General features: G+C 69.8%; 51 protein-coding genes, 2 tRNA genes and 3 pseudogenes (2 of these 56 running past the window's edge). 25 read left to right on the top strand and 31 right to left on the bottom strand.

What is annotated here, in order from left to right; translation table 11 throughout:
• On the bottom strand, positions 1-291 hold the start of the coding sequence (locus tag GA0074696_RS01520; RefSeq protein ID WP_088959430.1) for a hypothetical protein. The gene continues 651 nt to the left of window position 1, outside the view; only the first 291 of its 942 coding nucleotides appear in the window; it begins with the start codon at positions 289-291; the stop codon falls past the left edge of the window.
• A complete protein-coding gene (locus tag GA0074696_RS01515; protein ID WP_088959429.1) occupies positions 285-851 on the bottom strand; it encodes a hypothetical protein in 567 nt (188 codons plus the stop codon). The genes GA0074696_RS01520 and GA0074696_RS01515 overlap by 7 nt, the downstream gene beginning before the upstream one ends.
• A 568-nt stretch (positions 852-1419) precedes the next feature.
• Between GA0074696_RS01515 and GA0074696_RS01510 the strand changes: the two genes are divergently transcribed.
• Complete coding sequence (locus GA0074696_RS01510; RefSeq protein ID WP_231925223.1) at positions 1420-2109, top strand: prepilin peptidase; 690 nt, start codon at positions 1420-1422, stop codon at positions 2107-2109.
• Between the two features lie 131 nt (positions 2110-2240).
• Here GA0074696_RS01510 and GA0074696_RS01505 read toward each other — a convergent pair whose 3' ends face one another.
• Positions 2241-2861, bottom strand: a complete 621-nt coding sequence (locus GA0074696_RS01505) for a phosphatase PAP2 family protein (protein WP_088959427.1) — start codon at positions 2859-2861, stop codon at positions 2241-2243.
• A gap of 168 nt (positions 2862-3029) precedes the next feature.
• Here GA0074696_RS01505 and GA0074696_RS01500 point away from each other — a divergent pair, with 168 nt between their 5' ends.
• Together GA0074696_RS01500 and GA0074696_RS01495 are read left to right on the top strand one after the other, a co-directional pair.
• The gene (locus tag GA0074696_RS01500) at positions 3030-5387 is read left to right on the top strand and encodes a glycoside hydrolase family 65 protein (RefSeq protein WP_088959426.1); all 2358 of its coding nucleotides are present in this window, start codon (positions 3030-3032) and stop codon (positions 5385-5387) included.
• Between the two features lie 10 nt (positions 5388-5397).
• Complete coding sequence (locus GA0074696_RS01495) at positions 5398-5883, top strand: GNAT family N-acetyltransferase (RefSeq protein WP_088964294.1); 486 nt, start codon at positions 5398-5400, stop codon at positions 5881-5883.
• Here the strand turns inward: GA0074696_RS01495 and GA0074696_RS01490 are convergent.
• Positions 5864-6334 carry a hypothetical protein gene (locus GA0074696_RS01490; RefSeq protein ID WP_088959425.1) on the bottom strand — a complete coding sequence of 157 codons (471 nt, stop codon included), beginning with the start codon at positions 6332-6334 and terminating at the stop codon, positions 5864-5866. The genes GA0074696_RS01495 and GA0074696_RS01490 overlap by 20 nt on opposite strands.
• A gap of 147 nt (positions 6335-6481) precedes the next feature.
• Between GA0074696_RS01490 and GA0074696_RS01485 the strand changes: the two genes are divergently transcribed.
• Positions 6482-7264, top strand: a complete 783-nt coding sequence (locus GA0074696_RS01485; RefSeq protein WP_269458703.1) for an SAM-dependent methyltransferase — start codon at positions 6482-6484, stop codon at positions 7262-7264.
• A 232-nt stretch (positions 7265-7496) separates the two neighbouring features.
• Here GA0074696_RS01485 and GA0074696_RS01480 read toward each other — a convergent pair whose 3' ends face one another.
• The 4 genes from GA0074696_RS01480 to GA0074696_RS01465 all read right to left on the bottom strand — a co-directional run bounded on the left by GA0074696_RS01480 (position 7497) and on the right by GA0074696_RS01465 (position 10980).
• Positions 7497-8090: an FHA domain-containing protein gene (locus tag GA0074696_RS01480; protein WP_197700804.1), complete on the bottom strand. Its 594-nt coding sequence runs from the start codon at positions 8088-8090 to the stop codon at positions 7497-7499.
• Positions 8087-9904, bottom strand: coding sequence for a serine/threonine-protein kinase (locus GA0074696_RS01475; RefSeq protein ID WP_088959424.1), 1818 nt, complete (start codon positions 9902-9904; stop codon positions 8087-8089). Before GA0074696_RS01475 ends, GA0074696_RS01480 begins: the two co-directional genes overlap by 4 nt.
• A 105-nt stretch (positions 9905-10009) precedes the next feature.
• Positions 10010-10435 (bottom strand): hypothetical protein, encoded by a 426-nt coding sequence (locus GA0074696_RS01470; protein WP_088959423.1) that lies wholly within the window; start codon positions 10433-10435, stop codon positions 10010-10012.
• Between the two features lie 116 nt (positions 10436-10551).
• Positions 10552-10980, bottom strand: coding sequence for a hypothetical protein (locus GA0074696_RS01465; RefSeq protein WP_088959422.1), 429 nt, complete (start codon positions 10978-10980; stop codon positions 10552-10554).
• A 204-nt stretch (positions 10981-11184) separates the two neighbouring features.
• On the opposite strand from GA0074696_RS01465, the gene GA0074696_RS01460 reads away from it, so the two are divergent.
• The gene (locus tag GA0074696_RS01460; RefSeq protein WP_088959421.1) at positions 11185-11436 is read left to right on the top strand and encodes a hypothetical protein; all 252 of its coding nucleotides are present in this window, start codon (positions 11185-11187) and stop codon (positions 11434-11436) included.
• 218 nt (positions 11437-11654) lie between these two features.
• Positions 11655-11834 carry a hypothetical protein gene (locus GA0074696_RS30620; protein ID WP_157745755.1) on the top strand — a complete coding sequence of 60 codons (180 nt, stop codon included), beginning with the start codon at positions 11655-11657 and terminating at the stop codon, positions 11832-11834.
• Between the two features lie 27 nt (positions 11835-11861).
• Here GA0074696_RS30620 and GA0074696_RS01450 read toward each other — a convergent pair whose 3' ends face one another.
• The gene (locus GA0074696_RS01450) at positions 11862-12269 is read right to left on the bottom strand and encodes a hypothetical protein (protein WP_088964291.1); all 408 of its coding nucleotides are present in this window, start codon (positions 12267-12269) and stop codon (positions 11862-11864) included.
• A gap of 42 nt (positions 12270-12311) precedes the next feature.
• Entirely contained in the window at positions 12312-12845 is a 534-nt protein-coding gene (locus GA0074696_RS01445; protein WP_088959420.1) for a DoxX family protein, read from the bottom strand.
• An 81-nt stretch (positions 12846-12926) separates the two neighbouring features.
• On the opposite strand from GA0074696_RS01445, the gene GA0074696_RS01440 reads away from it, so the two are divergent.
• From GA0074696_RS01440 to GA0074696_RS01425, 4 genes are all read left to right on the top strand, one after another.
• Complete coding sequence (locus tag GA0074696_RS01440; protein ID WP_088959419.1) at positions 12927-13553, top strand: MerR family transcriptional regulator; 627 nt, start codon at positions 12927-12929, stop codon at positions 13551-13553.
• Between the two features lie 149 nt (positions 13554-13702).
• Entirely contained in the window at positions 13703-14284 is a 582-nt protein-coding gene (locus GA0074696_RS01435) for a hypothetical protein (protein WP_088959418.1), read from the top strand.
• Positions 14285-14353: 69 nt separating this feature from the next.
• The gene (locus GA0074696_RS01430; RefSeq protein WP_088964290.1) at positions 14354-14803 is read left to right on the top strand and encodes a hypothetical protein; all 450 of its coding nucleotides are present in this window, start codon (positions 14354-14356) and stop codon (positions 14801-14803) included.
• A gap of 99 nt (positions 14804-14902) precedes the next feature.
• Positions 14903-15514, top strand: a complete 612-nt coding sequence (locus GA0074696_RS01425) for a tyrosine-protein phosphatase (RefSeq protein WP_088959417.1) — start codon at positions 14903-14905, stop codon at positions 15512-15514.
• Between the two features lie 906 nt (positions 15515-16420).
• Here GA0074696_RS01425 and GA0074696_RS01420 read toward each other — a convergent pair.
• From GA0074696_RS01420 to GA0074696_RS32390, 3 genes are all read right to left on the bottom strand, one after another.
• A tRNA-Phe gene (locus tag GA0074696_RS01420) sits at positions 16421-16492 on the bottom strand.
• A 460-nt stretch (positions 16493-16952) separates the two neighbouring features.
• Positions 16953-17126: a hypothetical protein gene (locus tag GA0074696_RS31080; RefSeq protein WP_172894124.1), complete on the bottom strand. Its 174-nt coding sequence runs from the start codon at positions 17124-17126 to the stop codon at positions 16953-16955.
• Positions 17123-17341: a flavin reductase gene (locus GA0074696_RS32390; RefSeq protein ID WP_088959416.1), complete on the bottom strand. Its 219-nt coding sequence runs from the start codon at positions 17339-17341 to the stop codon at positions 17123-17125. The genes GA0074696_RS31080 and GA0074696_RS32390 overlap by 4 nt, the downstream gene beginning before the upstream one ends.
• Positions 17342-17716: 375 nt before the next feature.
• On the opposite strand from GA0074696_RS32390, the gene GA0074696_RS01405 reads away from it, so the two are divergent.
• The gene (locus tag GA0074696_RS01405; protein WP_088959414.1) at positions 17717-18118 is read left to right on the top strand and encodes a GntR family transcriptional regulator; all 402 of its coding nucleotides are present in this window, start codon (positions 17717-17719) and stop codon (positions 18116-18118) included.
• A gap of 361 nt (positions 18119-18479) precedes the next feature.
• Here GA0074696_RS01405 and GA0074696_RS30615 read toward each other — a convergent pair whose 3' ends face one another.
• Positions 18480-18785 (bottom strand): PIN-like domain-containing protein, encoded by a 306-nt coding sequence (locus GA0074696_RS30615; protein ID WP_157745754.1) that lies wholly within the window; start codon positions 18783-18785, stop codon positions 18480-18482.
• 257 nt (positions 18786-19042) lie between these two features.
• Between GA0074696_RS30615 and GA0074696_RS01400 the strand changes: the two genes are divergently transcribed.
• From GA0074696_RS01400 to GA0074696_RS01390, 3 genes are all read left to right on the top strand, one after another.
• Positions 19043-19885 (top strand): IS5 family transposase, encoded by an 843-nt coding sequence (locus GA0074696_RS01400; protein ID WP_157745753.1) that lies wholly within the window; start codon positions 19043-19045, stop codon positions 19883-19885.
• Positions 19886-20164: 279 nt separating this feature from the next.
• A complete protein-coding gene (locus GA0074696_RS01395; protein WP_172894122.1) occupies positions 20165-20743 on the top strand; it encodes a TetR family transcriptional regulator in 579 nt (192 codons plus the stop codon).
• Between the two features lie 115 nt (positions 20744-20858).
• Positions 20859-22469 carry a GMC family oxidoreductase gene (locus GA0074696_RS01390; protein WP_088959412.1) on the top strand — a complete coding sequence of 537 codons (1611 nt, stop codon included), beginning with the start codon at positions 20859-20861 and terminating at the stop codon, positions 22467-22469.
• Between the two features lie 51 nt (positions 22470-22520).
• Here GA0074696_RS01390 and GA0074696_RS01385 read toward each other — a convergent pair whose 3' ends face one another.
• Both GA0074696_RS01385 and GA0074696_RS01380 read right to left on the bottom strand, forming a co-directional pair.
• Complete coding sequence (locus GA0074696_RS01385) at positions 22521-23576, bottom strand: IS110 family RNA-guided transposase (RefSeq protein WP_088959411.1); 1056 nt, start codon at positions 23574-23576, stop codon at positions 22521-22523.
• An 836-nt stretch (positions 23577-24412) separates the two neighbouring features.
• Positions 24413-24916, bottom strand: a complete 504-nt coding sequence (locus tag GA0074696_RS01380) for a DUF4265 domain-containing protein (RefSeq protein ID WP_088964289.1) — start codon at positions 24914-24916, stop codon at positions 24413-24415.
• A 624-nt stretch (positions 24917-25540) separates the two neighbouring features.
• Here GA0074696_RS01380 and GA0074696_RS01375 point away from each other — a divergent pair.
• The 3 genes and pseudogenes from GA0074696_RS01375 to GA0074696_RS01365 all read left to right on the top strand — a co-directional run bounded on the left by GA0074696_RS01375 (position 25541) and on the right by GA0074696_RS01365 (position 28519).
• Positions 25541-27109: pseudogene (locus tag GA0074696_RS01375) on the top strand (replication initiator).
• A pseudogene (locus GA0074696_RS31585) lies at positions 27106-27302 on the top strand (excisionase family DNA-binding protein). Before GA0074696_RS01375 ends, GA0074696_RS31585 begins: the two co-directional pseudogenes overlap by 4 nt.
• Positions 27302-28519, top strand: a complete 1218-nt coding sequence (locus GA0074696_RS01365) for a tyrosine-type recombinase/integrase (protein ID WP_088959410.1) — start codon at positions 27302-27304, stop codon at positions 28517-28519. The pseudogene GA0074696_RS31585 and the gene GA0074696_RS01365 overlap by 1 nt, the downstream one beginning before the upstream one ends.
• 465 nt (positions 28520-28984) lie before the next feature.
• Here the strand turns inward: GA0074696_RS01365 and GA0074696_RS01360 are convergent, their stop codons facing one another.
• Entirely contained in the window at positions 28985-29398 is a 414-nt protein-coding gene (locus GA0074696_RS01360) for a contact-dependent growth inhibition system immunity protein (RefSeq protein ID WP_172894120.1), read from the bottom strand.
• A gap of 531 nt (positions 29399-29929) precedes the next feature.
• Between GA0074696_RS01360 and GA0074696_RS01355 the strand changes: the two genes are divergently transcribed.
• Positions 29930-32239 (top strand): DEAD/DEAH box helicase, encoded by a 2310-nt coding sequence (locus tag GA0074696_RS01355; RefSeq protein WP_088959409.1) that lies wholly within the window; start codon positions 29930-29932, stop codon positions 32237-32239.
• Between the two features lie 17 nt (positions 32240-32256).
• On the opposite strand, the gene GA0074696_RS01350 is transcribed toward GA0074696_RS01355, so the two are convergent.
• The 11 genes from GA0074696_RS01350 to GA0074696_RS01305 form a co-directional block, all read right to left on the bottom strand.
• A complete protein-coding gene (locus GA0074696_RS01350) occupies positions 32257-33393 on the bottom strand; it encodes a hypothetical protein (RefSeq protein ID WP_088959408.1) in 1137 nt (378 codons plus the stop codon).
• 24 nt (positions 33394-33417) lie between these two features.
• Positions 33418-33729 (bottom strand): calcium-binding protein, encoded by a 312-nt coding sequence (locus GA0074696_RS01345; RefSeq protein WP_088959407.1) that lies wholly within the window; start codon positions 33727-33729, stop codon positions 33418-33420.
• A 50-nt stretch (positions 33730-33779) separates the two neighbouring features.
• On the bottom strand, positions 33780-34523 hold the full coding sequence (locus GA0074696_RS01340; RefSeq protein ID WP_088959406.1) for a serine/threonine-protein kinase: 744 nt from the start codon (positions 34521-34523) through the stop codon (positions 33780-33782).
• Positions 34524-34590: 67 nt separating this feature from the next.
• Positions 34591-35373 carry a nucleotidyltransferase domain-containing protein gene (locus GA0074696_RS01335; protein WP_088959405.1) on the bottom strand — a complete coding sequence of 261 codons (783 nt, stop codon included), beginning with the start codon at positions 35371-35373 and terminating at the stop codon, positions 34591-34593.
• Positions 35374-35388: 15 nt separating this feature from the next.
• Positions 35389-35730, bottom strand: a complete 342-nt coding sequence (locus tag GA0074696_RS01330) for a hypothetical protein (RefSeq protein ID WP_088959404.1) — start codon at positions 35728-35730, stop codon at positions 35389-35391.
• The gene (locus GA0074696_RS30610) at positions 35724-36431 is read right to left on the bottom strand and encodes a hypothetical protein (protein ID WP_157745752.1); all 708 of its coding nucleotides are present in this window, start codon (positions 36429-36431) and stop codon (positions 35724-35726) included. The genes GA0074696_RS01330 and GA0074696_RS30610 overlap by 7 nt, the downstream gene beginning before the upstream one ends.
• Positions 36428-37621, bottom strand: a complete 1194-nt coding sequence (locus tag GA0074696_RS01325) for an NUDIX domain-containing protein (RefSeq protein WP_088959403.1) — start codon at positions 37619-37621, stop codon at positions 36428-36430. Before GA0074696_RS01325 ends, GA0074696_RS30610 begins: the two co-directional genes overlap by 4 nt.
• On the bottom strand, positions 37618-38157 hold the full coding sequence (locus tag GA0074696_RS01320; protein ID WP_088959402.1) for a hypothetical protein: 540 nt from the start codon (positions 38155-38157) through the stop codon (positions 37618-37620). Before GA0074696_RS01320 ends, GA0074696_RS01325 begins: the two co-directional genes overlap by 4 nt.
• 23 nt (positions 38158-38180) lie before the next feature.
• Positions 38181-39104 (bottom strand): hypothetical protein, encoded by a 924-nt coding sequence (locus GA0074696_RS31580; RefSeq protein WP_231925222.1) that lies wholly within the window; start codon positions 39102-39104, stop codon positions 38181-38183.
• Positions 39104-39904: a class I SAM-dependent methyltransferase gene (locus GA0074696_RS01310; protein ID WP_088959401.1), complete on the bottom strand. Its 801-nt coding sequence runs from the start codon at positions 39902-39904 to the stop codon at positions 39104-39106. Before GA0074696_RS01310 ends, GA0074696_RS31580 begins: the two co-directional genes overlap by 1 nt.
• Positions 39901-40605: an SDR family NAD(P)-dependent oxidoreductase gene (locus GA0074696_RS01305; protein WP_088959400.1), complete on the bottom strand. Its 705-nt coding sequence runs from the start codon at positions 40603-40605 to the stop codon at positions 39901-39903. Before GA0074696_RS01305 ends, GA0074696_RS01310 begins: the two co-directional genes overlap by 4 nt.
• Positions 40606-40874: 269 nt before the next feature.
• Here GA0074696_RS01305 and GA0074696_RS01300 point away from each other — a divergent pair, with 269 nt between their 5' ends.
• Complete coding sequence (locus GA0074696_RS01300) at positions 40875-42260, top strand: helix-turn-helix domain-containing protein (RefSeq protein WP_088959399.1); 1386 nt, start codon at positions 40875-40877, stop codon at positions 42258-42260.
• Here the strand turns inward: GA0074696_RS01300 and GA0074696_RS32385 are convergent.
• Positions 42233-43420: an alpha/beta hydrolase family protein gene (locus GA0074696_RS32385; RefSeq protein ID WP_088964286.1), complete on the bottom strand. Its 1188-nt coding sequence runs from the start codon at positions 43418-43420 to the stop codon at positions 42233-42235. The two genes, GA0074696_RS01300 and GA0074696_RS32385, sit on opposite strands and share 28 nt — an antisense overlap.
• A gap of 1002 nt (positions 43421-44422) precedes the next feature.
• Between GA0074696_RS32385 and GA0074696_RS01285 the strand changes: the two genes are divergently transcribed.
• From GA0074696_RS01285 to GA0074696_RS01260, 6 genes are all read left to right on the top strand, one after another.
• Positions 44423-45829 (top strand): APC family permease, encoded by a 1407-nt coding sequence (locus GA0074696_RS01285; RefSeq protein ID WP_088959398.1) that lies wholly within the window; start codon positions 44423-44425, stop codon positions 45827-45829.
• Positions 45826-46839 (top strand): acetamidase/formamidase family protein, encoded by a 1014-nt coding sequence (locus tag GA0074696_RS01280; protein WP_088959397.1) that lies wholly within the window; start codon positions 45826-45828, stop codon positions 46837-46839. Before GA0074696_RS01285 ends, GA0074696_RS01280 begins: the two co-directional genes overlap by 4 nt.
• 12 nt (positions 46840-46851) lie before the next feature.
• A complete protein-coding gene (locus GA0074696_RS01275; RefSeq protein ID WP_088959396.1) occupies positions 46852-47532 on the top strand; it encodes a GOLPH3/VPS74 family protein in 681 nt (226 codons plus the stop codon).
• 27 nt (positions 47533-47559) lie between these two features.
• On the top strand, positions 47560-48210 hold the full coding sequence (locus tag GA0074696_RS01270) for a GNAT family N-acetyltransferase (RefSeq protein ID WP_088959395.1): 651 nt from the start codon (positions 47560-47562) through the stop codon (positions 48208-48210).
• A gap of 69 nt (positions 48211-48279) precedes the next feature.
• Positions 48280-49392 (top strand): helix-turn-helix domain-containing protein, encoded by a 1113-nt coding sequence (locus GA0074696_RS01265; RefSeq protein WP_088959394.1) that lies wholly within the window; start codon positions 48280-48282, stop codon positions 49390-49392.
• 207 nt (positions 49393-49599) lie between these two features.
• Positions 49600-49674 (top strand) — tRNA-Lys (locus GA0074696_RS01260).
• An 86-nt stretch (positions 49675-49760) separates the two neighbouring features.
• Here GA0074696_RS01260 and GA0074696_RS32710 read toward each other — a convergent pair.
• Positions 49761-50550 (bottom strand): annotated as a pseudogene (locus GA0074696_RS32710) (IS5 family transposase); the annotation flags it as partial.
• 165 nt (positions 50551-50715) lie between these two features.
• On the bottom strand, positions 50716-56308 hold the 3' portion of the coding sequence (locus GA0074696_RS01250) for an ATP-binding protein (protein ID WP_157745751.1). Its footprint extends 398 nt past the window's final position; only the last 5593 of its 5991 coding nucleotides appear in the window; its start codon lies off the right edge, out of view; it ends in the stop codon at positions 50716-50718.

The raw sequence follows: 56308 nt of genomic DNA, 5'->3' as shown, positions 1-56308 counted from the left end.
GTTGTAGCAGGGCAGCGGCTTGCCGTTCCACTGGCACTTCGGGGCGGCGCCGCCGCCCGGATCGCCGCCGGTGTCCCCGCCGCCCGGGTCGCCGGGGGTGCCCGGGTCGTCGTCCCAGATGCTGCAGTCGTTCTGCCCGGGCGGGCACTGCGGCCCCGGCCCCTCCGCGGCCGCCGGGACCGGCGCGGCGAGCGCGACCAGCAGGGCCAGCAGCGTCGCGGCGAGCAGCCGCCGGGGCGTCCCGGCCCGGGGTCCGCGGGCCGGGACGCACCCTCCTCCCCAGGTCAGCACGGCTGGTCCTCGTGGGCGGCGCCGGAGCTGATCAGCCAGCGTCCGTCCGGGTACCGGGTGGCGGTCGCGGTGGCCAGGTGGCGGCCACCGCCCGAGCCGGGCACCACCCGCCGGTCCTTGGCGTACACCAGCCGGTAGCCGGTGGCGTCCAGGCAGTCCTGGATCTCCACGGTCGGCGGGACGGCGTCCAGGCTGACCGAGGTGACCGTGGGGTCGGAGCGCAACGTGCCGGTACGGACCGCGCCGTGCGTCCGGGCCTGGCCGATCGCCACCCGGACCCGGGTGAGCAGCGGATCGGCCAGGAAACGGCTGAGCGCGGGGTGGCGGGGGTCGCTGTCGCGGCTCGCCTCCCGGGACGCGGTGAGGTACCCGGAATAGGCGGCGAGCGCGGCCTGCCCGGCGGCCCGTTCCTCCTCGGCCGAATGCCGGGGCTCGGCGGCGGCCTTGCGGGCGGTGGGCCCGGTGGCCGTCTCCGACCCGCCGCCGCAGCCGGCGGTCGACCCGACCACCGTGGCGATGACCAGGCAGGTTGTCCATCGGCGGGGATGCCGTGTACGCACGCCGTGCCCTCCTCGGTGCCACCCGGCGGCCCGTCTCCGGTGACCTCCGGGCATGCGCCAGCGCGTCCGGATGATGCCGTCCGGACCTCGATTTGCCGCTGTCGCATTTACCTCTGCGGATGTTCTACGAAATGGTGGAACCTGATGTATCGCGTTGCCTCCGACGCTGGTGACGGGGGTTGCGCCGTACCCAAGGGGCGAGCATAGGCTCACGTCCGCCGATGCAACAGAGGCAATTCATTCGAACACGTTCGGTGATGAGCGGAGGTGATCAGGGGTGACCGCGGGCGAGTCCGGAACGCCGGGACGGGTCGCCGCACCCGGTCGGGGGGCGGGTGCCGACGGTCGGTCGGGCCCGCCCGCCGATCCGGCACTCGGGCCGGAAGATATGGCACCTGTCGATGCGTCTCGCCCGATCCGTCCCCTGATTGCGAAAACCGATGGAGGGGATTCCCGCGAATACGACGGCCCGGCCGACGCAAGCGATCCACCGCCACCGCCGACGGTCGATCATCACCCGGACCGGGGCCGGAAATCACTCTCCGTACGCGTCCTCGCCGCCCTGGCTGTGGCCCCGGTGCTCCGGTTCGTCGTCGCCCGGTACGCCGTACCGGCGGGGTCGCCGGCGCGGGCCGGCTGCGACGGCTGCGGCGCGCCGCTCGGGCTCGGGCGCCCGGGGCTCGGCCCGGCGGCCCGGTGCCCGGCCTGCGGGGCCCGGATCGGCGCCCCGCCGGGCAGCGTCGAACTGGCCGCCGTCGCGGCCCTGGCGCTGCTGGTCCTGACCGAGGCGACGCTCGCAGAGCGGGCCGCGCTCGCCTGGTGGCTCGGCTGGGCGGTGCCGCTGGCGCTGGTGGACCTGGCCGTGCACCGGCTCCCCGACCGGCTCACCTGGCCGGCCGCGGCGGGCACGGCCACGCTGCTCGCGGTGGCCGCGCTGGCCGGCCCCGGGCCGGCCCCGTGGCTGCGCGCCCTGACCGCCGGGGCTGCGCTGGGGCTGGCCTTCGCCGCCACCACACTCCTGCTCGGCCGGCGCGGCTTCGGCCTCGGCGACGCGAAACTGGCGCTGAGCGTGGGCATGCTGCTCGGCTGGTACGGCTGGCCGGTGCTGGTCGCCGGGCTGCTGCTCACCTTCGCCCTCTCGGCGGTGGTCAGCCTCGCGCTGCTGCTGGCCCGCCGGGTCAGCTGGTCGAGCCACCTTCCCTTCGGCCCCTTCCTGATCCTCGGCACCTGCACCGCCCTCCTCCTCCTCCCCACCTGACCCACCACCCGGCCCGCGGCCTTTCCCAGCCCTCGGTGACCAAGAGGTTTGCGTCCGGGAACGCCCTTTCCCGAGACGCAAACCTCTTGATCACCGGCGCGGCCGGTCGGGCTGTCCGACGCCGGGCGGGGTCAGGGGTGATCGGCGGTGGCCGGGAGTCGGTCCGGGTGGGTGGTGTGGCGGGCCAGCAGGTCGGCGACGGGGCGGGCGATCAGCGGCGTGCCGGCCAGCGTCACCAGGGCCCCGAGGAACAGGCCGGCGGCCACGTCGTGCGGGTAGTGCACGCCGACGAAGACCCGGGAGAGCGCGGCGAGCAGTGCCAGCGGCGCGGCGATCAGCCCGAGCCGGCGGGAGAGCAGCAGGGTCGCTGCGGCGAGCGCGCCGGCGATGGTGGCGTGGTTGCTCGGGAAGGACCAGTCGCCGACCGGCGGGCAGTGCCCGGCCACCACGGTCGCGGCTCCCCGGCAGGGCCGTGCCTCGTCGAAGACCGTCTTCAGCGCCTCGCTGCACGCGTACGCGAGGACCACGGTGACCGGCGCGACCAGCGCGACCGCCCGGTCCCACGGCTTGCCGCGCAGCAGCCGGGGCGCGGCGGCGAACAGGAACAGCGCGCCGAGCAGCAGGATCGCCGCCTCGGTGAAGTGCACCGCGAACCACTGCACCGGCGCCGGGGTGGAGTCCGCCACCTCGGTGATCTCCCGGTACCACTCCACGCTGATGTCGGGAACGTCCGTCGTGCCGGTCTGCACCATGCCTCACCTCACCAAATGTTCATACCCCGTTCACCTCGGGCAGACGGTACGAATCACGGAGGCGGCCGGCACCGTGCGATGGTGAGGGTTTGACCCTGACCTTCGTCTCAGCGACTTCACAGCCCCGGGCGGATTGGGCGGCCGCCGAGCACGGGTAACGGGAGTTCCGTGCGTAGTGACGAGAACTGGCTGGTGCGGCGTACCGCGGCCGACAGCGACCGGCTCGGCGAGACCGAGTCGGTCTTCGCGCTCAGCAACGGCTGGGTGGGCTGGCGCGGCACGCTGGACGAGGGCGAGCCGTACGGGATGCCGGGCAGCTACCTCAACGGCTTCTACGAGCAGCGCGAACTCAGCTACCCGGAGGACGGGTACGCCTTCCCGCAGCGCAGCGACACCGTGGTCAGCGCGCCCAACGCCGCCCTGATCCGGCTCTGGGTGGGCGGCGACGCGCTGGACCTGCGCACCGGGACGCTGCGCGCCCACGAGCGGGTGCTCGACCTGCGCGCCGGCGTGGTGCGCCGGGACACCGAGTGGATCTCGCCGGGCGGGCACGGGGTCCGCGTCCGCAGCACCCGGCTGGTGTCGCTGCCCCGGCACGCGATCGCCGCCGTCCGCTACGAGGTCGAGCCGCTGGGCGACGCGCCGGTCGACCTCCGGCTCTGCTCGGACGTGCAGGCCAACGAGCGGGTGCCGGAGCGCCCCGACGACCCCCGGGCCGCCTCGGTGATCCGCGACCCGCTGAACGCCGAGGTCCACCGCTGCGACGGCGGCTCCGGCGTGCTGGTGCACCGCACCGACCGCAGCGCCCAGCGGGTCGCGGTCGCGGTCACCCACGATCCCGAGATTCCGGGGGGCTTCGCCACCTCCGACGACTGCACCACCGACCGCCTCCGGATGTGCGTCGAGGGCCGGCTGCGCCCCGGCCAGCGGTTGCGGATAACCAAGTACGCCGCCCACGAGTGCACGCCGGTCGACGGCATGGCGGCGAACGAGCTGGCCGACCTGGTCGTCGCCGAGGCCGACGCCGCCCGGGAGTACGGCTTCGACGCCCTCCTCGCCGACCAGCGGGCCGCGCTCGACGGGCACTGGCAGACCGCCGACGTGGAACTCGACGGCGATCCCGAGCTCCAGCAGGCCATCCGGTTCGCCGTCTTCCACCTGCTGCAGGCCGGCCGGGCCGAGGGCGACCGGACCATCCCGGCGAAGGGGCTGACCGGCAACGGCTACGACGGGCACGTCCTCTGGGACAACGAGGGCTACGTGCTGCCGGTGCTGACGTACCTGGCGCCGGAGGTGACCCGGTCGGCGCTGCGCTGGCGGCACGCCCACCTGCCCGAGGCCCGGGAGCGCGCCGCCGAGCTGCGGCTGCCCGGCGCGACCTTCCCGTGGCGGACCATCAGCGGCCGGGAGTGCTCCGGCTACTGGCCCGCCGGCACCGCCGCCCTGCACGTCAACGCCGACATCGCCGACGCGGTGCTGCGCTACGTCGCGGCCACCGGGGACGACGACCTGCTCGCCGGGGTCGGGCTGGAGCTGCTGGTCGCCACGGCTCGGCTCTGGCACGGCTTCGGGTACTGGTCGGACGAGGGCGCCTTCCACATCACCGGCGTCACCGGCCCGGACGAGTACGCCGCCCTGGTCGACGACAACCTCTTCACCAACGTGATGGCCCGGCGCAACCTGCTCGGCGCCGCCGACGCCGCCGAACGGCATCCCGGGCGCGCCGAGGAACTGGGCGTCAGCCCGGCCGAGATCGCCGGCTGGCGGGCCGCCGCCGACGCGGTCCACCTCCCGTACGACCGCAAGCGGGGCGTGCACCAGCAGGCGGCCGGGTTCACGGAGCAGCCCGAGTGGGACTTCGCCGCGCTGACCGAGGACGACTACCCGCTGCTGCTGCACTTCCCCTACCTGGAGCTCTACCGCAAGCAGGTGGTCAAGCAGGCCGACCTGGTGCTGGCCATGCAGCGCTGCCCCGGCGAGTTCACCGCCGAGGAGAAGGGACGCAACTTCGCCTACTACCAGGCCCGGACCGTCCGCGACTCGTCGCTCTCCGCCGCCTCGCAGGCGGTGCTGGCTGCCGAGATCGGGCACCTGGACCTGGCGTACGACCTGTTCGCCGAGGCGGCGCTGCACGACCTGGCGGACCTGGGTGACAAGACCAGCGACGGGCTGCACCTGGCCGCGCTGGCCGGCGCCTGGACGGCGGTGGTGGAGGGCTTCGGCGGGCTGCGCGACCAGCGGGGCGAGCTGTCCTTCGACCCCCGGCTGCCGGCCCGGCTCGATCGGCTGGCCTTCGGCCTGCGCTGGCGTGGGCAGCGGCTGCGGGTCACCCTCACTCGGGACGAGGCCCGCTACGAGTTGCCCGACGCCGCCCGGGAGGTCGAGGTCACGCTCCGGCACGCCGGGGAGCTGGTGACCGTCACCGGTCGGACAGCGGTGACCCGGCCCATGCCGCCGGTGCCGGACCCGGGCCCCGAGCCGCCGTCCCCGGCCGGCCGGCGTCCCGCCCGCCGCTCGGCCGGCTAGGGTGGCGCGGGTGCCCGCACTCCAACGCCTGAGGCCCGACCACGCTCCCGCGCTGCTGGAGTTCGAGCAGGAGAACCGGGCGTACTTCGCCCGCAGCGTGCCGGACCGCGGCGACGACTACTTCGCCCGGTTCGACACCCGGCACGCGGCGCTGCTCGCCGAGCAGGAGACCGGTCGCTGCCACTTCCACCTGCTGGTCGACGACGACGGCGAGGTGCTGGGCCGGTTCAACCTCGTCGACGTCGCCGACGGCGCGGCCGACCTGGGCTACCGGGTCGCCGAGCGGGCCGCCGGGCGCGGTCTGGCCACCGCCGGCGTACGGCAGGTCTGCGACCTGGCCCGCGACGCGTACGGGTTGGTCCGGCTGACCGCCTCGGCGACGCTGGACAACGCCGGCTCGCTGACGGTGCTGCGCCGGGCCGGGTTCACGCCGGTCGGCGAGGTGCTGCTCGACGGCCATCCCGGGTTGCGCCACGTCAGGGAACTGGCCGGCTGACCCCGTTCGCCATCCGCTCCCGGACCGCCTCCAGCGCCTCGAAGGCGTACGCCCAGTTGTGGCACTTGAAGCTGCGCAGCCCCTCGATCGGGGTGTGGCAGTCGACGCAGTGCACCCCGGCGATCCCGTCCGGCACCTCGGTGTTGACGTACTTGCGCTCGCCGAGGATGACGGTGGCGATCATCGCCTTGTCGTGCACGCCCTTCAGCGCCGAGGAAATGATGTCCAACCAGGTCTGCCGGCGGCCGCACTTCGGACAGTCCGGCTCGTCGCCGCTGACCCAGAGCGGCGCCCCGATGCTCGCCGGCGGCATCCCGAGCAGCTTCTCGATCCGGCGTACGTCGTGTTCCGGAGTCACCCACCGGTGCCGTCCGGGCAGCGCGGCGGGCGAGTCGTACACGGCTCGGAACAGGACCGGATCGACCTCGACGGTCTCCCGCTGACGGGTCATCGCGTACCTCCTCGGCGACGGTCGTGCCCCCGTCGTACGGCAGCCGCCGGCGCACCGCAGCCGGATCACCGACACGATGGGTCAGCGTAGCGTCGCTGCGAGTGCTAGACATGCAGGCGCGACGTCGCCGAGCGAGGGGAGTTTCCGGTGACCGCGCCGACCGACGCCGAGCAGCGGCCCAACGTGGCCCGGATGTACGACTACTTCCTGGGTGGCTGCCACAACTTCGCCGCCGACCGGGCCGCCGCCGAGCAGATCCTGTCGATCTTTCCGGACACCGGCGTCGCCGCCCAGGCCAACCGCCACTTCCTGCGCCGGGCCGTCCGGTTCGCCGCCGAGCGGGGCGTACGCCAGTTCCTCGACATCGGCGCCGGCCTGCCCACCCAGGGCAACGTGCACGAGATCGTCCGCCAGGTCGCGCCCGACTCGCGGGTGGTCTACGTCGACGTCGACGAGGTCGCCGTCGCGTACGCCCGGCGACTGCTGCCCATCGACGACCGTACGGTGGTGGTCCGCGCCGACCTGCGCCGCCCCGACGAACTGCTCGCCCACCCCGACGTGCGGTCCTTCCTCGACCTCGACCGGCCGGTCGCGGTGCTGCTGGTGGCGGTGCTGCACTTCGTCACCGACGCCGAGGACCCGTACGCCGCGGTGGCCCGGCTGTGCGACGCCACCGTTCCCGGCAGCCACCTGATGGTCTCCCACCTCACCTCCGACGGCGCGCCGCCGCTGCCGGCCCAGCGGGGCACGGCGGTCTACCAGCGCAGCAGCGCGCCGCTGGTGCCCCGCACGCACGCCGACATCCTGCGCTTCCTCGACGGGTACGACCTGGTCGAGCCCGGCCTGGTGCCGGTGGCGCAGTGGCGGCCGGACGGCGAGCCGCAGCAACGCGTCTCCCACGGGTACGGCGGCGTCGGCGTTCGCCGCTGACCCGCCCCGGCGGAAACCCTCCCCGTTCCGACACCTGTCGGCGGGCCGCCCGGCCTGGTGTGATTTCTGGCGGGCGCTGTCGGCCACGTCCTCCGGCCCGGCGCCCGGCGCACCGGGGGAGGCGTGCGCCGGCGACCTCGGCGGACCCTTCGCGGGGGCCGACACGCCTGGAGGAAACAGGGGGGTGTGCCCTCCGGGCCGCGTGCGACGTGGTCCGGAGGGCACGCGTACGTCAGCCGGGCAGCCCCACCGCTCCCCGGCGCACCGCCTCGCCGGCCAGCCGGGACCGGCGCCGCTCGTCGTTGGTGACCAGCCCGAACTTGTCATACAGGTTGGTCAGGTGCTTCTTCACGGCGCTCTCGCTGACGCCGAGCGCGGTGGCCAGCGCCCGCACGGTGGGCGGCTCGGGGAAGGCGGTGCCGCCCTCGACGTACGGGCGGCAGAGCACCTCGACCAGTTCCTGTTCCCGCCGGGTCAGCGCCGGGGGCGCCGGCGGGGGCTCGACGCCCACCGTAAGGGTGCCGGTGAGTTCCGCCGGCGCGCGGAACAGCAGCCGGGCCGGGCCGATCTCCACCCGGTCGCCGTCGCGCAGCAGTCGGGCCTCGCGCACCGCAGCGCCGTTGACGGTGGTGCCGTTGGTGCTGCCCAGGTCGCGGATCGTCCAGCCGGACGGGAACCGCTCCACCAGGGCGTGCAGCCGGGAGACCAGTTTGCTGTCGATGGGCAGCTCGTTGCCGGGCGCCCGGCCGATGGTCAACGCGTCGGTGGTCAGCGGCACCAGCCGGACCGCGCCCACCCCGTGGACCTCGAGGTATCCGGCGGTCACCGGTCGCACCAGGGCTCGGTGGTCGCGGTGGTGGCCACCTGCGACCGGTCGGCGGTGACCGTCGCCGTCGCCGTGGTGCACCGCCCCGCCGACGGGTACGGCTCGGTCCACAGCTCGTACGGCTGCCCGACGGCGCGCTGCCGGGCGGGTGTGGGCCGGTCGGCGCGTACCCCCAGGTCGACGGTCCAGGTGCCGCCGCCGGTGGCCGCGTTGTCCCGGTACTGCTTCCACACCCAGACGTACGCCATCGTGGCCCGGCAACTCGGCGACCAGTACTGCTTGACGGAGATCGCCCGCAGCCCGCCCGCGTGCCCGTACGCGGAGGCGCCGACCTGGTAGGCGTCGGCGTAGCAGGGGCCGGGCGGCGCGTCGTCCCGGCTGGCGGACCGGGGTCGGCCGGTGCCGACGACCGGGGTGGAGAACCGCCGGCCGTCCACGGTCAGCTCGAGCGACGCCCGGATCGGCCCGGCGGAGTGCGGGACGGCGACCAGCCGCACCGCGCACCGGTCGCCCGGCGCGAGCGGTCGGGTGGTGCACCCGTCCGCGACGATCCGCAGGTCGCTCCGGGACGGCCCGGTCAGCGTCAGCCCGGTCAACCGCACCGGCCGGTCCGCGCGGTTGCCGACGGCCACCACCTGCTCGGGCGACTCGGCGTTGAGTTCCAGCTCGCCGAAGGGCACCTGGGCCGGCAGCTCCACCGGGGCGGGCGTGGGCAGCGCCCGCGACCCGCCGGCGGCCAGCACCGTCGCCAGGGCGACGAGCAGCCCGAGCGAGCGGGTCAGCGCGTGCCGGCGTACCCGCGACGGCCGGCGCGTGACGGTGGCCGACAGCGCCAGGGCGGCCCGGCGGCGGTCGGACAGCGACAGGGGCGCGGCCTCGCCGGCGGCGGGCTGCGGCGGCCAGGGCTCGGCGGGGTCACCGCCCGGACCGCCGAGGACGAACGGGCTCAGCGGCAGGCCCGCCGCCACCTGCGCCGCCCGCAGCTCCTCGGCGAACGCGGCGGCCGTCGCGGGCCGGCGCGCCGGATCCTTGGCCAGCGCGCGCTCCAACGCCGCGCACACCCCGTCGGGTACGCCGAGCGGGCGCAGGTCCGGCACCGGGTCGACGGCGATCCGGCACAGCAGCGACTCCACCGACTCCCCGTCGGCGGGCGCGAAGGGCGGGGCGCCGCGGATCCAGTGCAGCACGGTCGAGGCGAGCGCGTAGACGTCGGCGGCCACCGACGCCGGCTCGCCGCGCAGCACCTCCGGCGCGGCGTGCAGCACGCTCGCGGTCACCCGCCCGTCCGCGCCGGTCGGACGGGCCGAGCGGGGCCGGGCCTGCCCGAAGTCGGCCAGCTTCGGCTCGCCGTACCCGGAGATCAGGATGTTCTCGGGCTTGACGTCGCGGTGCAGCACGCCCGCGCGGTGCGCGGTCTCCAGCGCCCCGGCCACCGCGATGCCCCCGGCGACCGCCTCGCGCCAGTCGCCGGCCGCGCCGTCGCGCAGCCGGTCACCCAGCGAGCCGCCCTCCTCGTACGCCATCAGCAGGTACGGGTTGCCGGCGGCGGTGCGGCCGGCCTGGTGCAGCGTGACGATGTGCGGGTGGTCGGAGAGCCGGCCCAGCATCCGCAGTTCCCGCTCGAAGCGGGCGCGGGACGGGCCGTGCCAGTCGGCGGCGAGCACCTTGACCGCCACCCAGCGGGCGAAGTCGGGCTGCCAGGCGCGGTAGACGACGCCGAAGCCGCCCCGCCCCACCTCGACGGCGTCGGTGCAGCCGTCGACCCCGAGGGCGGTGCCCGGGCCGTGCGTCACCGACTGCTCGCTGTGGACCATCGCCGCTGAATGCTACCGATGGGTCGCCAACGCGGTGTCGGCCGTTCGCACTGCAGGACACTTCCCGTGGTGGGGCGCCCCGGCGACCGGGACGCCCCGGCCCGGTCAGTAGTCGTTGTAGAACCGGAAGGCCCGGCACTCGCTGTCGTGCCCGTCCTTCCACCGGCAGAACAGGAAGCCGATGTAGCGGTTCTCCGGCAGGTTGTAGGCACCGCCCTCGCTGGCCTGGTGGGTGGCGCAGTTGCCCTCCCCGCCCCGGCTGAACTCGTACAGCGGCGCCCCGTACGCGTCGTCGAGGCTGACGAACATCTTCACCGCGTACCCGTCGGCGTCGGTGTCGCAGATCTTGAGGATGTCGCCGTGCTCGGTGAAGTACGCCTCGCCGCTGTAGTCGAAGATGCCGCCGCCGAACGCGTCGCCGGTGTTCATGACGTGGTACGAGTCCGACGCCATGGCCGGACTGGGCAGCGCCACGGTGAGCGCGGTGACCGCCGCGGCCACGCCGAGTGCCTTCCGCATGGTGAACTTCATGCTGGTGGTCTTCCTTTCGGGGTATGTCTCTCGGTGGGTCGGCGCCCCGGCTGCGGTGCGGGACGCCCGGACGGGCCCGCCGGCTGTCTCCGGCGGGCCGCGTCGTGGCTCAGCGGTCAGCAGACGGTGCTGGTCGAACCACCCGTGCTGTTGAGGTAGCCCGTCACGTGGGTGCAGTACGACGCCGTGTTGGCGGGCGCGCCCCACAGCTCGGCGCGGGTGGTGTTGCTCAGCTGGCCCACGCCGTAGTCGCTGCCGCTGTCCGACTCGTTGATCACGTGGACGTAGAGGTCCCAGTTCGAGTGGGTGGCGCGGTACTGCTCCCAGACGTAGATGTAGGCGTAGTTGTAGCCGCAGCCGTAGTACTGCTTGACCGAGGCCGCCTGTACGCCACCGACGGTGAGCACCCGGGTGGTGCCGATCTGGCGGACGCTGGAGCAGCTCGACGGCGTACTGGCCAGCGCCGGCGACGCGTCGACCAGCGCGACGGCGCCGGCGGCGAGGATTGCGCCCGTGGCGGCGAGGGAACGGCGGAGGATCGACATGTCAGCCCTGCTCTCTCTGGTGATCTTTCGCCGCTGAGAAAACCAGGGGCCGGGCGCCGCCGACAGGTGACGAAGCGGCGACCATTTCCTCCCCTCACGGCGGGTGACGCCCGGACCGTCCACATCGCCTGCTGCCGGAAGTGCCGGTGATCCTGGCTGCGACCAGGGCCCGCTCTGCTTGACAACCGAGCCGAGACTCGGGCCATGAACGACCGCTACCGGCAGTTGCCGCCCCGGATCGAGCCGCGCTACATGACCCAGCCGGTGTCGGGGCCGCCGCCGCTGCCGGAGGTGGCGGAGACGGTCGGGCTGACGGCGGCGGGGCAGGTCCAGGACATCTCGCGGTTCGCCGAGGGGATGACCCGGTCCGGACCGACGCGGGGCAACGGGGCGCTGCTCGCGGTCCTGAGCGTGCTGGCCGTGCTCGTCATCGTTTTCGCTCTGTGGCTCGGCTGAGCGGTGCCGTCGTCTCGGCCGCGTCCTGCCGTGCTGTAGGTGATCATTGCTTCGGCTGACACCGCTCGGAGTGCAGCCCGACACCGGCGGCGGCCGGCCGGTCCGGTGTCGGGACCGCGCGACACCTGAGCGTCAGGATCTGCGACACCAGCTCCACCGACCTCCATGCGGTGGCTGCCTCGGCGGGGACAATGAGACTCGACGAGGGAGGTCGGGGGATGAGTAAGGACCGGGAAGGCAATGACCGGGCAGCGGACGAGGCGTTCGAAGCCCAGCGACACGACAGGTTCGGCAAGCTGCCGCCCCGGGTCGAGCGGGAGGAGCAGGTGGAGACGGCAGACACGGAGCCTCCGCACGAGGAGCCGGAGGAGCCGCCGGTGCGCCGGGAGTGGGGGTAGGAGGGGTGGCTGGAATCGAGCTACCCCTCAGGCGGTCAGCAGCCCGACGCCGAGGCTGATCACACCCGCGGTCAGGGAGAGTGCGCCGATCCACAGCACCCACACGAGTCTGTTGGGTCCGGTGGCGTTCCTGCCGGCGGAAGAGGCGAAGAACCCGGCGGGCATCAGGATCGCGGCGACGGGCAAGCCCAACCGGGCGATCCACAGCAAGGCACCGGTGAGGCTCGTGGCGTCCACATAGAGCAGGCCGACCAGGCTCAGGATCACCAGTACGCCGGCATGGCCGTGCCCGGCGCGGGCGAAGGACCGCTGGAAGTCGGTCATCGGCACAGCGCCCCGGGCGATTCGGGTCATGAACCAGCCGCCGACCTCGATGGTGACGATGGTGAGTAGAACCACCCCGGCGATCATGCGGGACTCGGTACTGAGGGTCATGGTCTGCACGGCGAACTCCTTTCCGATCAGCTTGGCGAGGGGCTATCGGGCAACGGTCGCTGATCTTGCGACGCCAGAGCGCGGCAGGTGCAGGACACGTCGGGCCACCGTGCTGTCGGCCGATCGGGCCACCCAGACGGCGATGGCGATGTAGAGGACCTGCTGTGGGATTCGCAGCCACAGCGGAGTCGGCTCATCCCCGTTGAACGGCACATCGTTGACGGCGGCGTAGACGTTCGCCGGAAGCAGGAGCACGTAGAGCGCGGCAAGGCTGACCCCGGCCGCCCAGCGGGTTGCGGTCAACACCAGGCCCACGGCGCCCAGCAGCTCCAGCACGCCGGTCAGGTAGACCATCGCGTCGGCGAACGGCACGACTGGCGGCACCATCCGGACCAGGTCGGCGTGGTTCGGCATCACGGTGACGCTGGGCGGAACGAAATGCGCGGACGCGGTGACGACGAGCATGACCGCCATCGCGTGCGCCACGCTGGCCGCCCAGGTGGCGAACCGACGCACACCGAGCGCACCCAGTAGGCGGAAGCCCAGCAGGGCCGTCACCAGAATCACCTCGAGCATGATCGTCCCTCTCAATGGATAGCGCAGCTATCTACTTATGGATAGTGCTACTCTCCATTGAAGGAGAGAGGAAGTCAAGGGATGCGCATCGCGGAGCTGAGCCGGCGGTCAGGGGTTGCGGTACCGACGATCAAGTACTACCTACGGGAGGCCCTGTTGCCGCCCGGCGAGCTGACCAGCCCCAACCAGGCCAGTTACGACGAGCATCACCTGAATCGACTTCGCCTGATCCGAGCCATGATCGACCTGGCCCAGGTTCCCGTAGCCCGAGTCAGAGCCGTGCTGGAAGCGCTCGATTCCGACACCCTGTCCCTGCACGAACGGATCGGGGTGGTGCATCGGGCCATCACCCCGAGTCGGCAACTGACCGCCGGCGACAGCGCACGCACGGCCGCCGCTGTGCAGGTGCAGGAACTCATCGAACGGCGCGGCTGGGCCGTCGAGCCGGACTCACCTGCGATCGCCACCCTGGTCGAAACCATCAGCGTCCTGCGATCGCTCGGCCAGGATCACCTGGTCGACCTTCTGGACCCCTACGCGGAGGCGGTTGAGCGGTTCACCGAGCTGGAGGTCGCTGCGGTCGCCTCCCGGACCGATCCCGACCAGGTCGCCGAGAGCGTGGTGATCGGAACCATCCTCGGTGAGAACCTCGTCGCGTCGCTGCGACTGTTGGCTCAGGAGAACATCTCGTCCCAGCGCCTGAAGTAGGCAGTTGGTTGGACGACGACACGAGGTTGAGGGCTGACCGGCGCAGCGAGGCGGGGACGCTGGACAACGCCTTGTCGGCGTAGCCTCGCTGGCAATCGCCGAGCTGGAGGTGGCCAGTGTCCAGGTGGAGCCCGCGTCGGCGTCGGGCGGTGGCCGCCCTGGTGACGGTGGTCGCGGTGGCCGCGGGTGTGGTCACCATCGCCTGGGTCCGGCGCACCGCCTCGCCCTGGCCGGCAAGGGCCGGCGCTCCTTATGAGATCCCGCTCGGACCGGATGGCTGCCCGGTCATCGAGGAGCGGCATCAGTTCGTCGACGTCCCTGGCCCGCTCGTGCCGCCCGGAGCCACGGAGGTGTTGCTGTGCACCGCGCCCACGGCACTGCACATCCAGCGCCCCGGGGTGGTGGACCCGCCGCGTCAGCGGGTGCTGCTTGCCGGGGCCGCCGACTTCGCCGCGCTGCTGAACCGACTACCCGATCGCAACGATGCCTGGCGCCAGTGGCAGCGGCGACACAGCGGCTGGTGGCCCGATGCCGCCCCGGCGCCGATGGGCGAGGCCTGCCTCTTGATCGGATACAGCCACGAGCACTCGTTCCTGCTGCGCTACCCGGACCGGCCACCGGTGCCGCTGATCTACACGTGTGGCGGCCTCACCTCAGGCACTCGGACCCGGATGGATCACCACAAACCGCACCTGGTGGACGAGTTCCTGAGCCGCTTCCAGCAGCAGTAGCCCAACGATGATGGGCCGGTGCGAGCCTCCGGATCCCATGGTCGTGTGTGCTTGCTCGATACTTCCGGCATGGGGACGCCCTACACTCCTGCCGCCATATTCCGCCGCACGCAAGCTGAGCGCCTGGATCAGGTGCTGTCATGGGAACGGTCGGACCAGGCGTTCTTCGCCGCCGGCGCATGCCATGTGCTCGCCTGGGTCGCCGTCGAGCGGTACGCCTCAGCCGGGTTCGGCGTCGTGGGATTACGTCAGCTCGGTGAGCCCTACGTCAGCCACGTGATCATCAGCAACGGCCGCTGGGCTTTCGACCATGATGGCTGGACGCCCCTGCCCGAACTGTTGCGGGCCACCGCGGAGTACGAACCAGACCCGGGCTGGGAGCTCCTGCCGATCACATCAACACTTGGACACTTCTGCGCCGCCCACAAGTCCCGGATGCCGGAGCAGTACGCCCACGACCCGCTGCCACGCGCCCGGAACTACCTGCAACAGCGGCCCCGCCCACCGGAGGTGGTGTGAACCCTGGACGCCTGCTTCCCCAACGACGGTCGGCGAGTCGGGGATCCTGCTGTCCGGTTCCAGCGGTCATCGCTAGTCGACGCGCATCAGAGAGGGCCCATGGACATCGGTTGGCCTGGTTGTCGGAACTCTCGTGACCTCGGCGGTGTCCGCGCCGTCGACGGCCGACGGATCCGGTCGGGTGCGCTACTGCGGTCAGACAGTCACGAGCGCCTGACGGCGGCAACGATTCGAGCGGTTCGGAGCAGTGGGATCGGCTGCCTGGTCGACCTGCGCTGGAGGTGGGAGTGCGACCAGGAGCCGAGCCCGTTCGCGGGCGACGCCTTCTACCGACACGTGCCGATGCTGAACGACGTGCGGGAGTATGTACCCCCACCGGACACCTACGCCCCGATGCTGGATCACAACCGCCAGCGGATCGGCGAGGCCTTCCGGACAGTCGCCGAGGCAGCACCAGGCGGTGTCGTCGTGCACTGCCAAGCCGGTAAGGATCGGACGGGCGTTCTCGTGGCGCTGTTGCTGCGCGTCGCTGGTGTCGCCCCTGACGCCATTGCCGAGGATTACGCGCTGACCGACGGCTGCTCGCCTCAGACGATGCTGAACACGCTGAACCACCTCGACAGCCACTACGGAGGAGCTGCGTCGTACCTGGTAGAGGCGGGCGTCTCAGCTGAGACGCTACGAGCAGCACGTAGCCGCCTACTTGAGTGACCACACCTCGCCTGGAGTCCGCCCGCGCCGACGCTCAGCGACCTAGATCGCTCGTCCCAGCCCTGAGCAGTGATGTCGAGTACCGCGAGGTGGTGCCGTGCGTCGGCCGTACGGGATTGGAGATTCCCCCCGCCAACCGCAAGCCGTCGTATGGCTGATCTTCAGGAGCATCCGGCCGGAGCGTCCGTCATCCATCGGTTTCACAGGCAGGGTCAGCCCGACCACTCGCAGACATCGATTTAGCCGCCTGGGCCGGCGCGGGTGCCGACAATGAGGAAATGACAGCGCAGAGGTACCTGAAGAGGCAACAACCCGTGACTCGTCGTCGTACTCCGCAGAGGCAACAAGCCGTGGCTCGTCGTCGTACTCCATGGCCACTGATGGCGGCGCTGGTTGCGGCGGGAGCAGCCGGAGCCGAGGCGGTACGGCGCCTCAAAGGCGCCAAGCGCACCGGACCCAGCGGCGCCGGGGCGACAGGTGACGTCAGCCAGGCTGGTCATGCCGGCGGTGCTGTCCGGCCCGTCGGTAGCCCCGAAGAAGCCACCCAGCGCTGGCCCCAGGGAAGGTGAAGCAGGGGCTGTCTGAGCATTGCGGCAAGCAGCCAGACCCGTCCGACTCACCGCACTCCGCACAGCTGAAGGCGTAGTCCGAGGAGTGGATGGGGACTTTGCACCCGTCGGGTCCACCCCGGCGACGAGGTCCAGCGGCGCGTCGCGCGACGCGTACGGCCCGAACGCGACCGTCGTCGGCGCGCCGGGTGGCTGCCCGCGAGGCCTGGGTGAACTCGTCGGCGATCTCCGGCCAGCGATCGGCGTGCTCGGGCAGCAGCATTCGGAAATCGCATTAGCGAAGATCATGGAATCTCCCGTTGAGGGCAGTGATGCAGGTCGGGTCGCGGAATCAACGTGCCCCCTCCGACGTCGAACCGGAAACCTCCCGATCTTCAATCGGGCGCTCTACCACCTGAGATTGAAGGGCATGGTGTGTGAGGTGTGCCGCCTGCCCCGCTTGCTCGCGGGGCGGTGACCAGCCGCCCGCCAGGTGGTCAGCCTGACGGTTGCTCTGCAAGTAGGCCGCGGGTCGGGCGGAACCGTCGACTACGGATCACGCTGGAGACCTACGTCCACTGGCTGCCGAAGAAGGACCGCCGCGCGGCGTCGTCGGCCAGCTCCTACGCCAGGCCGCCGACAAGCGGCCCAGCGCCGCCGCTAGCCAAGATCACAGCTAGTTTGTGCCCTGGCTGTGTCCGATGATCTTTTCCCGGCGTTTTCGCAGTTCAGAGGCGGTAGATGGTGGGCCGCCAGGGACTCGAACCCTGAACCTATGGATTGCCGGCGAGCGGGTCGGATCGGGTGCGCTACGAGGTCATCCGGGCTGCTGGCATGGCTCTCGGCGAGGTTTGGCACGGTTGCTGTACTTCGCTGCTGTACTGCTGGCGTCAAACGAGGCGCTGGATGCGGACCTTCGGGTGCTCGTGTCCCAGGTGGCACTGCTTGTGCTGGCGGACCTGCTCGTCCCAGACCTCCTGGTCGTAGTCCGGGCCCGGCGGGATCCACTTGTGGGAGCCGTCGCTGTAGTGGAACTTCTCGTCCCCGGGTCGCAGGATGCTCATCGAGTCCAGCCGAGGAACCGCTGGTGTAGGTGTCCGGCGGGGACGTGAGCCAAGTCCTGGGCAGCGTTGACGAGCTGGGCGGCCAAGTAGAGAGCGAGTGAAATAGGAGCTCGGTCGTACTCCGCTCGCAGCTCTCGACGGCGAGTGTGGCAGGGCCAGTCGGCACCGCAGCCACCGCAGGTCCAGGCCGGCGTGATCGGGAGGTGGGTCGTCACTTCGGCTATCCCCGCTCGACCGGCGGCTCCGATGACGGAGCGGGTTGCCAGCCGTCCTCTGACGGCCAGTGACCTCGGTTTATCGGGATTCGGTGCCTCGTATGGCAGGGCAACTCGCTCCCGCATCGGCAGATCTTTCGCCATCGCTGCCATGGCCAGACCGGCCGGTGCCGCCTGACCAGGGTTAGCGCGACGGCCACCAAGTACTCCTCGTACGACACGCGAGGCACCAGGTCTCCCCTCGGGCGTTTGTCGATCTCACGGGCGGGCGGAGTCGATCGCTGGCTGTTGTCCCAGCTCATGTCACCGTAACGACGTAGGACTGTAGATACAATAAATAAGATGTAGAACTGTTGGACACGTAGCGTCACATTCGTGATCGACCCCAGCGCAGATCGCGCCGTGTTCCGGCAGCTCGCAGACCTTCTGCGAGACCGGATCACGTCTGGCGATCTCGCCCCTGGGGCCTCGCTGCCCAGCGAGCTGCGGTTGGCTCAGGAGTACGGACTGAGCCGGACGAGCGTCCGACAGGCTGTAGCGCTACTCCGGTCGGAAGGGCTCGTGATCGTGGAACCACCGCGCGGAACGTTCGTCCGCGCCGACGAGCCAACCGAAACGGTGACCCTCCTCAAGGGCGATACCGCCACCGCGCGTATGCCCACCCCCGCCGAACGGCGCGAACTGGAGATCGGCGAAGGCATCCCAGTCATCGTGATCTTCCGCGCCGACGGCTCGCGCGAGGTGTACGCCGCCGTCCGCATCCGCGTCGGCCGCTGAGCCTGTCGCAACCGTCGACGAACCCCGTCGGGGGGAGCCTGATCGCGATTGTCAGCCAGCGCCAACAGGCGTCGTCCTACGCGCTCACGCTCGTCGGCGTTATCGCTCCTTTCCGCCCGCATCGCCGCGTGGTGCGCTCTTTGCTGACTCATTGCTGACTCCGCCTGGCGACGGCTGGCCCGTGCGTCCCTGCTTCTGGTCTTGGTCCCGATCGTCACGGAGGTCCTGAACCTATGGGTTGCCGGCGAGGCGGTCGCTCTTTGGACGCCTCGGGCTAGTCGAGGTCGACCGGCCGCAGGGTGGTGCGCGTAGCGATGTAAATGAATGGGCCGGGTTGCTCCAGTAAGGCCTCCATACGCCGTCACTGGCACATGACGATCTCCAACTGCTCGAACGTGCCGCGGGCATGCTCCGTCGAGAGTGCCACCATTCGCGCGTTGTTGTCGCGTACGGCCGCCAGTTCCCTGCGGTGCGCCCGAATCTGACCGTCCCGGGTGAGGATGAGCCACCCCCGCTGCGACACGACTGGAATCCAGTCGAGGTCCTTAGCCCCCGGACTGTTGACTGGACAAGCCGGCCGCGCCCGCCGCTTGATGATCGCACCCGGGTCGCCTGGATAAGTCACGTCGGCGCGCAGGTCGGCGAGGACGCGCGCCAGCCCTTTCACCTGGACCTGATCACGCCATCTCAAACACGCTCTAAGTGGGCGTTTTAATCTTGTCTGCATGTGATTGACGGCATTCGGCCCGCCGATGCCGAGGTTAGCAGCGCGGTCGACTCATGGCTATGGACACCATTTGCCCCGGCTGATGCCGCATCGATATGCCAGCTTCGTTCCGCAGAACGTGTCTGGTTCAGGAAAGCTCTCGTATCGTCGGACTCCAGGTGCGATCCACCGCGCCTCGTCCACAGTAGACCTACGGCATGGCCGAGCGACCCGCCTACCCCTCTGACCTGTCCGACGCCCGCTGGGCGCTGATCGCGCCACGGCTGACCGCCTGGCGCCAGGCCCGCACCGACGCCGGCGTCGGCGGACGTATCGCCACCCACGACCTGCGGGAAATCTTCAACGCCATCCTCTACGTCAACCGCACCGGCATCGCCTGGCGCTACCTGCCGCATGACTTCCCGCCCTGGCAGACCGTCTACGGCTACTTCACCGCCTGGACCGGCGACGGCATCTTCACCCAGCTCAACTACGACCTCACCGCACTGGCCCGCGCCAGGGCCGGACGCACCACGCAACCGTCGGCCTGCGTCATCGACACCCAGAGCGTGAAGACCTCCACCAACGCATCTGCCGCCACGCAGGGCATCGACGCCGGCAAGAAGATCGTCGGACGCAAACGCGGCATCGTCACCGACACCCTCGGCCTGCTCCTCGCCGTCATCGTCACCGCCGCCAGCGCCAGCGCCAGCGACAACACCATCGGTATCGACCTGCTGGAACAGGCCAAAGCCACCCACCCAGCCCTCACCAAAACCTGGGTCGACGCCGGCTTCAAGAACAAGGTCATCGAACACGGCGCCACCCTCGGCATCGACGTCGAGGTCGTCGCCAAAGACCCACACGTCAAAGGGTTCTCCGTGGTCAAACGCCGTTGGGTCGTCGAACGAACCCTGGGCTGGATCATGCTCCACCGGCGCTTGGCCCGCGACTACGAAGCCCTGCCCGGGAACTCCGCCAACATGATCCGCATCGCCATGATCGACAACCTCGCCAGACGACTCACCAATGAAACCACCCCAACCTGGCGAGACACCTAAAAGCGCATCACTCACAAATTACGTGAATCAGACGCCCTCTAAGACGACGTTCGTGTCGTCAGGGCCATAATGACGCACCACGCCGACCTGCTCGCCGGAGAGCTGGACTGCGAGGATGAGATGGACGCACTTCGGGTCTGTGGTTATCCGCCACCGTCCCCCTGGTGCCCGGGGGGTGGTGAAGTCGGCGGTGCCGCTCCACGAAGGTGATGCTCATCCTGATAACGCTCGAACTAGGAGAAATTTGTGGCAACTAAGCGTCCCCTGGGGAGACCCCCGGTGTCGTCGCGCCAGGACGTGGAAGCGGTCGCCGTCGAGCTCTTCTTGGCGCGTGGTTTCGAACAGACCACCGTCGATGACATTGCCGCCGCCGCCGGAATCGGTCGATCCACCTTCTTCCGCTACTTCCCGGCGAAGGCCGACGTTCTCTGGCTGCCCTTCGACCATCATCTCGACCGTCTGCCTGCCACCCTTGCCGAGCGCCCACTCGCGGAGCCCCTGACGACGGCGATCATTCACGGGGTCATGCAGGCGATGCGGGAGAGCGGCGACCCGCGCGGCGTGTGGCTTCGCAGGTTCGTCGCGCAAGAGGAGCAGGCCCTCCAGGAGCAGGAGTCGGTGCGCTGGTCTCGCTGGGCGGCCGTGGTGGCCGGCTTTGCCGCCAAGCGGCTTCCCGGGGCGCGGGGTGAGCTCGCGGCCGCCATGTTGGGCGCGGCAACCCAGGCGCTGATTCGTTCCATGCTGCGCCGTAGGGCCGGACGGGACACGCGCACCGAGACCGTCCTGGACGAAATCGAGCGTGAGCTGCATGCGCTGCTCGGCCCTCTCCAGGCGTGGCTGGACCAGATCGGGAGCTAAGTCCTTGTTTTGGGACTGAGTTCCGATTTGTTTTGGGACTGAGTCCCGATACTATCGGTGGGAGACGACTCTTCACCACATGGGTGAGGCCGCATAGCGCGAAGGAGCGTTTCTCATGGGTCATGAGGATGCGTTCGACTACATCGTTGTCGGTGCCGGTGCTGCTGGCTCGGTGCTGGCGAACCGGCTGACGGCGAACCCGACCGTGTCGGTCCTGCTGCTCGAGTACGGCGGACGGGACCTGAACCCCATGCTGTACGTCCCGAAGGGCTTCTACTTCACGCTGAACGGCGATCGCTACACGTACCACTATCCGACGAAGCCCTTCAAGTCGGACGGGACAGGCGAGCCCTGGACCCGTGGGAAGGTCATGGGCGGCTCCACAACCGTCAACGGCATGATGTACACGCGCGGGTTCAAGGACGACTACGACGAGCTCGTCAAGCTGGGTAACCCGGGCTGGGGATGGGACGAGATCCTGCCCATCTATCTCCAGATGGAGGACCACCAGCTCGGCGCATCCCCCATGCGCGGCGCCGGCGGACCGTACGGTGTCTCGCTGCCCGAGGCCGACGAGGCCGCCAAGCTCGTGCTGGAGTCGGCCCGGTCCATCGGACTGAAGGTCGTCGCGGACACCAACGCCGAATCCGGCGAACGGATCGGCATGACCCCGTCGAGCATCAAGAACGGGGTGCGCGTCTCGGCTGCCAGCGCCTTCCTCCGCCCGATCCGCCACCGCGCCAACCTGACCGTGCTGGACCGCACCCGAGTCGGCCAGCTGCTCTTCGACGGCAACCGTGTCGTCGGCGTGCGCGCACGGAGACGCGGCCGGCAGGTCGAGTTCCGGGCGCGCCGCGAGGTGCTGGTCTCGGCCGGCACCGTCGAAAGCACCATGCTGCTCGAGCGGTCCGGCATCGGCCGCGGAGACGTTCTCTCCCGGGCCGGCGTCGCGCTCCGCGTCGAAAGCCCCAACGTGGGCGAGCGGGTCATCGAGCAGCGCGGTGCGACCATGCAGGTCAAGTTCAAGCGACCCGTCGGGATGACCGAGCACCTCAACACCCTGCCGAAGCAGGGCTGGGAAGGCCTCAAGTACCTGCTGACCCGACGCGGCGCCATTGCGGACGCCGGTTACAACATCCTTGCAGGGATCGCGTCATCACCCGCGCACGCCGACCACACCGACATCCAGGGCCTGTTCGTTCCACTGGCGCTCGACGCCACCAGCTTCGACTCGGTCAAGCTAGCCAAGCACTCCGGGGTGATGTTCCTGGGCTACGGCATCAAGCCCACCACGACGAGCTGCATCCACATCACCTCTGCCGACCCCGATGCGCTCCCTGAGATCGATGCGCATTACCTCGAGACCGAGGGGGACCAGAGGGTGGCCTCGGCCCTGCTCGACAAGGCTCGCGAGGTGTTTGCGGCACCGCCGATCGCCGACCTCATCCAGGAAGAGGAATACCCGGGACCGGCCGTGTCAACGCACGAGCAGGTGCTCGCCTATGCGAAGGAGCCCGGCGCGACGATCTATCACGCCGTCGGAGCGAACGGGATGGGCCCCAACGACGACGACGTGATCGATTCCCGGCTGCGCGTGCGCGGAGTGTCCGGCCTGCGGGTCATCGACGCCTCATCCCTGCCGATCCAGGTCTCCGGCAACACCGCCGCACCGACGATGGCGCTCGCCTGGCGCGGTGCGGACTTGATCGCCGAGGACGACTCCTGATGCACGCGTGGGATTAACTAGCCGGTTGCCATCCCGATGCTCCTATGGAGATCAAGTGGTCAGGGCGGTGAAGTCGGCGACCAGGGCGGTGTAGACGTCGCGGACGATGTAGCGCTTGAGGCAGCGCAGGATCTCCTGCTTGCTGAGGCCTTCGGTGATGCGGCGGTGGACGTAGGCGCGTGTGCGCTGGTCGTAGCGCATGCGGCAGAGGGCGATGGTGTGTGGGGCGTGGTTGGCGCCGCGGTCGCCTCCTCGGTGCAGGCGGTGGCGGCGCACCCGTCCGGAGCTCGCGGGGATGGGTGCTGCTCTGCAGAGGTGGGCCAGGGCGGCTTCGGAGTGCAGCCGGCCGGGGTTGTCGCCGGCGGTGGTGAGCAGCTGGGCGGCGACATCGGGGCCGACACCGAACAGGGCCGTGGTGCGGGGCGCCGCTTTCCGGACGATGGGTGCCACCTGCCGGTCGAGGGTGGTGATCTCGTGGGTGAGGGCGGTGACTCGGCGGGCGAGCCCGACCAAGGCTGCGGCGGTGGCGTGCTCCGGCTCGTGATGTCTGGCCGGGTCGTAGGCCAGCGCAGCGCACCGGCTGACCAGCACAGCAGCGTTGACCCTGGTCAGGTGGGCCCGCAAGGGCTCGGGGGCGGCGGCGACCAGGCCGCGCATCTGATTCAAGGCGGCGGTGCGGGCCTTGACCGCTCCTCGGCGAGCGACCCTCAAGGCGCGGATCGCCTCGACCGGCCCGGTGCGGGTCTTCGGCGTGCCCTTCGCGGTGCCAGCAAGGGTGGCCCGGGCGGCGGCGACAGCGTCGATTGGATCAGACTTTCCCTGGGCGCGGCGGGCGCGGCGGTCCGGCCGGTCCACCTCCACGACAGCGATCTTTTTGCTGGTCAGATAGCGGGCCAGGCCGGCGCCGTAGCTGCCGGTGCCCTCCACGCCCACGGCAGTTACCCGCCCGAAGGAGCGCATCCAGGCCAGCAGATCCGCGTAGCCGGCGGTGGTCGCGGGGAACTCGGCGTCGGCCAGGAGCCCGCCGGTGCTGTCGATAACGGCGGCGTGGTGCGTGTCGCGGTGGGTGTCGACACCACCGATGAGAGATCGCTTCTTGGCTGCCATGCTGGTGAGGTCCGCCTTTCTCGTCTACGTCGAGAACACGTGGACACGTCACCGGTCAGGCGATGCGGACAACACAGTGGTGGGCGCCTCTCGCACAGGCTCCTATCAGGTCACGACGCCTGACCGGCGACATGCAGCTGCCGGGGCCACCGAGCTAGCCGACGAATCGGGATGAGGACAGCAACCGTCGGTCTGCCGGTGAGTCAGACCAACCCGGCGACCCACCCCACCATCCTCACTGTCTGCCGTCGACCCGCCCACAGGGGGAGCGGGCCGCCGCCCGGCCCGCCACGTCAAGACGGCCTTGACAGCTCGTACGGACGCTGGCGGGTCGGGCGGTGGTCTGCTCGGCTTGCCCGGGTCGACGGTGGGCGGGATGGCTCCCCACCGCAACCACCCAGGACCGCAAGCCGCCGACGGACCCACGGCCATCCTGGAGCCGGAGCGCCCCCGCCGGAGGCGCAGTAACCGCAACCCAGCCACCCGCCCGGCGGCCGCCGGAGGACCCGGCGTGCCCTCCCCTACGCCGCGCGGGCTCGTGGCCGCGCGGCCCGGCCGGCTGCCGGCCCACCACCCCACCGGGAAACGGCCTGTCGTCATCCGGCGGCCCATCGGGCTACCCGCCCTCCGCGCCAGCCGCCGGGCGTGTTGCGTGGCCGGAGTCGGAGCGACAGCGGAGCGACGGACGCGCGCCCTGGCGGCGGCGCGTGCGGCCCGTTCAGGGCTGCCTTGATAGACGTACAGAAAGTTCTCCCACTCAGGCCGGCAGTCGGCTGTCCGGTCGCGGGACCTGCGTGACAGATCGGTACAGGACCTGCGTGACATCGCCCGACCGTTCAGGCGGTCTCCCAGGCCGCAGTCACGCACGCCTCCTCGAACTGCCACCAGCCCTCTGCCTCGCCTTCGACCAAGACCGCCTTAAGCCGCGGGAAGTCCGCGTCGGCCGGCACGTTGAGGGCGACGAGCGGAAGGTCCTCGCTGAACGACTCGCCACCGAGGCCGAAGGGCGCAAGACGGTCGTGCACGGCCTGGGCGCTTCGCCCGAGCGGACCGCTGGGGACCGGGAGCACCCGCACGGTGCAGTTGCCGGACGCCTCGACCCGCCCGGTCGCCCAGCGAACCCCGTCAGGGTCCGTCATGAAGCGCACCACATCGCCCTCAGCCACTCCGTCCTGAAGGAACGGCACGTTGCTGACGCGAGCGACGTCAGGCCCGACCTCGACGGCCCACAGACCCTCCGTGTCGTAGGGGAGCCACCCCTCACGCGGCACGAACCTGAACCAGATCTTGACGTACTGGGCTCCGTCAGGCCGCTGCCTATCCAGCGCAGTTGAAGTCATGACCGACATGATCGCCCAACGGCGCTCTAGCCGGACGTGTCACCAACGTCCTGAGACTGATCATCACGGAGCTCCTGAAACCCGACACGGCCGGCAGTCGGCGGCCCCGCCCCCGCCCGAGGGATCACGGCGGGTTGACGTGTCGGTACCCGGTGCTACTCTGACGCTCGTCGAGCACGCCAGCACGGCCTTCCTGCCGGATCGCTGGACTCGACGTCGGAGATGCTGAGCGGCCTTTCTGCCGCCGATGCGGGCCACGTCTCGCCGGCTCTCGATCGCACCGGCCACTATGCCGGTCCCCGAATCCGCTGATCGGCCCAGCACGGTCTTCCCTGCCGTCCACGACGGCCCGGATTCGCACACCTCCACGGGTGGGGCAGCCTGCGGCCACCGCCGGATGCCGACATCCCAGGCTCCCCACCCGTGCCGGCCCCAATTGCCAAGTCCACGAGCGTGAAAGGCATGACCCATCGGCGGGAAGTGGCAAGACCACCATTCCGCCCTCCGGCGTCAGCCGCCCTCTCGGCGGTGCCAGGAGACACGACGAACACCACCAGCGGACAGGCGTCCATGGCTGGTGGTGCTTCGTCTCCGTCCCTGCCACCCCCTGATGAGGAGACAATCGTGTCCACCCCGCTCACCATCTACCGCCCCGGTCTCGCCGTCGGCCGTGACGCCCAGGTCCTGCACCGCGCCGCCTCGCCGGAGTTCTCCGGCTGGCTGGAGCACACCCGCCCCGCCGGCGCTGTGCTCGCCCGATCCGCCTCACCGGCACCATCGCCGCCGTCGACCGGAGCACCGGCCGCATCACAGGCCGGCTGCACACCGACGAGCTGCCCGACCGCGCGCTCTACAAGGCGTGCCGCAACCGCCGCGAATCGGTGTGCCCGGACTGCGCGTGGGTCTACCAGGGCGACGCCTACCAAGTCGTCTGTCGCGGTCTGACCGGCGGCAAGGGCGTCCCCGCCTCGGTTGGCCGGCACCCGGTCGTCTTCGCCACCTTCACCGCTCCGCCCTTCGGCCCGGTCCATCACCGGTACGTCTCCCGCCACACCTGCGGCAGCCGGCAGCGCTGCGACTGCCGACCGGCCCCCTGCCGCGCCCGCAGTACCGCCGGCACCTGCTCGCACGGGCAGCCCGCGGTGTGCTTCGCCCGTCACGACGCCAACGATCCGCGGCTCGGGCGGCCGTTGTGCCTGGACTGCTACGCCCACGGCCACCAGGTCGTGTGGAACTACTTCTCCGGCGAGCTGTGGCGGCGCACCAAGCAGGCCATCGAACGTCACCTCGCCGCACTCTGCCGCAAGCGCGGCATCCCGCTCGTCCGGGTCGTCACGGCCTCGGGCAAGGTCCGCTGGGTGCCGCCCGTGCGGGTGTCCCACGGCAAGGTCGCCGAGATGCAACGCCGGGCAGCGGTGCACTTCCACGTCCTGCTGCGCCTCGACGGCGTCGATCCGGACGACCCGGACGCGCTCGTGCCACCGCCGGCCGGCATCACCGTCGACGACCTGGAGGAAGCGGTCGATGTCGCCGCCTCGCGAATCACCGTCACCACTCCCCCGCACCCCGACCGGCCGCAAGGTTGGCTAATCGCCCGGGGCGAGCAGATCGACGCCGGGGCGCATCAACACCGCTGGTGGTGAGCTGACCGACGGCAAGGTGGCCGCCTACCTCGCCAAGTACGCCACCAAGGCCACCGAAGCCACGGGCCACTCTTTCGCCCGGCTCACCCCGGCCACGGTCGACGACTACGCCGATCCCGAAGGCGACCACCTCGCCCGCCTCATCGACGCCTGCTGGCACCTCGGCCGCCCCACCCCCACCGACACCAGCAGCGGCGCCGCAACCGCCGACGACCGTCAAGCCAGCATTGACGCCAAACCCAACATCTACGGCGGCTTGCGCCGCTGGGCGCACATGCTCGGCTTCGGCGGCCACTTCCTCACCAAAGCCCGCCGCTACTCCGTCACCTTCGCCCTGCTCCGAGATACCCGCGCCACCTACCGCCGGACCGAAGACGACGAACCTGCCGACACCATCATCGTCGGCACCCTCACCTACCTCGGGGCTGGCTGGCTTACCGAAGGTGACGCCCTGCTCGCCAACACCGCCGCACGGCAGCGATGTGAGAGCAGACGCATCGGCCGGGAAGAACTCGCCCACGAAGCCTGGCTCACCGGGGCCGCCGCATGAACCAGGATCTCCGCCCGCGCTGGTACTCACCCGCCGAGGTCGCCGTCCTGCTCGGCTTCGGCATCTCCAAGGTCAAGATGAAGATCGCCGCCGGCGAGCTGCGCTCCATCAAGGACGGCAAGTACCGCCGCATCCTCCCGAGTGGGTCGACGACTACATCCGCGAACAGGTCGAGCGTCAGGAGGCCGCCTGATGCCCGGACGTGCACGCGCCAACGGCGAGGGGTCGGTCTTCCCGTACCGGAACGGCTTCGCCGCGTACGTCTGGGTCGAGAAGCCCGACGGCAAGCGGGGCCGGAAGTGGGTCTACGGCAAGACCCGCGAGGAGGTCCACGAAAAGTGGATCAAGTTGCACGGGCAGGCGAAGGCCGGCCCTGTGGCGACCCGCTCCCCGACGGTAGGGGAGTACGCCGGCTACTGGTTGCGCGAGATCGTTAAGCCGAACCTCGCCCCGCGCAGCTACGTCACCTACGAGGTGGTGGTCCGGCCCTACCTCGTGTCGGGGCTCGGCCGGAAGCGCCTCGACAAGCTCCGGGTCAGCGACGTCCAGACCTGGATCAACGAGGTCGGGCGGACCTGCCAGTGCTGCGCCCAGGGCAAGGACGAGCGACGCAAGCCGGCCCAGCGTCGCTGCTGTGCCCTTGGCCGCTGCTGCCGAGATCTGCCCTCGGCAACCACCGTCACCCACCTCCGGACGGTGCTCCGGACGCTGTTGTCCCAGGCGATCACCGAAGGGCTGATCAGCCGCAACGTCGCGTCCCTGGTGAAGCTGCCACCGGTACGGAAACGCAAGCGGAAGGCGTGGACGAGCGACGAGGCACGGCGCTTTCTGGAGTCGGCCCGCGCCGACGACCCGCTTTACGCCGCGTACGCCCTGGTCCTGGTGCTCGGCCTGCGCAAGGGCGAGATGTTGGGGCTGACCTGGGCCGACGTCGACCTCGACGCGGGGGAGCTGACCATCGATCGGCAGCTCCAGCGGGTCGGTGCCGAACTGCTGCACCGGGAGACGAAGACGGCCGCCTCGGACGCCACCCTGCCGCTGCCGGACATCTGCGCCGTGGCCCTCAGCGGTCGCCGTGTCGCGCAGGCCGCTGCCCGGGATGCCGCCGGCCCCGCCTGGCAGCCGTCGGACCTCATTTTGACCACCCGCTACGGCCGGCCGGTCGAGCCACGCAACGTCAACCGCTTCTGGGACCGGCGTTGCGACGTGGCTGGAGTCCGACGCATCACGGTGCGAGACGCCCGGCGGACTTGCGCCTCGCTCCTGGCGGATCTGGACGTGCACCCTCGGGTGGCGATGCAGATCCTTCGGCACGCACAGTTCGCCATCACGATGGAGATCTACACGGTGGTCTCATCGGCGGCCACCCGCGAAGCGCTCAAGCGGCTCGGCAAGGCGCTCGACCGGTGAGCCGTGATTCGTTCACGTCATCAAGTCTGTAGGCGGCTACTGCTGTACTTCGCTGCTGTACCGGCCCCGATCGCGGCAAAAGCGACCCCGATCGGGGCCGCTGACCTGCGGGAGAGTGGGCCGCCAGGGACTCGAACCCTGAACCTATGGATTAAAAGTGCGCAGAACGAGACAAAAGGCACCGACTCATGTCAGTGATCGGTTCGCGTCCTGCTGTCCGGAGTCGGGGCACGTCGTCCGGCCGCATTTGCGCTGGTCCGCGCCGTGCCTGCCTCGCGTGACGTCGCGATAGGTGGCCGGCGGGGGTGCGAATCCAGGAACCGTGCCGTGAGTCCATCCGGCATCGGAACATCCGAGCACCCCCTGGAGCACCCATTATCCCGGCGCGGCCTGCTCGTTGGCCTTCACCTTTGCCGGTTCGGGGGAAGGCTGGACGGTCCACTGCCCGACGAGTAGATCCCGCTCTCATCGACCAAGAAACCGCACCATGGTGTCACGGAGAAGCCGGTCCGGGTCGCGAGGCCGAAGGTCAGGGTCGGAGAACGGGGGACCGGCAACGAGCTCAGCCAAAACAGAGGCCAGCCGCTTCCGCTCCGCTTGTAGGCCCGACCACGCCGTGTCAGGTAGTTGCAGCACGTTGGAAAGCAGGTCGCCGGGGTAGTAGTCGCCCTTAGCCAACGGATCGTGGAGCAGGACTTGTACCGCACGAGGCAGCAAGGCGGGCACTCCAATTTCTTGCCCGAGCATGATGCGCAGATCTTCGACCGTGAGCTCAACCAATGGCTTACGTCGCAGGTCGGTACAGCGCCTGGCGAGGGAGGTGGCGTTCGGACCGGGATCGGGCGAAATCTCCCGCTCAAGCTGCTCGATCGTCGTCACGGCGGTCAGGGTAGCGCTGCACCGCGATCCTGGGGTGTGGGTTCCGTGCTGGCGGGCCAGTAGCCGTTGCGCGCACCAGGCTCGAGATGTGATTTGGCCGGCCGCCGCTCGCAGGCATTCAGGGCATCACGACTGCTTGAACCTGCTGTTCCAACTGGCGATCTACGTGGCCGCTTGAACTAGTTCCCACTGCCACCTGCATCGCCGCCGGCGCCTCCGTCCGGCGGAGGTTGAAGGGGGTGATCAAGGGGGCCGTCATCGGACCGGGAGTTTCGTGGCTTCAACAGAGTGAGCACCATGAGCACCACGAGGGTCAGCAAGATCGCGACAACGACGATACGCCCTACTGTCTCGATCACTGACACCACGAAACAAGCCTACGGTCGCCGGTGAAGGAGGCCAAGCGGCGCAAGTGAGCCCGTGCCGTATCTGAGGTAGCGCGTCGGCGGCTTGTTCAATGGGGTGGTGACGGCGACATCGACCAGTCCTGCCAGTACTGACTGCGCCTGCCGCTGCGCGGAGGAGTTGGAGGTGCTTCGCGCGGAGCTGGCCGCCTTGCGAGCTGACGTTGCTCGGCTGCTGCCGCTGGCCGCTGGTGCGACGACTCAGGATCAGCCGGTCGCCAGCCGATCGGCCGGTGCTGCGGAGCGGCTCGCGATGGAGCGGGTGGCGTTGTTCCGCTCCCTGTTCGTCGGGCGCGACGACGTGTACGCCCAGCGGTGGGAGAAGGATGGCCGCAAGGGCTGGTACCCGCAGTTGGAGCGGGTGCCGGGGCAGACGTGGCAGGAGGCGAAGGAGGCCCGCCGGTACCGTCCGTTGACCGACGCGGTGCTGCACGACCACCTGTCCGGGCGGATCAGCATCGGGCTGTACCCGATGCTGGCCGATGACTCGTGTCGGCTTCTCGTCTGTGATTTCGATGGCGAGCAGTGGCAGCTCGACGCCCAGGCGTACGTCCAGGCCGCCGACACCGCCGGCGTTCCGACGGCGGTCGAGGTTTCCCGCTCGGGGCAGGGCGCGCATGTGTGGGTCTTCTTCTCTGAGCCGGTGCCGGCGCTGGAGGCGCGGGCGTTGGGGTTCGGGTTGCTGCGTGAGGCGATGGCTGTCCGCGGGGAGCTCGGGTTGGACAGTTACGACCGGTTCTTCCCTGCGCAGGACCATCTGCCGGCGAAGGGTGAGGGGCTGGGCAACCTGATCGCGTTGCCGTTGCAGAAGCAGTGCCGCGACGTCGGAACGACGGTCTTCGTAGACCCGGAGACGTTCACCCCGTACCCCGATCAGTGGGCGATTCTCGCGGGTGTCGGCCGCCTTGGCCTGGCCGACGTACGGCAATTGGTCGCGGAGTTGCGGCCGGTTGCGGTCGGCCCGGAAGCGGTGTTGTTCCGGTCGGCGCTGCGTCCCGAAGTGGCGGCGCCGGCCGTGGTTCATGCCGAGTGGGCGGGGATGCTCGCGATCCGCCGGGCCGGGCTGCCCGCGTCGCTGCTGGCTTCGCTCAAGCACGCCGCGTCGTTGGCCAACCCGGAGTTCTACAAGAACGAGAACCTGCGGTTGTCGAACTGGAACACTCCGCGTTTCGTGCGCTGCTACACGGAGGATCTGGAGTTCCTGTACCTGCCTCGGGCGATGGCGGACAAGGCCGCCGATCTGGTGGCGCAGGCCGGCAGCCGGCTGGACATCACCGACCGGCGCGCAGACCCGCCGCCCATCGACGTGACGTTCACCGCGACGTTGCGCGACCGTCAGCCCGCTGCGGTCGCCGATCTCGCCCGTCACGAGCATGGCGTGCTGGAAGCCCCGCCGGGATCAGGTAAGACCGTCATGGGCTGCGCGCTGATCGCGCACCACCGCACGCCTACCCTCGTGTTGGTGGATCGGGCTCCGCTGATGGACCAGTGGCGGGACCGCCTCACTGCCGTCCTCGACGTCGAGCCTGCTCAAATCGGGCAGATCGGCGGCGGGAAGACCAAGCCCACCGGGTACATCGACCTGGCCATGATCCAGACCGTCGCGCGCATGGATGACGCCGCGCAGCGGCTGGGCGGGTACGGGCTGGTCATCGTCGACGAAGCCCATCATGCGGGCGCACCCACCATCGAGAAGGCAGTCCGCCGCATCCCCGCCCGCCGATGGGTCGGCCTGACCGCCACCGCCTACCGCCGCGACGGTCTCGGGCCGGTCATTTTCATGCACTGCGGCCCGAAGCGGCACACGATCCCGATGATCGACAAGGGTGACCCGGAGGCGCTGCACCGTGGCCTGCACATCCACCACACCGACTTCGCGTTGCCCGCCGACGCCGACACCACCAAGCCCGGGGCGATCACCTCGGTGGTGTTCGGCGGCCTGGTCGCCGACGACACCCGCAACGAGCAGGTCAGCCAGGACGTACACGCCGCCCTCGCCCGCGGCCGCAACTGCCTGGTCCTGACCCGGCAGACCGCCCACGTCGAAGCCCTCGGGCAGCGGCTACGCGACCTCGGCCACGAGCCCCACCTGCTTTACGCCACCCGCAAGGCCAAAGACCTCAAGCAGGTACTCGCCTTCCTCGCCAACCCGCCCGCCGACGGACCACCACTGCTGGTTGTGGCGACCGACAAGTACGTCGGTGAAGGCTACGACTGCCCGAAGCTGGACACACTGTTCCTGGCCCATCCCGTCGCGTTCAAGGGCAGCATGGTGCAGTACGTCGGCCGGATCCTGCGCGCCCACCCCGGCAAGACCACCGTCGAGGTCCACGACTACGTCGACGAACGCGTCGGGGTCCTTGCCGCCATGTGGCGCAAGCGATCCCGGTCCTACACCCAACTCGGCTTCACCGCCATCGCCGGCAGTGGCAGCTGACCGTCCCCCGCTCGCATTCAGCCGAGCCGGGCCCGGTCGAGCCGGTCCAGCAGGCTCGGCTTACGCGCGTGCCGCTCCCGCAACTGCAGCACCCGCTGCCGGAACGCCTCGGCGTCACCGTCTCGATCGGCCAGCGCCTTCAGGTCGCACAGCAGGACGATGGCGGCGTCGTACTCCTTCCGTCGTTTCGTCTCGATCATCACCGCCACCCGCTGCCACTCCTGCTCCTGCCGTCCGGCGAGCGCGTTCAGCCGCTGCTCGCGGGCAGCGGCAGCCGCCCGCTCCCGGCGCTCCCGCTCGGCCGCCTCGCGCTGCTGGGCGAGCTGCTGCCGTCGTGACCAGCGTTCGTCCGCGGCGGCCAACAACTCCCCGGCGGTGCGTCCGGCGCCGGTGCTCTCGTTCGAGGCCGGCCCGTGGAAGCGCGCCAGCAGTTCCGAGCGCAGGTGCGAGTCGTCGCCGCGCATCAGCCGTACGACAAGGTCGTTCTTCTCCGGCTCGGGCAGCGTCTTTACCCAGCGGAGCAGCGTCGCCGCCGACGGCGTCTGCTTTTTCAGCGGCGTGCTCGCCTCGGCCGCCACGTCGAGCAGGTCCGGGTCCAGCCGCAGGAAGTCGACCAGGGCGCGCTGCGGCCCGGACAGGTCCCCAAGACCAGGCGGGACGGGCGGTTCCGGCTCGTCGTCGGCCAGCTCCCGATTCTGTACGCACAGCAGCCACGCCAGGTACAGCAGCCGCCGATCGCCGACGGCCAACTCCGCCCGGGCGGGAAGGATCGCGGCAAGGTGGCCCCCACCGTCGTACTCCTCGTCGCCGTCCTCGTCCTCACTGTGCAGGTCGAGGATCACGTGGGTGCGGGTCGCCCACGAACAGGCCGACTTCCCGACGCAGTACTCCGCCGCCGTCCCCGGGTCCAACACCGCGACCGGCAGTCGCAGCGCAACGCGGTGCGTGCCCCAGTTCGCCAGGTACAGGAACGCGTCGAAATACCGCTGCATCCACTCCCGCGGGTCGCCCTTCAGGTCACCCCACTGGTAGTCGTTGACGAAACTCGACGAGGTGATCCGCGCCCGCGTAGACAACGCCCGCAACTCACGCTGCTGCACCGAGGTCAACGGCCGGTCGACCGCCACGAACTCGTAGTACTGGTACTCACTCACCGTTGGTCACCTTCGCCACGAGGATCATCCGTTCACCCAGTGCCGGTCCGCCTCGACCCACTCCGTGCCGGCCGGTGACGGCTCCGGCAGTGGAAGATCGAGGATGCCGATCGCCTGACGGACTCGCCCTCGGTGGCAGACCGCAACCACTGCGCCGTGGCGCAGGTCAACCCGCCGCACCACCACCTCAACACCCAGAACCCGTGTCGTGAACGGCACCGCCAGGTGCTCCTCGATTAGCGTGTACAGGCCGGTCAACTGCTCGTCATCGTTGTAGGCGTCGACCGTCGCCTCGTCGACCAACGCGTCCAACTCGGCCCGGCTGAGTGCACCCACCGCAGCACCCTACGACAACTCCCGCGCTCCTTACCGGACCACCTTGTCCATTACGGCGTCCACGTGGAGCGCCACGCCGCCGTCAGGCTCGCCACGTCGGGGTACCGGTCGGCGGGCATCGCGCGGGTCGCGCGCGTCGTCAGCATCTCCTGCGCCGGGGATCCCCGCCAGCCGTCGGGGGAGTCGAGCAGCTGGTGGATCGCGCGGCCGAGGGTGTACACGGTGGTGCGCTGATCGATGACCGCGCCGCGGACGAACTCTTCGGGGGCCATGTATCGGCGCGAGCCGGGGAGACGGTCGGCGTCGAGGACGAAAGGTCCGAGTCGGTACTCGTCCAGGTCGATCAGTCGCATCCGGCGGGCGTCGAAGTCGTACAGAAGGCAGCCGTCGTACAGATCGACGGCTACGAAGCCCGCAGCCGTGACGGCCACGTGCGCGTCGAGGATCGCGTCGACAGCCGCCGCGACCTCCGGAAGCGGAAGCCGCTGGAAACGGGCCAGCGCGGTACGGTCCGAGCCGTTCCGGGTGGCGTGGTTGAGCACGTTGCCGTCGTGCCACGGGTACACCAGTGTCAGCCCGTCGGGACCGTCGAGGACCCGCTCGGGACGGACGATCGCCACGTGCTCAACCGCCGCGTGCAGGCGGATAGCCCGGTCCAGCGAAAGCCGGGCCTGCGGCGTGGTGGCCTTCTTCACGAACCAGCGACGCCCGCCGGACTCGACGCCGTAGGACAAGCAGCCGGAATCATGCCCGTCGAAGACCGTGAACGCGGACGCGAGCGGCAGGTCGGACATGATGGCGAACGCTACGCCCTCACACGGCCGGTGGATTGTTGATCGTCACGAACCGCCCCGGCCCATCTCACGAGGGGTCGTCCCGCGGCAGTGCGCCGCCGATGACGGTGTCGACAAGGTCGAGGAGGCGGTGGGCCGCGGCGATGGCGGGACGCAACTGCCGGGCGGCGGCCGGTTCGATGCGCTCGTCGAGGATCTGCCGCAGCATGACGGTGTCGGCGCCGGATGGAAGATCCAGATGTCGGGTGATGGCGGCATGGCGTGGTTGGTCACCGCGGGCGAGGTACTTGGCGGCCAGCTGCACCAGCATCAGAAAGCTGGCCGGGTGGTTCGGGTCGGCGCCGGTGGTGTCCGGGGTGCGGTGCCGGTCCAGTAGCGGCATGAACGCCAAGTCGGTGCGCGGCGGTGGTGGCGTGCGGTGCAGCAGGAGCCGACCGTCGGCGGGGAGGGCGGCGGTGGCGGTGGGCCACAGGTAAAGATCGACCAGGACGGGCAAGGTGGCCAGCTCGACGCACGCGGTCAGGTAGCCGCCGCCGGCTGGGGCGTTGCGGGGTTTGCCTCTGGTGAACAGCGCCGGGCCGGGCAACCGCAGGCCGGCGACCGGGTCATCGAATACGTCCTGCGGTGTGGTGTCGTCGACGGCCACGACGAGGTCGACGTCGCTGTACGGGTCGGCGCTGCCGCGCCCGAGGGATCCCACGAGCCATGCCGCGTCCACGAATCGCCGCTGCTGTAGCACGTCGACGGTGGCAGCGAGCCAGGCCGCACGGGCTTCAACCACGGCTGTCAACGGCGCAGCTTCCCTCCGCAGGGGCGGCAATGGCGCCTCGGCGGGCCTGCGCTGACTCATGCCGGTCGGTCCCAGCTACCCAAAAGCACTGCTGCCCGTACGGATTCGCGGAGGTCGCCGGCTGCTTCGGCCGAGTTCGGCGGTCGGCGCCGCGGACGCTCGCCGTTTGGCGGCGATGCTGGACCGAGAACTCCGGCCGTCGTCCAGGGGCGCTTGTGCCGCTGTAGTGGCCGGTACGCGGAGCAGCCGGTCGGCGTTGCCGTTGGTGCTCGCGTGGTCGACCCTGGCACCGAAGGTGAAGTGCGCCTTGAACGGCGGCCGGCACACCATCAGGTCGTCGCGCTCCTCAATGAGCCGCGGCGTCAGCGCGAGCGGGTGTGCCATGGACTCACCGTAGACGTTGCCGATGATCAGCATCGTCCCGCTTGGGTTGTCGAGGCGCTTCCGCAAGCCAGTCGAGGAGTCACGGAGGGAGAAGCCGGATCGTCGTTGCTGGCCGATGGAAGGCGGAGGGACTCGATGACCGCTGCACAGTTGAGTTCGATCGGACCGGAAACGTGTAGTCGTTGTGTTGGCAGTCCCGGCCAGTCGCCGCCGGTGTGCATTTCTGTGGCGAAAGATCGTAAATACCTCAGGTATCGGGGCGTCACGGTTTGAGACGACGTGAGGCGCGGCAGGGCGACTTTGAGCGCTTCCTCGCCTTCCCCGAGTTCGACTGCCATGCACGGTTGGACGTGGTTGAGTGCTCGGACCGAGACGGCCAGACGTTTCCGTAGGGGTTCGAGTGCCGCGCGTCGTTCGCTGGCGTGGGCGCGGGCAGATGCGTAGACGGTTTTCGGTCCCCGATCAACCAGGTGCACGCGGTTTTGTCCGACGCTCAGGCCGCGGAGGTCGTCGAGACGCTCGATCATTGCCCCGATGAGCGGCTCGGCGACTTCCATACCTGTGGTGCTGACGACCCAAGAGGCGAATTGTTCCGGGGCGGCGATCGTGGGGAGGTAACGCCACAGTGGGCTGAAGGCGGCTGCTTCGGTGCCACTGCGGTTGAGGGCAGCGGCAAGGTGTCTGATGAGGGTGGTCTTCCCGCTGCCATCGATCCCGTCCACGAAAATGATCATCGGGATGCCGACTGTTCGATCACGCGTTTCGTGGCCGCGAGCGCACCCGGCACGCGGGCGGCGAGCCGCTCGGCCTGCTCTATGTCGCTTGCGCCTGCGCGGCGGTAGGCGTCGTAGTCCCCGAGGAGCAGTCTGAGCTGGCTGTCGGGCCGGTCGCGTAGCGCCTCGATCACGTCGGGAAGCCGCAGGCCTACTTCTGGCGCTCGGCGTGTGACGAGCAGCCGACCGGCGCTCGACAGGACGGACAACACCCGGCGTGCGGTGTCCTCGCGTTCCGATCCTGTGCGGTGGCTCGCGGCCAGACGGGTGACGGCGAACTCGTGCAGTACGGCAAGGTCACCAGCGAGGTCGGTCAGTTCTGGAGAGGTGGTGGGGGTAGGGGCAGCACCTGCGATCACGGCGGTGTCGAGCCCTACGCGGCGCACCACCGAATGCATTTTCATGTCGTACAGCGGGCCGAGGCGACGGGCGTCGCCCCCGTGGCTGTCGGCGAGGTGCAGGGACGCGCGAGGACCGTGGCGTTGGGCCGCTTCGCTGACGATCTCGTGGAGCGCCGTGGCGGCGGCCGACGTGGGGGGCAGGTTCCAGGCGATGAAGTCGACGTCGCTCCAGCCCTCGATAAAGTCTCCTCGTGCCGCGGATCCACACAACCCGACTCCGGCATCCGGATGTCCAGCGATGGCGGCCTGAGCCTCTGCTGCCACCTGGTTGACCAGGCGGCTGAGTGTCCGGCTGAACGGCAGGGGATGAGCGGCACGCCAGGTGATGACGGCAAGGGCGCGATCCAGCATCTGCTGGAACTGGGGATGGCTGGCGGCCTGCCGGGCGGCGAGAGCGTCGAGCCAGCGGGCCTGGACGAAGCCTTCGTCCCGGGCCGGCGTCGTGGCGGTGGTGGCTGTCGTGAATAGGAACCAGTCGACGGTCTTCGCGGCTGGTGTGCCGTCGTTGTCGGTGAACCTGTATGCCTCCTGCCCGAGATACGCGCTGTAGTGCGTGTCGGTTAGTCCGGCTTCCTCGGCCACCTCCCTTTTGGCTGCATGAAGTGGCGCCTCGCCCGGCTCCAGTCGGCCCTTGGGGGCGACGGTCTGTCGTTCACCGGTCTTGCGGATCTGATCGAGGAGCAGGATGTGAGGGGAGCTGAGGTCCTCGGTTGCGACGACGGCACCGGAGGAGGCGTATCGACGAGTCATGGCTGGAGGCCTCCCGAGAATGGCTGGATGCTCTGGAACGCGTCGCGCAGACGAGCCCTGAAGGTGATGATGTCGGCGGTGTTGTCGACCCAATGATCGGTAATGGCGCGCCAGGCCGGGATCTGTTCGTGGACGCGTTTCCGCTCGTCCTTGCGTCGGATGATGCGTCGAGCCTCGTCGGCGGTCAGCCCCCGGGCCTCTGCCAGGCGCCTGACGCGGACGAGTTCTGGTGCGGTGATGAAGATGATCGAGCATGGCGCCGGCCACTTTCGCTTCACAGTCGTAGCCAAACCGGCATCGATGAAGCTCTCGACTGCCAAGGGCGTCTCGCCACCGTCGGGCAGTTCGAGGAGTTTCGAGACGAACTCGTCGTACCCGAAGTCTTCCCGGGTCTCCACCCCTTCGTGGTAGGCCTGTCGGCCTGAGGTGAGTCGCACGAGGATATTCCTGATCTTGACGCGGTGCGCGCCGAGGGCGGCCAGATACTCGCCTGCGCTCGACTTTCCGGCCTCGCTGGTACCGGCGAGGAGGAGCATCGGAGGTGTGTCTGGCTGCCGCATCACGATGCTCCCCTTATCCGGCGGATCACCGCGGTGACGCTGGCGGGCAGATCATCTGGGTTGCCGATGCCGACGCGGATGACCGGTACAGCGGCCAGTGCGTCGAGCGCCTTCTCCCCGGAGTTGAATGCGGGAAGACTGCTGCTGATGGTGACATCGTCGGCCGAGGAAAAGATCGAGACGTGGTCCAGAGTCGGGTCGCGTAGCTTCGCCTCGTGGTCGTTCACAGCGGCGCGCAGCAGATCCCGGGCGGCGAGAGCTGGCGCCTCACGCAGCTCGCCGGGCGCAAGGCCGTGATCCGGAATGACGATGAGGTTCAGTGGCAGTGGGCGGTTTCCGTCCGTGGTGGGGGCGGGAAGATCGACCGGGTAGAGGAGCCGTTCGGTGGCGTGGGGTGCCAGCAGCGGCGCCATGTCGGCGCGTACGTGCCAGGGCAGGGTGGGCATGGGTACGACGCAGGGCTGGCCGCCGGGGAAGACGGTGAAGGCGAACTCGTCGACCAGCAGGCTGCCTCCGCGAGCGGCCACGCCCAGCGCGAGGGACGTCTTGCCCTGCCCACGTCCGCCGTCCAGCACCGCTATGGCGGACCGTCCGCCGTCTGCGGTCACTGCACTCCCGTGCAGGAGCGCCAGTTCTACGTCCTTCATGACGGCCACGGATCGTGCCGCGGCCTGGAGTACCCCGATCTCCAGCGCGGCGGGATCGCCAGCTAGGTCCGTAGCCAGTTCCAGTAGGACCTCACCTCTGTCGACGTCGACGGTCAGCCGGGTCTGGTGTCCACCACGTACCTGCATAACCTGCCCGGTCGGTATTGTCGGCAGCTCTGTGTCAGCGAGTCGGGCGACAAAGCGCCGCAGGCAGCGTGGTGCCGACTCAGCAATCCGTATCTCCAGCGCGCGGTTGCCGGCTTTCAGAAGACTCATCACCGCTCCCCGGGCTTACGGAGGACGAGCCACATCGAGTACCGACGGTGTCTGCCGCGCACCGGGGGCGCCGGGGTCGACACGACACCCTCCTCCGATGTCACGGTCGCGTACTGCCGGATGCCGCACGCTGCCGCGAGGAGATACAGCTCCTGGGCGGTGGTGAGGTGGGCGTAGCCGGGCGCCGCTCCGCTGGCCTTGTTGGCGAGATAGATGATGTCGCGCGTGGGCAGCGGCCGTGAGCCGGTCAGACGCTGCCCCCGCCATCGCGCAGCGCGCGCGGCCAGGTCCAGCAGGTTGGCGATACGAACAAGCCCGAACCGGCCGGCGTAGTGCCAGTTGAACGTCTCCACCAGGACGGTGCCTCCCGGGGCGCACACCCGCCACATCTCGTGCAGGGTCTCCACCCGCTCGGCCTCGGTGGCCAGCGCGTTGAAGGAGAAGCGGAGGCACCACACCTGGTCGAAGCTGTCTGCCGGTAGCGGCAGGGCGTTCATGCTGCCGAGCACGAAGGTGCCGTTCGGGCACGCGACCCGGGCAGCGGCCAAGGTGGCCTCGTTGATGTCGACGCCGGCGATGCTGCCACCCAGTGCGGTTATCGCCCGGGTCACACGACCGGCACCGCACCCCACATCGAGGATCCGCGCTCCCGCGTCGAGCCGGTGGTAGAGCGCCTCCTCGCAGGGACGCAGCGGTGCGGTGTCGTAGAACGACGTCTCACCCGCGTAGTGGATCTGGTTCAGCGCGCGAATCATGGCCGCGTAGTCGATCTCGGTGATACCGCCGTGGGTAGTCGTCATCGCAGTCCCAGTCCTCCGTCGACGTGCAGCGTGCTGCCGGTGATGTACGACGCCCTCGGCGACAGCAGAAAGGTGATCGCGTCCGCCACCTCTTCCGGTTCACCGCAGCGCCTGAGAAGGCAGCGGTGACCGGCGGCCTTGTCGGGGGTCATCTGTGTGGCGATCGCGCCCGGCACGACCGTGTTGACGCGGATGCCTCGGTCGGCCAGTTGCCGGGCGGTCACTCGGGTGAGCGCCTCCACGCCGCCTTTGGCGACCGCGTACCCGAGTCGCTCCAGGTGCCCGAAGTGGGCGTTGACGGAACTTACGTTGACGATGGCGGCAGGAGCGGCGGCGTACGCGACGAACTCACGGATCACCAGGAAAGCGGAGCTCAGATTGACCGCGAGCATCCGCTCCCACTCCGCGACGTCCGCATCGATGATCGAGGTGCGCTCCACCGCTCCCGCGCAGTTCACCAGCCCACCCAACGATCCCGGCTTGACGTGATCGGCGAAGAACGACCGCACCTGCTGCTCGTCCGCGACGTCAACGTCGTGCCAGGAAGGGCCCTGGTCTCCGCGTGGAACGTCTGCGGGCACATGAATATCGAGCCCGTACACGGGGAGGCCCCTGCTCGTGATCGCTCGCACGGTGGCGAGCCCGATACCCCGCCCGGCACCCGTCACGATCAGGGCGGATGGAACTGTCTCGTGCTCCACTGGCACCTCCCAGGGTCGTGAAAAGCCAGGGCGGATCTGACGAGCGGTCGCGCCCCGTCTCTTCACACTCGCCCTCAGAGTGGCTGTCGTGAATGCCGAGCATGCGGACGAAGTGGTTGTCCGCATACGGCGCGCCTTTTGGCTGGCGGCCATGTTGCGCTGTTCCCGGCGTTCCTGGTTGCGCCGCGCTGAACACTGAGTGACCCTATGTGCGCGATGTCCACGCTGCTCAATGCCATAAGGCTGCGAGCAGCCCGAAAGGCGGTGCCATGGGCCAGACCCCGCGGGCGCTCCAGCCGTCCCTGTCCGAGCGCCACTTCTTCGGCGCCGAACTGCGTCGGCTCCGCGAACGCGCCAATCTCTCGCAGGCGCGGCTGGGCACCATGATCCGTTTCAGTGCCGATCTGGTGCGTCGTGTGGAGACGGCCGACCGGTTCCCCTCCCGAGAGTTCGTCGAGGCCTGCGACAAGGCGCTGGCGACCGGCGGCTCCCTGATGCGCCTGCTGCCGCTGCTCGACAAGAACCGGACCAGCGAAGGCAAGCCGACCGCCTCACCAGCCGGTGGCGGCGGCCTCAGCAGCGTGCTGTCCGGTCGTCCGGCAGAAACGTCGGGGCTGGCCGAGATGGTCGCTCGGGTTCCGTTCCAACCTGGTGTCCTGGATCGCGCCGCTCTGGACTGGCTGAACGCTCCGGCGGGACCCCGGGTGCCCGTGGCCGGACGACCCGGTTCGCCTGACCAGGTTGACGATGAGGATCTTCACTCGGTGGAGACCGCTCTGGCGATGTTCCGGCAGTTGGACCACACCCACGGCGCCGGACGAGTCCATGCCCAGGTGCAGCGGTATGTCGAAGGCGAACTGAATCGGCTGCTGGCAAACACTCCCATCTCCGAGGCTGTTGGTCGGCACCTCTACACCCTGGCGGCGGGATTCTTCGAGTTGTGTGGCTACCAGGCGGTCGACATCGGCGCTCATGGCCTCGCGCAGCGCCGCTACCTTCGCGCTCTGCGTCTGACGGAAGCTGCCGATGACCGCCTGTACGGCAGCTACCTGCTCGCCGTGAATATTGGCCACCTCGCGCTGCACTGCGGGCACCCTGAGCCGGCACGGCGCATGGCGTTGACGGCGGTGAGAGGAAGCGAAGCCCAGGCGACGCCTGCTGTGGCAGCCGCGCTGCACGCGGTGGTGGCGCGTACGCACGCCCGCCTTGGGCGCGAGGGCGACTGCCTGACCCACCTCGACGTCGCGGAGAGGCAACTGGCCCGCAGCAGGCTCGAGGACGAGCCGGCGTGGATCCGGTACTTCGACGCGGCGTACCTCGCCGACGAGATCGCGCACTGCTTCCACGACCTGGGCCGACCGCAGCAGACCCAGCGGCACCTGGGCGACGCCCTCAACGCGCTGAGCCCCACCCATGTCCGGCGGCTCGCCATCGACACCGCGCTCCTGGCCTCGTCCCTGGCCGCTGCCGGCCGCATCGACGAAGCCTGCGCCACCGCACGCGAGGCAGTTGACTACGCCGCACGAACCACCTCACACCGCTGCCTGCAGCGCATCGTCGAGGTACAGGCCGACCTCGAGCCCTACCGGTGCGAGCCGGAGGTCCGCGAGTTCGGCGAGTACGTGCGTCACCGACTACCGCTGGCCGCTGTGTAACCCCCGTGACCGTTGGCCGCATCCGCCATCACCGAGCGGTAGTGAGCCAGCTCTGCCTCCAGCGCCGCACCCGCTCGACGGGACGCCGCCACGTAGTGACCGACATCAGGAAGGAGCAAGACCTCCGGCGCCATGCCGAGAGACGTCAACTCGTCGGCGAGTTCGCGCACATCCTCGACCACGGCCACCTCGTCGGCGGTGCCATGAATGAGCAGCACCGGCCGCTGGACAGCGGCGGCACGGACCCGGCCGGCACCACCTCGCAGCCGCATCGCGTGCGCCCGCTGGAACCGCGGCACCGTCTCCGCCCACCGGTCAGGATCCACGATCGCCGACACGGCGGTGGCTGCGGCGAACGGGCCGTCCTGTGCCACCGCGTGCAACGCGGTGTATCCGCCGGCGCTGGCACCACGGATGAACACCTGCCCGGGCGCCGCCCGCCCGGTCGACAGCAGGTGAACCGCCACCGCCGCGCAGTCATCGACGTCGTCGAGACCCCACCGGCCGTACAGCGATTCCCGGAACGCCCGGCCGTATCCGGTGCTACCCAGGTAGTCGACATCAACGACGGCGAACCCGCGACTGGTGAAGAACTGCGTCTGCCAGTCCAGGCGCAGCAGGCAGGAGGCGGTAGGCCCGGGATGCGCCCGGACGATCACCGGTGCCCGCCAGTCCGCCGCCGAGCCCGTCGGCGGATAGACCAGGGCAAGCACCTCCCGATCACTCGCCACTCGAACGCGCAGCTCCGTCGGCGTCGATACTCGCGCCCCGTCGAGTGCGGCGTGCTCCGACCTGGCAAGCACCTCCACCTGGGGATCGGCACCAGCTAGGTGCACAAGCGCTACCTGCGGGGCTGCGGTCGGTGACGATCCGATCAACGCCACCGTCCTCCCTCGAACGGCCAGGTACGGCTTGATCGACGTGTACGGGAGGTCGACCGGGCGGACAGTGCCGCCGGGCTCGATGACGACAAGGCGGTGTCGCGGCCCCTCCTGCACCGCCACGACGATCCGACCGTCGTCGAGGAAGCCGTACGACGCGTAACCCAGCTCCCATGGCTCCGCGGCGCACTCACCCGCGATCGGTGCCACCGCCTCCACCTTGAGGCCGTCCCACCGGTAGAGGTTCCACCAGCCACTGCGGTCCGACACGAAGTACAACGCCCCGTCGGGTCCCCACCGCGGCTCCACCGCAGACTCATCCGGACCACCGGCCAGTTTCACTGGGCCCTCGACCTGACCACGCCGCGAGTAGGAGGCCACCCACACCTCACACGCATCCCAGGGCATGTCGCGCTCGCTCCACGCGGTCCAGGCCAACGACTCCGGACCCGGCCGAGGCGCGCCGAGGAACCCCCGGGATACGGCGAGAGTCCGCATCTGCGGAGCGCCGGTGAGAGACACCGCGACGAGTTCGTCACCCTGCTCCGACTCCCGCACAGCCAACAACTCGCCGTCACCGATCGTCAGGTCACCGAAGGATCCGCGGCTGACCAGGTCGAGTTCCTCGCTGTGACGACGGCTCCGGTAGAGGCCATCTCCGCCGACGCACCACAACGTCCCCTCGATGACAGCGAACGATCCGCCTCCGTACGCGTGAACGCCGCTGCTGATATCGAAGCCCTCTGGACTGACATCACGCTTGCCCTCGCCGGGCCGCCAACGTGTCACCGTCGCACCCCCGCCGGCCTCGGGGCGAGTCTCCAACCAGTACAGGCCGTCAGCACCGGTACGCAGTTGGTCATAGCTCACCGAGGCGCAGACGGCGTCGTCCACGGACACTTCAGCGTTCCTGTCCGCCAGCCTCACGGGTCCTCCTCGAACAGCTTCCATGCGACCGGACGACGGCGGGCTCGTCAACCAGTCGCCGGGGCACCGGCAAGGCCAGGGAGTCTCGGTCCTCCGGGCCGGCGCGAGTGCTCAGACGTGGCGACTCTACGCCCGAGCGCCTTGCCCCTGCCGCTGGATGTCCCCTCGCAAACTGCCCGCCGGCCCGTTCGTTCTAGCGGGGGCAACGTCGATGCGGACAACAATTCTTGTCCGCATATTCGGTATCGACCAAGCCATTCGAATCGAGCCACCATTCAAAGCGGAAAGGTCATTCACGGGCGGCGCAGCAATCAATGTTCCGTCCGCCGATAACGACTTCAATGAAGGGGTCCGATGCAACCACAGGAGGAATTGGCGCGCTACGGCTATCGCCAGGAGTTGGCCCGGAGGCTGCGGTTCCGGGACCTGGTCGCGTACGGGCTGGTGTACATGGTGCCGATCGCGCCGATGGCGATCTTCGGCAGCGTGTACGCCGGCTCCGGCGGCATGGTGGCCCTGGCGTACGCGGGCGGTGTGGTGGCTTTGGTGTTCACTGCGTTCTCGTACGCGCAGATGGTCAAGGCGTTCCCGATGTCGGGAAGCGTCTACAACTACGCGGGCCGGGGCATCAGCCCGCCGGTCGGCTTCCTGGCCGGCTGGGTGATCCTGCTCGACTACGTCCTCGTGCCGGGCCTGCTGTACCTGGTGGCGTCCGTGGCGATGCACTCCACCGTTCCAGCCGTGCCGGTGTGGCTGTGGCTGCTCGGGTTCGTCGCGGTCAACACGATCGTCAACTCGGTCGGCATCCGGATGACCGCGATGGTCACCCGCGTGATGCTCGTCGGCGAGCTGATCGTCCTGGCGATCTTCCTGGCCGTCGCCGGCTGGGCCCTCGCCTCGGGCAGGGGCCGGTTCAGTTGGGAGGCGTTCTACAACGCCGACACCTTCACCTGGTCCCTTGTCGCGGGGGCGGTGTCGATCGCGGTGCTGTCCTTCCTGGGATTCGACGGGATCAGCATGTTGGCCGAGGAGACCAAGGGCGGTTCCCGGCGGATCGGCCGTGCGATGGGCGCCGTCCTGGCCTTGGCGGGGGTGTTGTTTATCGCGCAGACGTGGCTGGCGGCGATGCTCGTTCCCGACTCCGACGCGCTGCTGGCCGAGGGCGACGTGAGCGGCACCGCCTTCTACGACGCCACGGCCGTGGCCAGCGGGGGCTGGCTGGCCACCCTGTGCGCGGTGGCGACGGCCATCGCGTGGGGCCTGCCGAACTCGATGGTCGCCCAGGTCGCCACGTCCCGGCTGTTGTACGCGATGGCTCGCGACCGGCAACTGCCCGCCTTCCTGGCGAAGGTGTCCATCCGCCGCAACGTGCCGATCAACGCCACCCTGCTCACCGGCGCCGTGTCTTTGGTGCTCGGCCTGTACATGGCCACCCGCGCCGACGGGATCACGCTGCTGTCATCGTTGATCAACTTTGGGGCGATGGTCGCGTTCCTGGTCCTGCACGTCTCCGTGGTCGTGCACCACCTGATTCGCCGACGTAGCGGCAACTGGTGGGCGCACCTGGTCATGCCCGGTATTGGGTTCGTGATCCTCGCCTACGTGGTGGTCAACGCGAACATCGCCGCGCAGCGCCTCGGCTTGGCCTGGCTAGCCCTCGGGGTTGTCGTTCTTGCTGGCCTGTACCTGTCCGGCCGCCGGCCGGTGCTGTCCGGCTTGGCGCCCGCGCAGCCGCAGGCGCGTGACGTGGAGCGGGTGTGACCGGCATGGACACGATCACCTACCGTCCCGCCCGCGACGAGTTGGCCTACACCTTCGGAGGCCGGATGCCGGTGGCCCACGTCCGCTCCGGCGACGTGCTGCAGGTCTTCACCGAGGACTGCTTCGGCGGTCTCGTCCGCGGGCCGGCGGACCTGCCGTCTCAGGTGTGCCGGATGCCGTACCTGAATCCGGTGTCCGGGCCGTTCTTCGTCGAGGACGCCGAGCCCGGCGACACCCTCGCCATCCACCTCGCCGCCATCAAACCGGCCCGGGACTGGGGTGTGTCGTCGACGTTCCCGCACTTCGGGGCGCTGACCTCGACCTCCCGTACCGCCACCCTGCAGCCGCCTCTCGAGGAGCGGGTGTGGTTGTACGACCTCAACCGGCAGGCCGGCACGGTCCGCTTCCACGCCACGGGCAGTGACCACTCCGTCGACCTGCCCCTGGACCCGACGATCGGCACCATCGGCGTCGCCCCCGGCGGGTTCGAGGCCCGCTCCACGATCGTCCCCGACATGCATGGCGGGAACCTGGACACCCCGGAGCTGCGCGCCGGCACCACCCTCTACCTGGGCGTGAACGTGCACGGGGCGATGCTCGCCCTCGGCGACGGGCACGCCCGCCAAGGCGAAGGCGAAGCCTGCGGCGTCGGGGTGGAAATCGCCACAACCACCACCCTGACCATCGAGGTCATCAAGAGCGCCTCGACGGTGTGGCCCCGCCTGGAGACCGATACGTCAATCACGTCGGTCGGCTGCGCCCGCCCCTTGGAGGACGCCTACCGGATCGCCCACCGCGATCTGGTCGGCTGGACGAGAGACCTCACGGGTTTGGAGGAACTCGACGCCTACCAGTTGGTGTCGCAGGCGGGGCGGGCGCCGATCGGCAACGTGTGCGACCCGAACTACACGGTCCTTGCCGCCGTTGACAAGGCGCTGCTGCCGTCCCCGGCTGCCGCGTACGGCGGGGTGCACGCCCGGTTGCGGCAGCGCACCGCCGGGCGGGGATAGGCAGCCGGTGCGATGACCGCGTCCATTCCGCAACTGCCGCTGCGTGACGAGTTGTTCCTGCTCGGCCACAACGACGACACCGGCCAACCCCACATCCACCGCCAGGCCCTCGCCCTCGGGATGGCCGGCGCGGTCCTGATCGACCTGTTCCTGGCCGGACGGATCGTCCTCGACGACACCGATGACGCTCGCTCAGGCGGGAATCAGCGGCTGCGGCTGCGTCATGACCCGCCTGTCGGCGACCTGATCGCTGACACCGCGATCGCCTCCGTCCGCTACGCCAACCCCGCTCCGATGCTGCGGGGATGGCTGTCGTCGTTCGCCGACGACCTGTACGAACGCACCCGCGCCGGCCTGCACGCCGGCGGAATCCTCCGCCACACCAGCCGGCGCCGGCTGGGCGGCCTCGCCCGCCGCGAGGTCTACCTCGCCACTGACAGCAAATGGGCGGTCGTGGCCCGAGCCCGGCTGCGGTATCTCGCCGCCGGCCGCGAGCCGCCGGACAACCACACCGCCGCCCTCGCCGGCCTCGTCGCCGTCCTCGGCCTGACCACCCACCTGTACCTCGATGACACCAAGGCCGTCACCGGCCAGCTTCGGGCGGTCGCCGAACAGCACCACCGGCCGATACGTGAGATCACCGCCGCCGTCGACGCCGCGGTCGGTGACCTCGCCACCGCCGCCTACCGCTGATCGCTCAATGACAAGGAGACCGACCTGATGGACGCTGCCGTGCATATCCGCGCCGCCCGCTGGACGGACAAAGACCCCGCCGCGACGCTGATCGCCGCCGCCCTGCACCCCACCCCGCTCGCCGCATGGCTCGTACCCGACCCCGCGCTGCGGCGCCGAGTGCTCACCGACGTCGCAGCGATCTGGGTGGAACACGCCATGTTCTACGGCGACATTCACCTCACCGACGACCTGAGCGCCGCTACCGTCGGGTTCCACCGCTACCGGCCCATCCCACCACCGGCCAACTACCGCCACCGGCTCACCGACGCCGCCGGCCCGTACACCGACCGCTTCGACCAACTCGACACCCTCCTGTCCGAGCCTCGGCCCACTGAACCGCACTACCACCTGGCGTTCCTCGCCGTACACCCCGACGCCCGAGACGCGGGACGGGCGACAGCGATGCTCACCCACCACCGACGCCGACTCGACCGCATCGACCTGCCATCCTGGGCCGACACCACTACCGACGCCCATACCCTGTACACCCGCCACGGCTACACCGCGCGACCGGCGATCACCCTGCCCGACGGGCCGACCCTGCAGCCCATGCGCCGCAACCCCGACCGCCGTGGCGCCGTCCCGATCAACGCCGCCCGCCCGGCCGATCACCGGCGGCAGGACCTGAATGCCTAGCCCCACCGTCATCGACCCCGAGACGAGAACCCCCAGCTGACGACGGCATCCCTGACGGACATCCACACCATGGCCTTCCCTCGCAGATACCCGCCGGAACTCATCGACGCCGCCGTCCAGCGCGTCGCGGACACCCGCGCCGTGAGGGCCTACGGCGCGGTCACCACCGTTGCCCGCCAGTTGAACCTCGACCCGCGCCTCGTGCAGAAGTGGGTCTCCAAAGCCACCACCCCGCCGCAGGCGGGCAGGGAAGGAGACGCCGTCGCCGATGGTCGGGAGGTTCTCCTGCCGCCGGGGCTGTTGCACTGCAGGATGTGCCACCAGCCGATGACCCGCGCCGACCTACCCGACGCCGGGCAGGCCTACCAGTGCCAGCCCGGTTGCCGCGTGCGGCCCCTCGACGCCGCGGCCATCACCGACACCGTCGGCCGGGCCATGCTCCGGTACGCCACGCGGATCCTGCCCGCCACCGGCACGCCAACATCCCCGCACCTCGCCGCTACCCACGCGCACCGCGTCCTCGCCCGCGTTACCGTGGGCACCACCGCCAGCGACATCACCCTCGCCTGGCGCGCGACACCCACCCTCCCGCCCGACCACACCGACGAGGAACGGGTGCGGCGCGTCGCCACCGCCCGCGACATCGCTCGGCGTGATCCGCTACGCGCCCGGCAGCTCCTGCACGAGGTCCTCACCGGCGTCGACCCTGCCACCGCACCGGCCCATCCCCTTCATGCCGAGGCCGCGACCCTCCTCGCGGACCTGCACCTGCGCCTCGACCACCTCGCGGGCGCGATCCCCTGGGCCGCCTACGCCCATCACAGCGCCGCCCACCTGCACGGGCCCACCCACCCCGCAAGCCTGCAAGCCCTGCACCTGCACGCCGCCGCCCAGCGCCGCGCCGGGCACCACCAACGCGCCTACCACCTCTACCGTCAGCTCGCCGAGCACCTCGCCCACACCGATGGCCCGCAGGCCCACCGGACCCTCGCCATCCACGCCACGACCGCGCTCGTCCTGCACGACCTCGGCCACTGCCAGGCCGCCCGCGCCCTCCTCGCCGACACCATCACCACCCACCGCCGTGAACATCCCGCACACCCCGCGACCGCCCGCATGACCCGGCACCTGACCCGCATCTGGGACGACTGCGCGAGCGGCGGCCACCAGCACGCCACCTGACAGCCGCCCGACCGGAGGCGAACCCGGCACCGGAGGGCTAAGCGACGAGCCGAGGGTCCAGATACCGACGTTCACCGAATCCGACGGGCATACAGTTGATCCAGCAGAGCCCGCTCTGCGGCCCGGCGCTCACGGCCTCACCTCACCCGCGCTGCCCGGGCGGACCTCAACCCGGAGGCGGGTGATCGGGTAACCTGATGGCCCAACGGGCCGTTAGCTCAATGGCAGAGCTGAGGACTTTTAATCCTTAGGTTCTGGGTTCGAGTCCCAGGCGGCCCACCACTTCTGCCTGCACAAACGCTGCGGGCGCGACCAAGGTTTTTCGGGTGCTGGAGTGCGGCCTGGTAGCGGACGGCGAGTTTGTCCTACCGGGTGGCGACGGCTCGGTGGCGTTTGAGCTGGTTGATGCCGCACCCGACGGCGTGACGCTGCCGGTAGACGGTGGGGTCGAAGGTTGGTGGCCCACCGCCCTTCGACCCCTTCTTGCGGCGACCGGCTGCCTGGTCGATCTTGATCGGAATCGTGGCCGGGATGTCACATCGGCGTAGTTCCGCCTGCTTGCCGCGCGAGCTGTATGCCTTGTCCGCCAAAACCCGGTCTGATCGGGTGCGGGGTCGGCACCGTCGGGCCGAGGGACCCGGATGCTTGCCAGGATCCGGGTGAACTGCGGGCTGTCGCCGCGGTGCCCCCCGGTCAGCAGCATCGCGAGGGGTCTGCGGCCCTGCTCGCGGGCCAGGTGCAGCTTCGTGGTCCCGCCACCCCGCGACCGGCCCAACGCGTGATCAGCCGGCTCGTCCTCAACCCCGCCCGGTGGTTCCTTCTGCCGCTCGGGTTGGGTGCGGGCGCCGCGGCATGCTGATGCGCCCGAGCGATGGTCGAGCCGACGCTGACGTCCCAGGTGATCAGATCGGCCGCCCGGGCGCTGGGTCTGTAGCCCTGTGACGATCCGCTGCCACACCCGGGCGCGTTGCCAGCGGCGGAATAGTCCATAGACCGTCTGCCATGGCCGTAACACTCCGGAACCTCCCGCCAGGGCGAGCACACCCGTGCCCGCCAGCGGATCCCATCGATGAGCTGCCCGCTTGCTTCATTTCGGCGGGCGTCCTGGCTTCCCCCTCGGCGCAGTGGCGCGAGGAAGATGATCAGTGAACGGGCCATACCGGCTTCCTATGGCTGGGTGCGTAGGCCGACGAATACGGGCTGGCCAACCGGTATTCAGATGCGTGGCACTGGTCGATTACCGGGACCTAAGCTGTCGCCCGTGCCGCCGGTTGTCGCCGTCTAGGACGACAACTACCGGCGGCACGGGCTTGGCGGTCTCGGCTACGCGGGTGCGTGCAGCCGCCGCCACGCGGCGGCGGTAACGGGTTCCGGTGTCCAGCGCCCGTCGACGTCGCTCTGGTCGACTACGTCGAGGATCTGCAGGATCCTGGCAGTGCGTACCGGATCCGAGCAGGTCACCGCGCACAACTCGACCAGTTCGTCGGAGGTGACCGGGCCTGCGTAGTCAATCAGGCCCTGGAAAGAGTCTCCGGCATCAGAGTCGGTTCGCAGTCCGGTCGCCTCAATAAACTCGGCAGCCCCTTCAGCGGCCGTCAGGTACGCGGTGACCTGGTCACACACCTTGTGGGTGCTCGTGTACTCGCGGGCCTTGGCGGCGGCCAGGTCCAGCAGGAGCGGCCAGCCGCCGGTCGCGGTCATGAGCTCGGCCTGGCTGGTCGCGTCGGTGAACGTCTTCATCAGCTCGTTGTCCGACAGCCAGCCGCGCAGTCCGATGTCGGTGGCCCGGCGCAGCGTGATCACGTCGTCGTTGCTGACGGCGAAGTCCGAGCCGGTCAGCAGATCGAGGATCCCCGGGGTGTTGACGTCGACGAGGACAGCGACGGTACGGGTCGTGCCTGCCGTCGGCTGAACCTGCATCGCCTTGGCGATCGATTCGGCGACGGTGTCGGGTTTCGCGGCAAGCAGTTGGCTCAGGACGACGTGGTGCCGACCTCCTGCCTCACCACCCCGCAACGCCTTCCCGTACGCCTGAGGGCCGTTCGGTACCGTCAGGTCGAACCGGGCACCGAACCCTTTCCGAGAGTGTTCCAGCAGGTCACGGACCCGGTCGACACCGGTGGCGGGGGTTCCGGCGATTACGCGTACGGTGCTGCCGGTGGTGCGGCTGACGATCCGGGACAGCTGCTGCTCGGTGCAGGGGGAAACGAGCCCGTTGTCGAGGTGGCCGCGGGCCTGTTCGGTGGACAGTTTCGTAACCGTGTTGCGCCACTGCGAGCTGCAGAGTTCTTCCCAGATCTCGTTGGTCGAGCCGAGCAGTCGCAGCACGTTTGTGGAACGCAGCCGCCACCGAGTGCCGGCGGTGACCGCCAAGACACCGAGGTCGCGCATTTCGTCGAGCAGGGACCGGAACTCGGCGGGCTCCTGGCGGGCGAACCCGGCCGCCCACCAGCTCTGGCATTCCTCACGCAGCTGTGAAGTCGTCATGGTGTGGTCGGCGCCGTGCTCAAGTGCGGCGTACGCGACGACCAGGGCGATGAGTTTGTACCGGGAGTCCAGGTCGAGGGTGAGGCGGACGGTCTGCCGGACCCGCTGCTGCAGGGACTCGGATCCGAGGACCTGGTCGAGCAGCTTCTCGTCGATCAGGTAGTAGGGGCCGCCGTCACGGCGGGACAGCGCCGAGGAGACGAGGGCCTTGCCGACCAGTTGCAGCAGCTTCGGCTGGTAGTTGCAGTAGGCGAGGATCCGGTGGATCAGCTCGTCGGAGGCGAACCTGATCCCGAGGGCTTCCATGGGGGTGAACAGCAGCTGATACGCCGGTTCTGGGCTGAGTGGGCCGATCGCGATTTGTTCACCGAGGTGGGCGCCGGCCAGCGGCTGGTTCGGCAGATGCGCGAACCGCTGTACCTGGTGCAGGCCGGCGAAGACCGGCTTGCATCGGCGGCTGGTCTCGTCGCGCAGGTTCCGCAGATGGGTGACGTGCTCGAAGCCGAGCTCGGCGTCCGCGTCGAAGAACCCGTCGCATTCGTCGATGAGTAGCAGCATCCGCCGGGTCGGGTTCTCGCCCAGCCAAGCTTTGATCGCGGTGGTGACGTTCTTGATCGGGTCGCGGGTCTTCTTCGGCGGCAGGATCTTTTCTTCGGCGAGCTTCTCGGACAGTTTGTCCCACAGCGTGAGCGGGTTGACCTTGGTGCCGATGACGTTGTGCAGGGTCACGTAGATGGGCAGGTTCGTGGGAACGCGAGCGAACGCGCGGGCGGCTTCCTGCAACAGGGCCGTTTTGCCGAGCTGCCGGCCGCCGTAGAGCAGGTTCGCGCCGTACGGGTCGATGATGTCGGCGCGTTCGGACCGGCGTCCGAAGAACATCTCGAGCGGAAGGGCTGCCAGCCCGTCCGGGGCGTACGGGTTGGCAGCCGCGAACGGCAGCAACGTCCGGGCGGTGGCCATGAACTGGCCACTGCCGTGCAGCGCCAAGTGCAGCATGGCGATGTCGTCGATGACGATGACCGGCTTCTCGCTGCGCTGCGCGCACATCATGGCGAGTTCTTCGCGCTGGTCGGGGGTCATCGCCGCGAACAGCAGCACGATGACCGGGAGGTCGGTGCCGGGATCCTGGGCGATCCAGCCGAACATGGCCCGCACGTCCGGCTCTCCCCAGCAGAGCATGATCCGCTGTCGTTCACCGGCCGACGGGCTGAACTGCGGCACGCCGGGGGTCTCCCCGATCCGTCGTACCCCGGTCAGGTCCCACCAGGCGCGGCGGGAGCTGGCTGACAGTTCCCGCAGCGGCTGCATGTTGGCGAACTCGATACCAGCCAGTCGTAGCGCCGCCATCAGGCTGCTCTTTTGCACCTTGTTATGCCGGATGTCGCGCATGTCGAGCCACATTTGCAGTGTGTCGGCGGTGGTTCGCTGTGCTGCGGACAGGTTTGTCACGCCCAGCGAGGCCTGCGGTTTTCCGTAGCGGATCGCGTTGACCATCCCCCGGGTCAGGCCGCCGGCCACCTGTACGGTGAGTCCGAGGAATCGGGTCAGGTCGTCGGACGGCTCAGCGGTCGGCGGCGCCTCCCCGTGCACTGCGGCGAGCAGGTATTCCTCGGCGGTCGACAGGTCGCCCGCGTCGATGCGGGCGTAGATCGAAGTTAGCCGCTGCTGCCGGTCGGGGCCGGCCGGGACCTCGTTTTCGGCCCGTTTGCGCAGGGCCTTCTGGGCCTCCTGCAGATGCTGGGGCAGCAGGGCCCGCACGTCCATGAGCCGGCTGCGGAACTCACTGAGGTTGCTGCTCTGTGGCGGGCCACCGATCCGGCCGAGGTCGGCGGCGGCCAGGGCACTGTTCATGGCGGTGCTCGCGATCTCGTCGAGCTGGCCGAGCCGGGTGGCGCGGGCTACATCGCCGGACACTTCGCGGTGCAGGGTCGTCAGCTCGTCGAAGGTCTGCGCGGCTGCGTAGGCGAGCCGGTCGTGCATGGCCCGGCTCTGGGTCGGGTCAGTGACCGCGTCGATTATCAGCGCGGCGGTGGCGTAGTCCTCCTCGGCGATCCGCTGTGTGAATGCGTCTTCCCAGCTGGTGTTGGCTGCAGTGCGGACGTCGTCGACGGTGACCGGCCGGGCGGGTACCCCATCGGCGGTGAACGGTAGCGCTGCGCAACGCAGCAGGCCCTGGTGCACGACCACGTCGGGGTCACGGTCCGGGCCGGCGGGCTTGTCACCGTCGAGCATGCCGACGCTGCCGCGCATGCTGGTCAGGCACGCCTGCGCCGCCTCGGCCTGCAGCATCCACGGCATGTCGGCGGCTACCGTGATCAGATTCTGCAACTCGTGTTCGGCGGCCGGCCACTGCACCAGGACGTCGAGGCGCAGCTTCGCCAGGTGGGCGGGTACGGGGCCCTGGGCGGCGGCCTGGTTCGCGCGGACCGCGTCGGCCCATGCGCGGACGGCGGTCACCGACCGGTCGACCATCTCCTTGAGTTTGCGGCGCTGCTGGCCCTGCAGCTGGCGGCTGCTGCCCGAACGCAGATGTGCGTCCTCCTGGTTGAGCAGGTCGTCGACGTACTGCCGTTTGGCGAACAGCCGCAGCTGCTCGGCGACCGTTTCGAGTTCCGAGCGGCGGTCGGCGGCGGCGGTAGCGAGGATCCGGCCGATGACACCGTTCGGGGCCCACCACAGGTCGGCGATCTGGCTGGCCCGGACGAAGTCCAGGTTGCGGGGCCGGCTGACCTCGGACTGGGCGGCCTCGACGGTCATGGCGATGTCGTTGGCGGCTCCGGCGATCGGGGCGAGAGCGGCGAGGACATCCGGGCTGTACAGGAGGCGTTTCTCGGTCGCGGTCCCGATCGCGTCAGCGATCATGGCCAGGGCCGGTAGCTGATGCAGGGACGCGGCGATCGTCTTGGCGATCCGGCCGGCTCCAGCGTCGGCGGTGACAAGACAGGCCCGCACCGTTCCGGCCAGCAGCAACATCTGCGCGGCGGTGTCACCCGACGCGGCACCGCCCTGTTCGCCTTCCAACGCGGTCCGCAGCGCGCCAGCGGTCGGAGACGTTTCGCTGCGGACCGCGTCGGCGAGGGTCAGGATACGCAGCGCGTCGGCGCGGTGCCGGTCACCGCACGCGGCGGCGGCGTGGTGGGCCAGACTCAGGCGGCTGGCACCGAGCAGTTGCCGGACGAGTTCACGTCCTGCGGCGGTGTCGGCGGGCTCGTCTTCTCCGGCGGGCGGGGTCACGGTGGCAGGTGTGCTGGCCGCAGGTGGCGCTTGCACGACCGGAACACCGGTGGTGGAGAGTGCCTTTGTGGTGGCGGCGGTGCCCTCTACTACAGCAGGCTCCCGCACCGGCTCCGGCGCGGCGGCAGCTGGTGTCGGGTCCTGTGCCGGCGCAGTGTCTTCTGCGGCCGGGACGCCGTCGGCATCAGAGTTGGTCCCGGTGATCTGTAACTGGCCGCCGAGGGCCGGCATCCGCAGAGCGGCGATGTTGTCCGGAAGGTGCTGCTCAACGCTGGCGAAGGCGGCGGGAAGCGCCTGCATGTCCTTGGCCGCAGCCGCGTCGATCAGACCGAGCAGGCTCAACAGTCCGGTGACGTGCTCCTGCTGCTGCGGTCCCCACACCGGCATCTGCTGCAGTGCGGTGGCCAGGACCACCGCCTTGCCGATCCGGTCGCGTTCGGTGTCCGGGCCGGTGAGCCGGCTGAAATCGGCGAGCCGGGACCGCTGGTCGTTCAGGTCGGCGGTGACCGACAGCGCGGTGAGCAGGTACTCGACAGTCGCGTCAGCGGGAATGGTCTGGTCCGGTCCGCTGAGCAGGTCGCGCACCCGGTCAGCGGCTTGGATGAACGCGGCAACCGGGTTGAGGGCGCCCAGGGGCGGGATCTCACCGCGGTGCAGAAGGTCCGTGAGCGTCGCTGCGGCCAGCCGCGCCTGCGTTTGACGTTCGACTAGGTCCGCGGCGGCGGCGGCGAGGTCTTCTCCCGATCCGGCCGCATCGCCGTCGGAGACGGGTTGGAGGTTGTCGGTCTCACCAGACACGGTATTGGGTCCTTCGGGTATCAGTTCCGTGCCCGAGCTGGGCGGCGTTGTCAGTGCAGCGTCCTCGTCGGCTTGGGCACCGCAGGGTTCGTCACCGGTCTCATCGTCACCGATCTCATTGTCGTCGTGCGGACCGTTGTCGTGCGGCTGCTGTGCGTGAGCGGCGGCGACCTGCGCCCGTACCGACTCCACGCGCCGGCATACCGTCGTGATGTCGTCCACCGCCGTCTGCGGCCAGTCCGGGTGCCCCAGCGCAGCGTCCAAGCCGACTCGCAGCGCCACGGTCATGGCCCAGGTGTTAGGGCTGTGACAGATCAGCGCCAGCCGTAGGGTGTTGGTCTGACTCGGGTCATGGGTCAGCGCCTCCCGCAGCGCATCTTCCTGTTGCTGCTCGCCG

It is taken from the genome of Micromonospora purpureochromogenes (assembly GCF_900091515.1).
GTDB classification, from domain to species: domain Bacteria; phylum Actinomycetota; class Actinomycetes; order Mycobacteriales; family Micromonosporaceae; genus Micromonospora; species Micromonospora purpureochromogenes.
The sequence above is the reverse complement of the archived record's forward strand: the minus strand, read 5'-3'. Positions and strand labels throughout refer to the sequence as shown.

Bases quoted from the DNA above. Each gene is read 5' to 3' on its own strand.
- GA0074696_RS01505 (WP_088959427.1), bottom strand. From the start codon at position 2,861: ATGGTGCAGACCGGCACGACGGACGTTCCCGACATCAGCGTGGAGTGG.
- GA0074696_RS01490 (WP_088959425.1), bottom strand. From the start codon at position 6,334: ATGACCCGTCAGCGGGAGACCGTCGAGGTCGATCCGGTCCTGTTCCGA.
- GA0074696_RS01475 (WP_088959424.1), bottom strand. From the start codon at position 9,904: ATGGTCCACAGCGAGCAGTCGGTGACGCACGGCCCGGGCACCGCCCTC.
- GA0074696_RS01470 (WP_088959423.1), bottom strand. From the start codon at position 10,435: ATGAAGTTCACCATGCGGAAGGCACTCGGCGTGGCCGCGGCGGTCACC.
- GA0074696_RS01465 (WP_088959422.1), bottom strand. From the start codon at position 10,980: ATGTCGATCCTCCGCCGTTCCCTCGCCGCCACGGGCGCAATCCTCGCC.
- GA0074696_RS01460 (WP_088959421.1), top strand. From the start codon at position 11,185: ATGAACGACCGCTACCGGCAGTTGCCGCCCCGGATCGAGCCGCGCTAC.
- GA0074696_RS30620 (WP_157745755.1), top strand. From the start codon at position 11,655: ATGAGTAAGGACCGGGAAGGCAATGACCGGGCAGCGGACGAGGCGTTC.
- GA0074696_RS01450 (WP_088964291.1), bottom strand. From the start codon at position 12,269: ATGACCCTCAGTACCGAGTCCCGCATGATCGCCGGGGTGGTTCTACTC.
- GA0074696_RS01445 (WP_088959420.1), bottom strand. From the start codon at position 12,845: ATGCTCGAGGTGATTCTGGTGACGGCCCTGCTGGGCTTCCGCCTACTG.
- GA0074696_RS01440 (WP_088959419.1), top strand. From the start codon at position 12,927: ATGCGCATCGCGGAGCTGAGCCGGCGGTCAGGGGTTGCGGTACCGACG.
- GA0074696_RS01430 (WP_088964290.1), top strand. From the start codon at position 14,354: ATGGGGACGCCCTACACTCCTGCCGCCATATTCCGCCGCACGCAAGCT.
- GA0074696_RS01425 (WP_088959417.1), top strand. From the start codon at position 14,903: ATGGACATCGGTTGGCCTGGTTGTCGGAACTCTCGTGACCTCGGCGGT.
- GA0074696_RS31080 (WP_172894124.1), bottom strand. From the start codon at position 17,126: ATGAGCATCCTGCGACCCGGGGACGAGAAGTTCCACTACAGCGACGGC.
- GA0074696_RS01400 (WP_157745753.1), top strand. From the start codon at position 19,043: ATGGCCGAGCGACCCGCCTACCCCTCTGACCTGTCCGACGCCCGCTGG.
- GA0074696_RS01390 (WP_088959412.1), top strand. From the start codon at position 20,859: ATGGGTCATGAGGATGCGTTCGACTACATCGTTGTCGGTGCCGGTGCT.
- GA0074696_RS01385 (WP_088959411.1), bottom strand. From the start codon at position 23,576: ATGGCAGCCAAGAAGCGATCTCTCATCGGTGGTGTCGACACCCACCGC.
- GA0074696_RS01380 (WP_088964289.1), bottom strand. From the start codon at position 24,916: ATGACTTCAACTGCGCTGGATAGGCAGCGGCCTGACGGAGCCCAGTAC.
- GA0074696_RS01365 (WP_088959410.1), top strand. From the start codon at position 27,302: ATGCCCGGACGTGCACGCGCCAACGGCGAGGGGTCGGTCTTCCCGTAC.
- GA0074696_RS01340 (WP_088959406.1), bottom strand. From the start codon at position 34,523: ATGTCCGACCTGCCGCTCGCGTCCGCGTTCACGGTCTTCGACGGGCAT.
- GA0074696_RS01335 (WP_088959405.1), bottom strand. From the start codon at position 35,373: ATGAGTCAGCGCAGGCCCGCCGAGGCGCCATTGCCGCCCCTGCGGAGG.
- GA0074696_RS01330 (WP_088959404.1), bottom strand. From the start codon at position 35,730: ATGCTGATCATCGGCAACGTCTACGGTGAGTCCATGGCACACCCGCTC.
- GA0074696_RS30610 (WP_157745752.1), bottom strand. From the start codon at position 36,431: ATGATCATTTTCGTGGACGGGATCGATGGCAGCGGGAAGACCACCCTC.
- GA0074696_RS01325 (WP_088959403.1), bottom strand. From the start codon at position 37,621: ATGACTCGTCGATACGCCTCCTCCGGTGCCGTCGTCGCAACCGAGGAC.
- GA0074696_RS01320 (WP_088959402.1), bottom strand. From the start codon at position 38,157: ATGCTCCTCCTCGCCGGTACCAGCGAGGCCGGAAAGTCGAGCGCAGGC.
- GA0074696_RS31580 (WP_231925222.1), bottom strand. From the start codon at position 39,104: ATGAGTCTTCTGAAAGCCGGCAACCGCGCGCTGGAGATACGGATTGCT.
- GA0074696_RS01310 (WP_088959401.1), bottom strand. From the start codon at position 39,904: ATGACGACTACCCACGGCGGTATCACCGAGATCGACTACGCGGCCATG.
- GA0074696_RS01300 (WP_088959399.1), top strand. From the start codon at position 40,875: ATGGGCCAGACCCCGCGGGCGCTCCAGCCGTCCCTGTCCGAGCGCCAC.
- GA0074696_RS01285 (WP_088959398.1), top strand. From the start codon at position 44,423: ATGCAACCACAGGAGGAATTGGCGCGCTACGGCTATCGCCAGGAGTTG.
- GA0074696_RS01275 (WP_088959396.1), top strand. From the start codon at position 46,852: ATGACCGCGTCCATTCCGCAACTGCCGCTGCGTGACGAGTTGTTCCTG.
- GA0074696_RS01270 (WP_088959395.1), top strand. From the start codon at position 47,560: ATGGACGCTGCCGTGCATATCCGCGCCGCCCGCTGGACGGACAAAGAC.
- GA0074696_RS01265 (WP_088959394.1), top strand. From the start codon at position 48,280: ATGGCCTTCCCTCGCAGATACCCGCCGGAACTCATCGACGCCGCCGTC.